Origin of the sequence: Pseudoduganella rhizocola, from assembly GCF_045984285.3 — a bacterium.
GTDB lineage: Bacteria > Pseudomonadota > Gammaproteobacteria > Burkholderiales > Burkholderiaceae_D > Rugamonas.
In genome coordinates this window covers 617,113-673,694 of the sequence record NZ_JBJQIK030000003.1, presented here as the reverse complement: position 1 = coordinate 673,694, position 56,582 = coordinate 617,113, and the positions used below count along the sequence as shown (strand labels likewise).

The following is a 56,582-nucleotide window of genomic DNA, read 5'->3' as shown; positions in this document are numbered from 1 at the left end:
CTCAGCTGCGTGGGCCTGCTCACGAGCATCGCCGCCAGCGCCGCCTTTGTGCGCGCGATGCGCGTGGCAGGCGAAGTCAATCCACGGGAAACGAAATGAATGCATCTGTTATCGAAGCGCTGGACGCGCTGTTCCAGCCGGCGAACCGCAGCGATACGCCCGGCGTGGTGGTGGGCGTTGCGCAGCATGGCAAAACGCTTTACCGCAAGGCCTTCGGCCTGGCCAGCATTGAACATGGCGTGCGCAATACGCTGGCAACGCGCATGCGCATCGGCTCCACCACCAAGCACTTCGCCTGCCTGGCGGCCTTGCTGCTGGCGGAGGAGGGGAAACTGGACATCGATGCCGGCGCGCGCCGCTACCTGCCGGAGCTTCCGGCCGGCCTTCCGGAGCCCACGCTGCGCCAGTTCATGACGCACACCTCGGGCATGCGGGACAGCCTGGACGTGGGTTTCCTGGCGGCCGGGCTGACGATCAAACCCAAGGGCGAAGGCCTGGCGGTCCAGGCGCGGCAGACCGGCATCAATTTCGCGCCCGGCGACAAAATGATGTACAACAACGGCGGCTACCACCTGCTGTCGCTGGCCATCGAGCGCGTGAGCGGCATGGGCTTCGAGCAGTTCCTGAAGGAGCGCATCTTCGAACCGCTCGGCATGCTGGACACCGCGTCCGTGCCGAGCGACTTCGAGATCCATCCCGGCATGGCCACCATGCACGTTGCGCTGCCGGACGGCGGCTACCGCCGCGGCATCTTCCCGAGCGAGGAAGTAAAGGGCGAGGGCGCCATCATCTCCACCGTTGGCGACATGCTGCGCTGGCTGCGCCACCTGCGCGGACCGCATTCCGTAGGCAGCGAGGAAAGCTGGAAGCAGATGCTGACCCCCGCGCGCCTGAATAACGGCATGGACAGCAGCTATGCACTCGGCCTGCTGCTGGAGAAGTACCGCGGCATCGACGTGATCCACCATGGCGGCACCGTGATCGGCGGCACCTGCCAGATGCTGGCCGTGCCGCAGCACGCGCTGGATATCGTGATCCTGTCGAACGGGGCGCCGGTCAGCGTGCCCGAGCTGGCCAATAAGGTCATTGAAGCCGTGCTCGGGGAAGGCGCCTTTCCGCTGCCTGCCGAACGCATTGCGCGCAGCGCAGACTATCAGCCGCTGGTGGGCGCACGGTACGCGTCGTCATCGGCCGGCATGGTGATCGGCTTTGGCGAGACGGATGGCAAGCTGGGTCTGATCATCCACAACTCGCCCGCAATTCCGGTGCGCGAAGAGAACGGTGCGCTCTGCCTCGATTTCGGCCGTACCGTGACTGGTCCGTACCGGGTGGCCGTGGAGGCTGGGGCCGCGCCGCAAGCACTGGAACTGGAAGATGCAGGAACCATGCAGCTCCTTGAACGGCTGCCGGACCCGCCGCCGCTGGCCGAAGCAGGCAAGCCGCTGGTGGGCCGCTACCGCGCGCCCGACCTGCGCGCCGAGGCCCATATCGAATTCGACGGCGAGGTGCTGCAGCTTCGCGTCGCCAGCGAATACGGGCCGAATCTGCTGGCGCTCACGCCGTACTCGCACGAAATATTCGGCTGGGCTTACACCGGCCAGCTCGCACCGCTCGGCGGCACCCTGCATGTGGAGCGCGCCGGGGGCAAGGTGAGCGGTTTGCGCATGAATTCCCTGCGCACGCGGCACCTCCACCTGGAACGTATTGAGGACTGAAGCGCACCATGAAATTCTTTATCGCCCAGCTGGTAACAGAGACCAATACTTTCGCCACCGCGCCCACCGGCTGGGGCGGATTCGAGGAGTACGGCATTTTCCATGGCGACGCCAGCCGCCTCTCGCCGAATGAAACCGGCGGCATCCTGCGCTTCCTGCGCGAGCTGATCGAAGGCGACGGCAACGAGGCCGTGGAAAGCCTTTGCGCCCTGGCGCAGCCGGCCAACCGCACGGTGAAGGAAGTTTATGAATCCATGCGTGACGAAATCCTGAACGACCTGCGGGCCGCGATGCCGGTCGATGCGGTGCAGCTGATGCTGCACGGCGCCATGGTGGCCGAGGACTACGACGATTGCGAGGGCGACCTGATTGCCCGCATCCGCGCCATCGTGGGGCCGGACGTCGCCATCGGCGCCGAGCTGGACCTGCACTGCCACTACACGGAACTGATGCATACATCGGCCGACGCCATCGTCGCTTTCAAGGAATACCCGCATATCGATGCCGAACCGCGCGGCCGTGAGCTGTACAGCATACTCGTCGATACCGTGGCGGGGCGGGTACGTCCCGTGGCCGAAGTATTCGACTGCAAGATGGTCGGCATCTGGCACACCACGCGCGAGCCGATGGCGGGCTTCGTGCGCCGCATGCAGGCAGTTGAACAGCAGCCGGGCGTGCTGTCGGTATCGCTCGGCCATGGATTTCCATGGGGGGATGTGCCGGAAGCGGGCGCCAAATTGTGGGTCGTGACGGACAACGATCGGGCGCTGGCGCGCTCGCTCGCGGATACGCTGGGCGCCGAGTTCTGGGCCATGCGCGAAGCCACCCGGCCCGTCGTGGCCAGTATCGACGAAGCGATCGACAGCGGCCAGCCGCCCGCCGGCAAACCGGTGGTGCTGGCCGATATCGGCGACAACCCCGGCGGCGGCGCACCGTGCGACAGCACATTTATCCTGCAGCGGCTCGTTGAGCGCGGCATCGGGAACGTGGTGCTGGGCGCCCTGTGGGACCTGGGTGCAGTGCATATCTGCCAGAGCGCCGGCGTAGGGACGCAGCTCGACCTGCGCATTGGCGGCAAGTGCGGCCCGGCCTCCGGCGCGCCGGTCGACCTGAGGGTGGTGGTGCGCGCCATCGTGGAAAACCATTCGCAGAGCGCGCTGGGTGTCCGCGAGCGGCTGGGCACCTGCGTGTGGGTGGAAGCGGCGCACGGGCTGCACATCGTGCTGTCCTCGGTGCGTACCCAGACCTATGGCACCGACGTCTTCACCGGCATGGGTATCACGCTGGAGGACAAGGCCTTCATCGTGGTGAAGTCGACGCAGCATTTCCACGCCGAGTTTGCGCCGCTGGCGCAGTCCGTGCAGTACGTGAGCACGCCGGGCACCATGAACTTCGATTTCGCCGCCATTCCATACCGCCTGCGCTCCCTGGATTACTGGCCGCGCGTCAGCAACCCGCACGAACATCCTTGAGGATTCACCATGCCAGCCATTACCCGCGTACCGAGCGAATTGCCGTTCCCGTTTTCCAAAGCCGTCCACGCAGGCGGATTCATCTTCCTGTCGGGCCAGATCCCCATCGACCATGAGGGCAAGCCGGTGCGCGGTCCGATCGCGGACCAGGCCCGCCTCGTGCTGGACAGCATCGCAGCAACACTGAAGGAGTGCGGCGCGGGGCTGGAGGACGTGGTGCGCGTGACCGTCTGGCTGTCGGACCTGGCGCTGTTCGCCGAGTTCAACCAGGTCTACCGGGAATACTTTCCGCCTTCTGCGCTGCCTGCCCGTTCCACGGTGAGCGCGGCGCTGGCCTTCGACAGCGACATCGAGATCGAGGTCACAGCCTATCGTCCCTGAAAGCGGGGATGGCAGCCCTCCGCGCCATTTTGGCAGTGCCGGGCTTGCATTTCAGCACATACTCCTTTGTCTTTCGGCGCTTGTGGCCGATGGTTAGAGGATTTCATGTTTCGTTCAAAACTGATGGCTGCGCTGTGTGCGCTGATGCCGTTCTGCGCCGCCGCAGCATGCACGCCGGGCCAGCCAGTGCACGGCAAGGGCTATGTGTCGATAGGCGATAGCCGCCAATGGCTGACGATCGATGGGGCGGATTGCGCCAACCCCGTGGTGCTGGTACTGCACGGCGGCCCGGGCAATCCGCTCAGCCCCTTCGGCCGCCAGATCTTTGGTGGCTGGGAGCGCGATTTCACCGTGGTGCAATGGGACCAGCGCGCTGCCGGGATGAGCTATGGCGCACGGGAACCCGGCGCCGCAGAGGAACAGCTCAGCATCGAGCGGATGCGGGACGACGGCATTGCCGTGGCCGAACACCTGGTGAAGCTGCTTGACAAGCGAAGGGTTATCCTGCTGGGCGGCTCCTGGAGTTCCATCCTCGGTGTCCACATGGTCAAGCTTCGCCCCGACCTGTTCCAGGCCTATGTTGGCAGTGCCCAGATCGTCAGCTACCTGGAAAACAGCCGGATGGCCTATGACAAGGTGCTGGCGATGGCGAGGCAGGGCGGCGACCAGGAGGCACTGGGCGCGCTCGAAGCGCTCGGCGCCCCGCCCTGGACCAATCCGCGCAATGCGGGAGTGCTGAGGCGCATTGTGCGGAAATACGAAGCCCGCCTGGCCGAGCCCGCGCCACCGGCATGGTGGATTCCGGCCGCGGAGTATGCGACGCCGGCGGCGCAGACAAACTATGAGAACGGCGAAGAGTATTCCTATCTGCAGTTTGTCGGGTTGAAGGGAGATGGCATGTATTCGGCGGTGGACCTGCCGAAGCTCGGCCGCACGTTCGCGGTACCGTTCTATCTGTTCCAGGGCGAAAGCGACCTGCTGACGGTGCCGGAACTGGCGCGCCGCTACTTCGACCGCATTGTTGCACCGGACAAGAAATTCATTCTGCTGCCGGGGGTGGGGCATGAGCCCAACCAGAAGCTGCTGGACGCCCAGTTCAGCCTGCTGAAAGAACGGTTTCACCGGCCGGCCGCGACCGCCGGCCGGCCCTAGCGGGCGCCGGGATGGACGAATTCTTCGCCCCGGGGTACCGCCTGCTGACGCCGCGCGTGCAACTGCGCAGGGTGGAGGCCGCCGACGCAGCAGCCCAGTTCGCCCTGCATTCGGACCCGGCCGCCATGCGCTACTGGAGCAGCGCGGCCTGGACCACCCTTGAGCAGGCCGAGCAGCAGATCGCGCAGGCCGGGCAGGAAGCGGAGCGCGGCTCCGCCCTGTGCCTGGCGCTGGTGCTGCGCGCCAGCGGCGCCGTGATCGGCAATGTCTCCCTGTATGCGATCAGCCGCGCGCACCGCAGATGCGAGCTCGGCTACATGCTGGCGCGCAGCTGCCACGGCCAGGGTCTGATGGCGGAGGCGGTCCGGGCCGTGATCGGTACCGCCTTCGGCAGCGGGCAGCTGGAGCGGATCGGGGCCGAGGTCGATCCCCGCAATACCCCTTCCGAGCGTTTGCTGGTCAACACCGGTTTTACGCGCGAAGGCTATGCACTACGTCGTTGGATTGTGAATGATGAGCAATGTGATTCGATACTATATGGACTACTGCGTGACGAGTGGCCAAGCGGTTCCGCCGGCCGGCCCTGAGCCTTCCCCACCGGCTGCCAGGCATGGCCCCGTGGCCCTGAACGTTGGACATCTGTTTGACCAGATGCACCGTATACTGAAGCTGCGCAACGATGCCGCCCTGGCCAGTATCCTGCAGGTCAGTCCGTCGGTGATCTCGCGCACGCGGCGGCGGCGCATCCGCCTGTCGGCGTCGCTGATGCTGCGGCTGCACGACGTGAGCGGGCTCAGTATCCAGGAGCTGCGCGCCATGCTGGGCTCCACCGACGGCTGGTTCAGCGAATGCCGCCAGCTGCTGCAGGAAGAGGACGGCACGGAGGACATCTTGTCCGGCCTGCTGAAACCATGAGGATTGCCATCCAGGCGCTACTCGAGCCGGCGGCGGCGCCAGCCCGCTGCCTGCCGCCGCGCCAGCGCTAGAAAGGACGTGTTCATGCTGAGGACGATAAGCGGCGTGGTATTGGCCGGCGTGCTGGGTGCGGCAGGCGCGCAGCACGCGCCCGGCCGTTTCGACCCGAGCCAGTTGAAAGGACCGGCCGCCGGCCGGCCGAACGAAGTGATGGTGCTCGGCACCGCCCACCTGGCGCAGTTGCCGGCCAGCTTCCAGCCCGCCCAGCTGGGCGGGCTGCAGGCCCGCCTGCTGGCATGGAAGCCTGCCCTGATCGCCATCGAGAGCCTGTCCGGCCCCCAGTGCGCCTTCCTGCGCCAGTACCCGCAACGCTACCAGGGCACGGTCCAGCGCTTCTGTCCCTGGGATCCGGCGCCGGCCTTTGCCGCCACCGGTCTCGATGTGCCGGCCGCCACCGCCGAAAGCGAGCGCCTGCTGGCCAACTGGCCGGCGCAGCCCACGCCGGCGCAGCGGCGGCGCCTGGCCGCTGTGTTCCTGGCCGGCGGCGAACCGGTCTCGGCTCAGGTGCAGTGGCTGCGCCTGCCGCCTGCCGAACGCCATGCCGGCGACGGCCTCGATGCCGCCCTCGCCACCGTGCTGGAACAGCGCGGCGGCGGGCGCGGCGCGCGCGGCGAGGATATGCAGCTCGCCGCGCCGCTGGCCGCCGCGCTGGGCCTGGAACGCGTGCACGCGATGGACGATCATAGCTCGGATGCGCCCATCGCGGACCCGAAAGCCTATGGCGCGGCCATCATGCAAGCCTGGAACAATTCCGCCGGCCAGCAGCGGCGGCAGGCCGAAGAGGCGCTGAATGCCGGGCTCGGCGATGAGGCCGGCCTGCTGGCCCTGTACCGCGCTGCGAACGATCCGGCCCAGGCGCAACTGGTGTATGCCAGCGATTTCGGGGCGGCGCTGGCGGAAGGCTCCGCGCAGCAGTATGGGCGGGCCTATGTCGGCGCCTGGGAAACGCGCAATCTGCGCATGGCGGCCAATATCCGCGAGGCCATCGCCAGCCGTCCCGGCGGCCGCACCCTGGTCATCGTGGGCGCCAGCCACAAATGGTATCTGGAAGCCTATCTGGACCAGATGCACGATGTGCGCATCGTGCCCTCCGGCGCGCTGCTGCGCTAGCCGCACCGCCGCCTCCGGGCGGCGTTTTCTTTTGGCAGGCCAGCGCCGCGCGCCGCCTTCGCCACGGCGCACGGGGTGGCGGAAATGAAGCGGAATTTGTCAGGATTTGCCCGGGGCCGCTGGCTAAAATCGACGCACCCTACAACCGGCGCCACCGGGCGCCGCCTTTCCCTCACAGTCCTGACGATGACACCGATCCAAATCCGCCCCTCCTTGTCCACCGCGCTGTCCATCAAGCGCATGATTATTGTCGTGATCGCCGGCATGATGCTGGCCGTCCTGCTGGTCGGCAGCGTCGCCCTGTATACCGCGCAGCGCACGGTAGGCCTGATGGAGCATGAGGTGATGCAGGCCCAGGCGCTCCAGCTGCAGCTCTCGGAGCTCACGCTCAAGATGGAGTACAACCGCAGCCAGGTGCTGCAGGCCCTGCAGCACTTGCCGGGCACGGCCTTTGAAAAGCTGCATGACCATCCGCTGCAGGTGCACCTGACCGAGATCGGCAAGAACAGCAGCGCACTGACGCAGGCCTGGCGCACCTTCCGGGCCGGCCTGCCGGACCCGGAAACGGCGCGCCTGGCCGATGCCTGGCATGCCCGCAGCGGCGGGCTCGGACTCTCCTTGACCGCCGCCGCGGCGGCCGCCATCGAGAACGGCGCCTGGGACGATGCCGAGCATGTGCTGATCCGGCAGATCAACCCTACCTTCCGCCAGGGGGCGCCGGCCCGGCAGCAGCTGCACGACTTCCTGCTGGCCGCCGCCGAACGCGGCGCGGCCGCCGCCCACGCCACCATGGACCGGCAGCGCCTGATTCTCGTGATTACCATGCTGGCCTGCGCCGTGCTGGGCGGCCTGATGGGGCGCTACCTGCTGAAGGGGATCCAGCAGCCGATGCAGCAGGCCGTGGCGCTGGCGCGGCGCGTGGCCCAGGGCCAGCTGGCGGTGCCGGTGGAGCGCGAGGCGCGCCACGAGTTCGGCGCCTTGCAGGAGGCGCTGGGCGCCATGCAGGCCAGCCTGGCCGAGGTGGTGGGCCAGGTGCGCGGCGGGGCCGACAGCATCGTGGCCGCCACCCACCAGATTGCGGCCGGCAATGCCGACCTGTCGGGCCGCACCGAACGCCAGGCGGCCGTGCTGGAGCACACCGCGCAGTCGGTGACGGTGCTGGCCGACCAGGTGCGCCAGAATGCCGACCATGCGCGTTCGGCCAACGATATGGTGCGCGCCGCGGCCGGCTTCGCGCAGCGCGGCGGCAGTGCCGTGGACGGCGTGGTGGCGACCATGGACAGCATTGCGCAATCGTCGACCCGCATTGCCGATATTGTCGGCGTGATTGACGGCATTGCCTTCCAGACCAATATCCTGGCGCTGAACGCGGCGGTGGAAGCGGCGCGGGCCGGCGATGGCGGGCGCGGCTTTGCCGTGGTGGCCAGCGAGGTGCGGGCGCTGGCCCAGCGCAGCGCGGTGGCCGCGCGCGAGATCAAGTCGCTGATCGGGGAATCGGTGGACCGCATCGGCAACGGCACCCAGCTGGTGCGCGAAGCGGGCGGTACCATGGCCGATATCCTGCGCAGCATCGAGCAGGCGGCCACCCTGATGGCCCAGATCGCGGGCGCCAGCGCGCAACAGCATAGCGGTATCGAGCAGATGCGCGGCACCCTGGTGGAGCTGGATGCCGCCACCCAGCACAATGCGGCCCTGGTGGAGGAGTCGGCGGCTGCCGCCGCCCAGCTGGCGCAGCAGGCCAGCCAGCTGCGCCAGCTGGTCAGCGTGTTCCAGCTGGCCGACAGCGCGGCGCCGGAGCGGCCGCGCCTGGCGGCCTGAGCAGTCCGGACCTGCGGCCCGGCAACTCAGCTGCCGGGCCGCAGCTCGCCAGCGCCGGCAAAGGAGTGCAGGGCGTGGCCATATTGCTGGCGGTATTGCGAGGTGGTCATGCCGGTGGCCTTCTTGAAGGCGCGCACCAGGGTGCTGTCGTCGGCGAAGCCGAGGCCGCTGCTGATGGCCCTGACCGGCGCGCTGGATGCCAGCAGCGCCTGCGCCACCTGGCGCAACTTGATCAGGCGCAGCCACTCGGCGGCCCCGATCTGGGTCTGCTGCGCGATCTTGCGGCTCAGGGTACGCGGCGCCATGGCGAGGAAGGCGGCCGCCGTATCGACAGTAAGCGCGCTGGCCGCGAGCTGCTGGACGTGGCCGATCAGGCGCCGCAGCTCGGGATCGGCCTGGGCGAACAGCTCCACCGGGCGGAACACCGGATGCCCGGCATTGGCGCGCGGCATCAGCATGCGCTGGTCGATCTCGGCCGCCACTTCCGGCGGCACCCGGCTCAGCAAGAGCTGGCTCAGCACGGCCCAATAGCCGTTGGCGCCGGCCGCGGTCAGGCAGGGGCCGTCCGCCAGCACGGCGTGCCGGCAATCCCAGCGCACCGCCGGAAAACGCCGGCGCAGCGGCGCTTCCAGCCACCAGGTGGCGGTCGCGGCGCGGCCGTCCAGCTGGCCGGCTGCGGCGGCCAGCGCCACGCCCATGCAATAACTCCACACGCCGGCGGGCGGCGCTGCTGCGCGCAGCCAGTCGATCAGGGTGCGCTGGCGGCGCAGCATGACATCGATGTCGACGGCCGTTTCGGCCCAGAAGCCGGGCAGCAGATAGGCTTCGCAGGGCGCCTGGGCGGCGGTCGCCAGCGGTAGCGGGGCGGCAGCCGGGAGACCGCTGGCGGCATCGCGCGCGCCGATCCAGACCGGATCGAACAAGGGCTGTCCCATGCAGCGGTTGACGACGCGGAAATGCTCGGCGGCGGCGAACAGGCCGGCCGGCGCGCAGCCCGGGTACAGCACGAGCCCGACTGTTATCGGCTCCGGCGGCAGCGACCGGGCGCTGCGCGCTTGCAGCTGGGGCGCGGCCATGGGCTCAGGCGGCCGAGCGCGCGGCCTCGGCCGTGTGCCCGGTCTTGCCCAGCGCGGCCTGCACGTGCCGATGCACGTGGCGCGCGACGGTCAGCGGAAATTCGGCCATCGGCCAATGGCCGCAATGGGTGAAGTGGTGCACGGTCTGGGCCCCGAAGCGCTCGGCATAAGCGTGGTCGATGTAAGAGCCGAGATCGCCCCACAGCACCTGGGACGGGATGCGGGCGTTCAGCGCGCGCAGCCGGGTATCCCAGTGTTCAAACACCTGGGGACTGAGGCCGCGGTACAGGCGCAGCACCATGGCGCGCACGGAGGCGGTGAGCCGGGCGTAGGTGGCGCCGACCTGTTCCGGGCGGCGCTTGACCTGGCCGGAATTGCGGTAAATGGCGCGCCGCAGCGCGGCCTGCGTGAGCAGCAGCTGCAGCAGCTCACCCAGCAGCGGCAGGCGGCACAGCTGGCCGTAGCGGTGCCAGCGGTATTCCGCCTGGAACACGGTGTTCATGATGGTGATGCTGGCCACCCGTTCCGGCTGCTGGACCGCCCAGGCCAGGCCGTAGGGACCGCCGATATCATGCACCACCAGGTGCACCGGCTGGTCCACGCCCAGCGCGTCCAGGAAGGCGGCCACGAAACCGCCCATCTGGCGCAGGTCGATGCGCAGGCCGGCCGGCACGCCGGAATCGCCGAAGCCGGGCAGGTCCGGCGCCAGGCAGCGGTAGTTGTCGCGCAGGGCGCCGACCATGCCGTCCCAGATCGCGCCGCAATCCGGTATCCCGTGCAAGAGCAGCAGGATGGGGCCCGCGCCCTCATCGCTGTAGCGGATGCGGGCGCCGTCGATCTTGATAAACATCGCTTCCTCCTCCATGAATGCGGGCGCCCGCTCAGCGCGGGCAGCGCCACGCCGCACAGCAGGCGCCCGGTGGCAGCCACGGCGGGCATCCCATGCCGGCCCGCCTCACAGTGGCGCGGCGCCGGTGGCGCCGTCCGCGGCGGCCAGCGGCTTGCGGAAGCCGATGGCGAAACGGTTCCAGGTATTGGCCAGGCACACCAGCAGCGTCAGGTCGACCAGCTCGGCGGCCGTGAAACTGGGCTGCACCTCGGCCCAGACGGCGTCCGGCACCCGGGCCCCGGCCACCAGGGTCAGGGCCTCGGTCCAGGCCAGCGCCGCGCGTTCGCGGGCGCTGAACCAGGGCGTGTCGCGCCAGACGCACAGGCTGGCCAGCATGCGCTCGCCGGCGCCGGCCTTGCGCGCCTTCAGCGCATGCATGTCGACGCAATAGGCGCAGCCATTGAGCTGGGCCGCGCGCAGCCGCACCAGCTCTGCCAGCACCGGCTCGAAGCCGGCCTGCAGCATGCGTTCTTCAAGCAGGCTGAGCGACTGCATGGCAGCGGGATTGGCCTGGAAAAAATGCAGGCGGGTCTCCATCGGATCATGCTCCTTTGCTGGCGGCGGCTCAGTAGCGGTAGCTGGCGCCCAGGTAGACATAGCGTGCGCCGGGCAGCGCCGCGCTGCGCAGTAGCGCACCGGGCCGCAATTGTTCAAGATTGACGAAGAGTGTGACAGCCGGTACCGGGCTCCAGCTGCCAATTACCCGCCAAAGGCTGCCAATCTCCCGGCCCGGCAGCGCGGCCGTGCGTGCATAGGGCCGCTGGCCGCCGCCGTAGGCGGCATCGTGCGGGTCGCGGCGGCGCGCGATCCCGTAGTCCAGGTTCAGGCTCGACCGCGGGCTGGGGGCCAGCGCCAGGCCGGGCGTGAGCATGGCCAGGTTGCTGAGCCCCAGGAACTGGCCTTCGCCCAGGTAGTTCGAACTGGCATACAGCGGATTGAAGCTGTGCACCGTGCCGCTGCCGTAGCTGCCGCCGCCGGAGGCCAGGTCGAGGCGGGCCGTCAGGCGCGGCTTCCAGCCCTGTTCCGAGAGCGCCAGGCTGTGTACCGCAAACAGGGCCCAGGCCCGCACCGGGCGCTGTTGCGCGTCGCCGCGCTGCACCGCCCCGGTCCACTCGTAGCGCAGCGCGCCCTGGCGGCCCCACAGGCGGGCGCCGGCGGTGTGGCGCGTATCGGCGCCCGCGCGCCCGGCCAGGCGGAAGGCCGGGTTTTCGCTGCGGTACCAGAAGGGATCGAGGTAGGCCGTGTCGCCCAGGCGCAGGCTGCCGGTCAGGGCATCCAGCCGCTCGGCCGGATTGACGGTCTCATCGAAGCGTCCGCTGCCCAGCCGGGTGGCGCGCAGCCGGGCCAGGCTCAGGCGCCAGTCCGGCGTCTGCAGGTAGGCGCGCACGCCGTTCCAGCTGCGGTGCAGATTGGGGCCGTCGCTCAGGCTGACCAGCTGGCGCGGCCCGTCGGCGAATTCCTGGCGTCCCAGCATGGCGCCCGCCAGCAGGCCGGCGCTGCCGCCGCGCAGCTCGGCAAACGCCTGCTGCAGTGCCAGCGTATTCTGGAAGTTGGCGGTGGCCAGCGCCTGGCGTGCGCCGACCTGGCCGCTGGCCAGCTCGCCGTATACCCGCCAGTGCGGCCCGGCGCGCAGTTCGGCGCCCAGCACGCCGCGCCACAGCATCTGCCGGTAATCGTTGCCCGCCTGCAGCTGGGCATTGTCGAAGCGGTCGAAGCGGGCGCGGCCTTCGGCGCTCAGCGTCAGCGCCAGGTCATCGTCCAGCCCTATGGCCTTGAACGCCGGCACCTGGCCGGCGGCGCGCGCCGCGTGCCAGTCCTCGGCCCAGCGGCTGGCCATCAGCCCGCGGCCCAGTTCAGGGCCCCAGCCGGCAGCCGGCAAGGGATAGGGCTGCTGGGCCGCGGCCAGGGCGGGACTACCCAGCAGCAGGGCCGCCAGCAGGGTAGGGCGTTTCATGGCTGTTCCCCGGTGGCGGCGGCGCGGCGCGCGTTGCCGGCCGCCAGCAGCAGGGCGGCTGCGCTCAGCAGCGTGGCGGCCCCATAGGTCAGGTGCATGCCGGCCTCGATGGCGCCGGTGGTTGCGTGGGCGATGTCGCGGCTGCCCACTCCCCAGGCGAACAGCGCGCCCATCAGGGAAGCGCCGGTGATCAGGCCCAGGTTGCGCGACAGGGTCAGCACGCCGGAGATGGCGCCGCGCTGGTCGGGCGCGGCGCCGGCCATGACGGCGGTATTGTTGGCCGACTGGAACAGGCCGTAGCCGGCCGTGATCAGCACCAGGGCGCTGCTGTAGGCCGCCACGCCCCAGCGCGCCGGCAGCAGCGCCAGCAGCAGGGCGCCGGCCAGCATGGCCAGCAGGCCATGGCGCGTCATGCGCGCGGCGCCGAAGCGGTCCACCAGGCGCCCGGCCGGCATGCCGACCAGCGCGGCCGCCAGCGGGCCGGTGGCCATGACCAGGCCGACCCGGTCCGGCGCCAGGCCCAGGGCCGCGGCCAGGTAGAAGGGGCCGACTACCAGCGTGGCCATGGCCACCGTGGCGACCAGGGCGCTCATGGCAAAGCTGCGGCTGAAGCGCGGCGCGCGCAGCACCGCAAGCTGCAGCAGCGGCGCCGGCGCGTGCGCCTCGTTGCGCAGGAAGGCCAGGGTGGCGGCCAGCGCCGCCAGCAGCAGGCCTGCGGTGTGCCAGGCGGGGCGGCCCGGGCCGGTCAGGGCCAGTGCATAGGCGCCCAGCGCGGCCGCCAGCAGCAGCGTGCCGCGGTGATCGAAACGCACCCGGGCGGACGCCGCAGCGCGCGGCGCCGGCGGCAGGCTGCGGTTGGCCAGCACCAGGGTGCCCAGGCCGAGCGGCAGGTTCAGCAGGAAGATGGCGGGCCAGCCGTAGTGCGCGATCAGCAGGCCGCCCAGCGAGGGGCCGAGGGCGGTGCCGGCCGCGGAGGCGGTGGCCAGCAGGCCCATGGCGCTGCCGGTGCGCTGTTTTGGTACCAGCTCGCTGACCAGGGCCAGGGTCAGTGCCATCATCACGGCCGCGCCCAGGCCCTGCAGGGCGCGCGCGGCCACCAGCAGCGGCAGCGTGGTGGCGCCGGCGCACAAGGCCGAGGCCAGCACGAACAGCGCGATGCCGGCCAGCAGCGTGCCGCGCCGGCCCAGCAGGTCGCCCAGGCGGCCCACGCTGACGATGGAGATGGTGATGGCCAGCAGGTAGGCCAGCACGATCCATTGCACCTGGTGGAAGGGCGCATGCAGCGCTTGCGCCATGCTGGGCAGTGCGACATTGGCGATGCTGGTGCCCAGCGAGGGCAGCAGCATGGTCAGCGCCAGGCTGGCCAGCACCAGGCGCGGCACCGGCGGTGCCAGAGATGCCTGGCTCATGCTGCCTCCGCCGCAGCGCGCACGCAGGCATTGCTGGCGCCCCGTGCGCGCTCGGGGAAGCCAGACGTGTGCACGCTCCTGCCGCGCGCGGCGGGTCCAGCCGGGTTGCGGCCTTCGCCGGCAGCCAGGTCGAGGGCGCGGGGCAGGCTGCCGCATCCCATCTGGACAAGGCAGTTCGGTTCGGCGGTCCAGGCCAGGCCGGCGCCGGCATGGCGCCGGTTCCAGCCGGCGCGGCTCAGGGGGTGGCCGCCGCTGGCGGGCAGGGAAGAGGTAGAGGACATATTGATTCTCGTCAATGGGTGATGAGGTCATGTTATGCTCGGCGCAGCTATGGCGGAAGCTGCACGGGTTGCACTGTATTTGTGCATGGCACGCCAGTCATGAGGGGAATTCAATGGACCTGCCCGACCTGAACCTGCTGCTCACCCTGGACGTCCTGCTGGCCGAAGGCAGCGTGGCGCGCGCCGGACGGCGCCTGCACCTGAGTCCCTCGGCCATGAGCCGTGCGCTGGCCCGGCTGCGCGCCTGCACCGGCGATCCCCTGCTGGTGCGGGCCGGGCGCGGCCTGGTGCCCACGCCGCGCGCCCTGGAACTGCGCGAGCGCCTGCCGCAGCTGGTGCAGGAGGTGCAGGCCGCGCTGCGCCCGGCCGCCCCGCCCGACCTGCGCCAGGTGCGGCGCACGCTGGTGCTGCGCAGCAGCGACGGTTTCGTGGAGAATTTCGGCGCCGCCCTGCTGGCGCGGGTGGCCGCCGAGGCGCCGGGCGTGCGCCTGCACTTCGTGCAGAAGCTGAGCAAGGACAGCGCCGCGCTGCGCGACGGCAGTGTCGATCTCGAGACCGGGGTGCTGGGCCAGGAACTGGGGCCGGAGCTGCGGCAGCGGGCGCTGTTTCGCGACCGCTTCATCGGCGTGGTGCGGGCCGGACACCCGCTGTGCGCCGGCAAGCCGACGGCGGCGCGCTACGCGGCCGGCCAGCACGTGCTGGTATCGCGCAAGGGGGGCGACACCGGCCTGATGGATGAGGCGCTGCGCCCGCTGGGCCTGGAGCGCAAGGTGGTGGCCACGGTGGGCGGCTTTTCGGCAGCGCTGGCGCTGGCCCGCGGCTCGGACCTGATCGCCACCGTGCCGGAGCGCCACACGCGCAGCCTGCGGGAAGGCCTGCACAGCTTCGCGCTGCCGTTCGCCAGTGTGGACATCAGCGTGTCGATGCTGTGGCATCCGCGCATGGAAGCCGACCCGGTGCACCGCTGGCTGCGCCAGTCGCTGTACGAGGTGTGCGCGGCCGAGCGCGCGCCGGACAGCTGAGCGCGCGCTGCGCTGGCAGTTTTCATGCCCATCTTGGCAGCGGCCTGGCCATGCCCAGCGGCACACTCCTTCTTTCGGCGTTTGCGCTTGCTGCCGTGCACAACGGCGCAGGCCTGCGGTGTCCATCTTTCTGCCTGAATCCGGGCGGGCGGGAGGCGCCGCTGCCGCTGTTCCGATAACAGAAATGAGGATGGCATGAAGCTGAAACACAAGATGGCCCTGTGCATGGGGCTGGTATTTTTCCTGTTTACGCTGGCCCTGGGCATGGCCGTCACCGGCATGCAGAACGCCACCGTGAAATTCGATACATTCATCCAGCGCGACCAGGCCTTCCTGACCGAGACCAACACGCTGTACGCGCAGGGCTTGCAGATGGGGCAGGCACTGCGCAACGTGATCCTGGCGCCGGCCAACAAGCAGGGCTACAAGAACCTGGACGACGCGCGCGAAGCGTTCCGCAAGGCCTTGCCCAGGGCGCAGCAGCTGGCGCAGGCCGGTGCCGGGGAGGCGGCCGTGCTGGCCAAGATCCAGGCGCACCACGCCGAGCAGGCGGAGCTGCAGGAAAAGATCGTGGCGCTGGTTAAACAGGACCAGACCGCGGCCATCGCGCTGCTGAATGCCGGGGAAACACCGCTGTGGCGCCAGATCCGCGGCGCGCTGATCGGCCTGATCAAGGAAAAGAACGCCTCGGTCGAGCAGAGCAAGGCTGAGCTGGCGGCGACCACGCAGCGCATGCTGGTGCTCAGCCTGGGCTTCGGCGCCGGCGCGCTGGTGATCGGCGCCGCAGTGGCGTTCTGGCTGACGCGCAATCTGTTGCGCCAGCTGGGCGGCGAGCCCGACTATGCAGCCTCCATTGCCGCCGCCATTGCGGCGGGCGACCTGACCGCCGCGGTCGACGTGGACGACGAATCCAATACCGGCAGCCTGATGTTTGCCATGCGCAGCATGCAGGCCTGCCTGGCACAGCTGGTGCAGCAGGTGCGCGACGGCACGGACGCGATCACGACCGCCTCGGTGGAAATTGCCACCGGCAACCTGGACCTGTCGGCCCGTACCGAGGCCCAGGCCGGCTCGCTGGAGGAAACCGCCGCCTCGATGGAAGAGCTGACTTCCACCGTGCAGCAGAACGGCGAAAGCGTGCGGCATGCCAACGAGCTGGCGGTCAAGGCATCGGAGGTGGCGGCCAAGGGCGGCGAGGTGGTGCGCGAAGTGGTTGGCACCATGGGGTCGATCAACGCCTCGGCGAAACGTATCGTGGACATCATCTCCGTCATCGACGGCATTGCCTTCCAGACCAATATCCTGGCGCTGAATGCCGCGGTGGAGGCGGCGCGTGCGGGCGAGCAGGGGCGCGGCTTTGCCGTGGTGGCCTCCGAGGTGCGCAACCTGGCGCAGCGCAGCGCGGCCGCCGCAAAGGAGATCAAGGCCCTGATCGGCGATTCGGTGGACAAGGTAGCCGCGGGCAGCAAGCTGGTGGATATCGCCGGCGCCACCATGGGCGAGGTGGTGGCCAGCGTCACCCGCGTGACCGGCATCATGGCTGAAATCAGCCGGGCGGGCCAGGAGCAGGCGGCCGGCATCGCCCAGGTGAACCAGGCGATCGTGCAGATGGACGGTGTGACGCAGCAGAATGCGGCACTGGTGGAACAGGCCGCGGCCGCGGCCGATTCCATGCAGGCGCAGGCGCAGCAGCTGCTGGCGGTGGTGGGCACCTTCAAGCTGGCGGCCCAGCGCAGCGCCACCCCGGCGGCCGTGCGCGGCCCTGCACGCGAGATGGCGCACAGCCGCCTGATCGGTATCGGCAACTGAGCGCGGTCCCGCGTCCGCGTCGCACGCCAGCCCTTGCGGCTGGCGTTTTTTTATCGGGGGAATAAAAAAAGGCCGGTGCAGGGGGGGCTGCACCGGCCGAAGGAAAAGCAATCGCGGCGGCGGATCGCCAACGCCGCCGCGCCGCAGGCAGGCAAGCCGGAACCTTCAGACCGGTCGCTGCCGAAGCGGACGGACTGCGTGGGGCGCAGTCCGATTGTCATGCACTGCAGGGAGACTACAGCACCCAGCCATTGTAGGGGCCGCCTTCCGGCTGCGGCTGCCAGCCAGCAGCGAAATACTGCCAGCCTGCGGCGTTGTTGCTGGCCGGACGCGCCGCCGCCTGTTTGGCAGCCGCGGGCCGGTCGATGGCAGCCGCGCCGCCGGGGACACGTTAGGCTGGCACCGTCGTATCGCGCTGGGCATACCGGAACCCCGTATGCGCGCGTCCAGTTTGTTGAGAAAGGCTCTGCCATGAATTTTCCGATCAGTTTCCCGCTGGCCGCCGCTGCCGACGGGCCCGCGCCGCCGCTGCCAAAGGTGCTCGATGCCGGCCGTTTCCAGCGCGCCGTGCACGAGGCGGCCTTGCGCTGCCGGGATGGCGCGGATGGCTTCGCAGTGATCCTGCTCAGCCTGGAACGCTGGCCGGCGCTGGCCAGCGTCTACGACCGCGGCAGCAGCGAGCAGCTGTTCGCCGAGATCCTGCAGCGCTTGCGCCAGGCGGTCGGCAAGCGCGGGCAGGTGGCCTGGCTGCATTCGGCCCAGTTCGCCATCCTGGCCGAGACGGCCTGTCCCGGCAGCCAGCGCGCCTTCGGCCAGCAACTGTATGCGCTGATCAGCCGCCCTTACCTGGTGGACGGCGGGGAGCTGGTGCTGCAGGCGGCCGCCGGGCTGGGCAGCTTTCCGCAGGACGGCGCCACGGCCGATGCCGTGTGCGACGCGGCCGCCGCCGCCTTGCGCTACCACCAGCAGCTGGGCCGCTACGGCCTGGCCTGCTTCGATGTTCAGCTCGGCCATACGGTGCGGCGCCAGGCCGAGCTGGAGCGCTCGCTGCGCAAGGCCTTGGGGCGCGGCGAATTCGTGCTGGAGTACCAGCCGCGGCTGCATGCCGGTTCGATGCAGGTGGTGGCGGCCGAAGCCCTCCTGCGCTGGGACCATCCGCAACTGGGCCGCATCGGTCCGCTCGAATTCGTGGCCCAGGCCGAAGCGCAGGGCCTGATCGGCGAGATCGGGCGCTGGGTGCTCGACAGCGCCTGCGAATTCGGCGCCAGCCTGCTGCGTGCCGGGCGGCCGCTGCGGGTGTCGGTCAACCTGTCGGCACGCCAGCTGGAAGATGCCCGCATCGTGGAGGACGTGGCGCAGGCGCTGGCGCGCGCGCAGCTGCCGCCTGAGCTGCTCGAACTGGAGCTGACGGAAAGCGTGCTGGTGGAAGACCACGAGCGCTGCGCGGCACTGCTGCGCCGCCTGAAGGCGCTGGGCGTGCTGCTGTCGGTGGACGATTTCGGCACCGGCTACTCCTCGCTGGCCTATCTGCAGCTGTTCCCGGTCGACGCCATCAAGCTCGACAAAACCTTCGTCAACCGCGAAGGCGGCCCGGTCACGGGCATGAAGCTGGTCAAGGCCCTGATCGACCTGGCCCATGCGCTCGACCTGGAGGTGGTGGCCGAAGGCGTGGAGGGGCCGGAAGTGCTGCTGTTCCTGCAGGCCAATGGCTGCGACGAGATCCAGGGCTACCTGGTGTCGCGCCCCCTGCCGGCGCCGCAGCTACGCCAGTTCTGCGAGCGCCACCGTGGCGCCTGGGCGCCTCCGGCGGCGCCGCGCCGCTGCCGCAAATGCTGAGGCGCCGATGGCTCAGGGCGCCGGGTCCGGCGTGTCCGGGCGCCGCCGGCGCAGTGCGCGGCGGACCGTGGTGGCCGAGGTGAAGCCGGTGCGCTTGGCGACTTCCTTCAGGCTGAGATCGCACATGAGCAGTTGACGTGCCCGTTCCAGCCGTACCTGGGTCACATAATCGACCGGTGTGAAGCCGGTGAAGGCCTTGAAGCGCCGGTGGAAGTTGCGTTCCGACATGGACACGCGCGTCGCCATGGCCGCAATGTCGAGCTGGCTGTCGATGTTCTGGTTGACCCATTCCACCAGCTGCGCCAGTTCGCGGTCGCGCCCGCCGCGGCTCTGGGCCGCGAGCACCGGACTGACCTGAGCTTGTGCGCTGCTGCGCCGGCCGGCCACGAGCAAATGCCGTGCCACGAGGTTGGCCAGGCGCCGCCCGCAGTCCTGCTCCACCATGTCGAGGCACATGTCCAGCACCGGTGCGCCGCCGGGGCAGGACCACAAGCGGCCGTCACGCTGGAACAGCACGGTCTCGTCGATCTGCATGGCCACGCCCATGCCTTCCAGCTGGAACCGGGTGCCGGCGCGCGCCGATACTTTGCAATCGCGCCCCAGGCCCAACTGGGCCAGGGCCAGCAAACCGCCATCGACCGCACACCAGCGCCGTGCCTGCTGCAGTTGTGCCGCCAGCCACCGGCGCAAGCCGGGCACGGCATTTTCCGCAGGTAAGGCACCGCTCAGCACCAGCGTATCGATGGGCACCGCGAGCTGGGCGAACGGCCGCGTGCCGAGACGGACCCCATCGGCCAACAGTACCGTGTCCGCCGGCGCCACCAGCACGATCTCGTACCAGTGCCGGCCGTCGAGCCGGTTAGCCTGGGCGAAGACGGCGGCGATTGCGGCCACGTCGATCGCGCTGCTACCTTCGCTGCAATATAGTGCAATTGTTTGCGGTCCGGCAGCGGGCGGCGTGGCTGCTTCGCGGCCGCGTAATTCGGGAGGAGAGAACATAATTAACGGTACAGGAGAGTAGGGCGGCGCAGCAGGTACTCGGCGACGGCAAGATTGATCAGCCAGCCTGCGGCCATACACAGCAGGCGCGCGGCCGGCGGGGGGGCACCCTCGCCGAGCAGAAAAGGCAGATGGGTCAGCACCTGGGTGCCGGCGCCCAGGCCGAGCGCGTAGGCGCGCAGCATCCAGGCCCGATGTGCAGCATAGTGGCGCCGGCGGCCGGCGTGCATGCCGGCCAGCAGGCACAGGGCGAGACCAGCGGCAGCCAGCGCGCGCAGCCAGGACAAGGGGGGCGGGTCGGTGGCTGCCACCGGGTATACGGCCAGGGCCCAGCAGGCCGACAGGGCGGCCAGCAGACCGGCGCCCCAGGCCAGTTGCCCGAGCCGGGCGTGGCGCCGCGGCGCCCGCAGGCGTGCGGACGGTATCAGCTGCCAAGCGCCGAGCAGGGCGAACAGGCTGGCGCTGAGCAGATGCACGATCATCGGCGCGGGCGTGGCGCTGAAGCGGGCCAGCGCCGGATGCGTGGCATTACTGCCGAAATAGTACAGGCGGCTGGCGGCAGCCAGTATAGGGACCGCCGCCAGCAGCAACAGGCCAGCCAGCAGCCAACATTCTTGCCGCGGCCAGGGCCCGGCAGGGCCGCCGTTCGCGCGACCGGGCGATTGCCGCGATTTGATATTCCCGAACATGGTACCTGCAGACTTTCTACAAAAACAGATCAGTGGACCGAACGTGCCAGTGTCGCGCGGCCTGCCGTTGGCAGCCAGTGCGATTCTGGTCAACTTTCAGTCATTTTTTACCGTCGTGCTGTTGCGCCGGACGCCAGCGCCAGAGCAGCCATGCCACGGCCATGATGGCCAGCGTTCCCGGGACGCTGGCCTCCAGCCCGAAGGCGCCGCCGGTCAGCCAGTCGGGACCGTTCAACTGCTGGCGGCAGAGGTGCTCCGTCGCATGGCCGCTGACACCGAACCCCAACAGGGGACCCTGCAGCCAATTGGCGCCCAGGTGCAAGCCGATCGGCAGGGCCAGGCCGCCGCTGCGCAGGGCCGCCAGGCCGAACGCCAGGCCGGCGATGAAGATATTGGCCATGGCCAGCACGTGCGTGACGCCGTGCATGCCAGGGTTATTCATATGCACCAGCAGGAAATGGCCGGCGCTGAGCAGCACGGCAGTTGCCGGGCCCAGCCCGTCTTGCAGGCGGCGGAACACAAAGCCGCGGAACACCACTTCCTCCAGCACCGTAGCGCTCATCAGGGCAAGCAGGCCCGCCACCAATGTGCTGAGCGGACCGTCGCATGTCATGCGCGTGGCGCCTAGCAGCAGAAGAAACAGGGTAGGCATGCCCCACAGCGCCGCGGCCAGCAGCGTGCCCAGTCCGAAGTAGTGCAGCCAGACCAGCCCAGGCTGGCCGCTAAGCTCCCGCCACGGGCGCCGGCGGCCGGTCTGCAGCAATGCCGTCACGGCGAGGGCCGCGCCCAGCTGCCACAGCTCGGGCACCTGGCCTTGCGGCGCCAGCTGTATCAGCCCGGCCACGGCCACACCCAGCGCCAGATAGAACAGCAGGATCCACCAGCCATTCCGCAAGGCGCCGCTGGCGCCGTAAAACAGGGTGCGAATCATGTTATGGATATTAAGTTGATATTCAGTGCACGATACCGCGCGGCCGTCGCCAGCGGAACTGGCGCGGCACGCAATGTTCAGCTGCAGCGCACGCTTGCCCTCGCATCGCGCCACACCCGGTGGTCGCTGCTACTGCCAAAATTGCGCTACGGCTGCCAACGCGGCAGCGGCAGCGCGCTCCGGCCATTGTTGTGGCCAGGCAGGTTTGCCATGCTATGCCCCGTGCCCGGGTTCTGCCAGCCGGGCCAGGGCGGCCATTCCGGTGCCGCTTACCGCTGCTGGCATGACAAGCTTGGAGATCAGACAGATGAAGTTGCAGAATATGAGCGTGGCCTCGCGCCTTGGGGCCGGATTTGGCTTGGTGGCATTGTTGCTGGGCGTGGTGGTCGCGTTGGCCTTGTCCATCATTCAGGATGGCATGAACCAGCTGACGCAGATAAGTGACAAGGAGGTCCAGCTGGCTGCGGCAATGGACATGACCGTGACCGAGCGGGCACTGGCGCTGCGCAATCTGATCCTGCTGCAGGAAGAAAAGGAAATCCAGATCGAGATCAAGCGTATTGCCGAGCAAGGCCGGCGTTATGCGGAAGCTCACGAACAACTGAGCCGCCTGTTCGATCGGACGCCGGGAACGGACAGCCAGGAACGCGCATTGCTCGCTCAGGTCGCGCAGCAGGCCGAGCTCGCGGGGCCCTTTATCCGCCGTGCAGCGGAGCTCGCGCTCGACAAGAAACCGCAGGACGCTTACCGACTGTTGCGCTATGACTACCGGCCGGTACAGCGCAAGTGGTGGGATCTGCTGCGCGAGCTGCGCGCCCTGGAAGAGAAGCAGAACAAGGAAGCCGTGTTGGCCGCAGCGGCAGGATATCAGCGGGCACGCTGGCTGGTCAGCGGCTTTGGCATCCTGGCGCTCGCCGCCAGCGCGGCGGCGGCGCTGCTGATCACGCGCAGCGTGGTACGCCAGCTGGGCTGCGAACCGCAGGAGGCCGCGGCCATTGCGGCCCGGATTGCGGCCGGCAATCTTGCGGATACCATCACCCCGCGCGCTGGCGATCAGTCCAGCTTGCTGTTTGCGATGAAGTCAATGCGCGACAGCCTGACCCAGATGGTACACCGCGTGCGCAGCAGTACGGATACTCTCAGCGTCAGCGCCGGCCAACTGGCCGGCGGCAATGCCGACCTGTCGGCACGTACCGAGCAGCAGGCCAGCGCCCTGGAGCAGACCGCGGCCTCGATGGAGCAATTGACCTCGGCGGTCCAGCACAATGCCGACAATGCGCGCCAAGCCAACGGCCTGGTCAGCTCGGCTACCGAAATCGCTACCCAGGGTGGCACGGTGGTGGCCCAGGTAGTCGATACGATGGCCGCTATCAACGCTTCGGCGCGCAAGATTGTCGATATCATTGGCGTCATTGACGGCATCGCCTTCCAGACCAATATCCTGGCGCTGAACGCGGCCGTTGAAGCGGCCCGTGCCGGCGAACAGGGTCGCGGTTTTGCGGTGGTGGCCAGCGAGGTGCGCAACCTGGCGCAGCGTTCGGCCGCCGCCGCCAAGGAAATCAAGGGCCTGATCGGCGACTCGGTCGATAAGGTTCAACTGGGCAACAAACTGGTTGATGAAGCCGGCGCCACCATGCAGAACGTAGTGGCCAGCGTGCGCCAGGTGGCCGACATCATGGGCGAGATCGTGGCGGCTAGCCAAGAGCAGTCGCAGGGCATCGCCCAGGTCAACTCGGCTATCGTGCAGATGGACAGTGTGACCCAGCAAAATGCCGCCCTGGTGGAGGAAGCGACGGCGGCCACCGAATCGATGCACGAGCTGGCCACACAGCTGAGCGATGCCGTCGGCGCATTCCTGCTGGAACAGGCCGCGCCTGCCCGCCTTGGCAGTCCAGCCATGTTGCTGCCGCGACGGATCGCAGCGCGAGCCTGAGTCCGCAGGCTCACGGCGCCGGCCAGGCCGGTGCCGCCACGGCAAGGCGCTGCTGACGGGCAGCGCCTTGCCGTTTCTTCTTGTAGGTCAGGTCGCACGCTGGGCGGCATCGGGCCGCAACCAGCCCGTTCGCATGGCTCAGATTCTGCCGGCGCCGGCCACCATCCCACCGATCGTTCAGACTCGACCGGCATGCCCCCCAGGACGGCAGGCCGGACTTTTCCATGCCTGAGGTGCGGCAGGCCGCGGCGCGGCCCTGTTCCAGGTGGCCGCCGCCGCTTCCTCCACCAGGGCGGCATTCTGCTGGGTCACGCTGTCCATCCGCACGATGGCCGAGTTGACCTGGGCGATCCCCTGCGACTGCTCCTGGCTGGCCGCCATGATCTCGGCCATGATATCGGCCACCTGCCGTACGCTGGCCACCACATTGTGCATGGTGGCGCCGGCTTCATCGACCAGCTTGTTGCCCAGCTGGACCTTGTCGACCGAGTCGCCGATCAGGCCCTTGATTTCCTTGGCGGCGCCGGCCGAACGCTGCGCCAGGTTGCGCACCTCGGTCGCCACCACCGCGAAACCACGGCCCTGTTCGCCGGCGCGGGCCGCTTCCACCGCCGCGTTCAGCGCCAGGATATTGGTCTGGAAGGCGATGCCGTCAATGACGCCGATGATGTCGACGATCTTGCGCGCCGAGGCGTCGATGGCGGCCATGGTGTCGACCACCTGCGCCACCACCGCGCCCCCCAGGGTGGCGATTTCTGTGGCCGAGCTGACCAGGCCGTTGGCCTGGCGCGCATTGTCGGCATTGTGCTGGACGGCCGAGGTCAGCTGCTCCATCGAGGCCGCCGTTTCCTACAGCGCGCTGGCCTGCTGCTCGGTGCGCGCCGACAGGTCGACATTGCCGCCGGCCAGCTGGCCGGCGCTGACGCTGAGGGTGTCGGTGCTGCTGCGCACGCGCTGCACGATGTCGGTCAGGCTGTCGCGCATGGACTTCATCGCAAACAGCAGGCTGGACTGGTCGCCGGGGCGCGGCGTGATGGCCGCGGCCAGGTTGCCGGCCGCAATCTGGGCGGCGATGGCCACCGCTTCTTGCGGCTCGCAGCCCAGCTGGCGCACCACGCTGCGCGTGATCAGCAGCGCCGCCGCCGCGCTGGCAAGCAGCGCCAGCACACCGAAGCCCACCACCAGCCAGCGCGCACGGGCATAAGTCTCGGCGGCGGCAGCCACCGCGGCGGTGTTCTGCTGCTCTTCCAGCGCACGCAGCTCGCGCAGCAGATCCCACCACTGGCGCTGCACCGGCCGGAAGTCGTAGCGCAGCAGGCGGTAGGCCTCATCGGTTTTCTTGTCCAGTGCCAGCGCGGCGGCCTGCCGCACAAACGGCGTTGCCAGCTCGGCCTGCTGGCGGATGCGGGCCAGCAGCGCGTGCTCCTGGTCCGTGGTGCCGGCCATGCCGGCGAACAGGCGGCCCAGCTTTTGCTGCGCTTCCGCATAGCGTTTTTCCTGGGTGGCGATGCGTGCGACTTCGACCTGGATCTCCTTCGCTTCCTGCAGCAGGATCAGGTTGCGCAGCGCCAGCGCGCTCAGTGACGGTTTGTTCCATGGTGGCGGCGAGCTGGGCCTCGACGTCGTTGACCTAGGTGATCTGGTCCATGCCGTCCTGGATCTGGCGCATGCTCGACAGCGACAACACGATCACCACTCCCAGCAGCAGGCCCACCAGGCCGAACGCCGCGCCGAGGCGGGTAGCCACGCGCATATTCTGTAATTTCATTGTTTTGTCCTCCTGGTTCTTCATGCCGCCTGCAAGGCCGGCAGGGCGCCGGTTTCGGCGGGATCGATGGTGCAGCCGGCCAGCAGGGCGCCGGCGTCGAGCAGTACCAGCATGGCCTCGCCCGTGAGGCCGATGCCGACAATGCTCTGCGGTCCCGGCCGGTTTGCCACCTCGGGCGCCGGCCGGATGTCTTCCGGCGCCAGCGTGATCACGTCCGACACACCATCGACCACCGCGCCCACGGTCTTGCCGCCGGCCTGCAGCACCACCACCACCGTGCTAGCGTCATAGCGCACTTCGGCCAGGCCGAGCTGGATGCGCAGGTCGATCACCGGCATCATCAGGCAGCGCAGGTTCATCACGCCCTTGACCTCGGGCGGCGCGTTGGCGAGCCGGGTCACCGGCCCATAGCCGCGCAGTTCCTGCACCGCATCGATGGCGATGCCGTAGGCATCGTCGCCGATGGTGAACGAAAGGAACTCGGCCACGCCACGCGCGGCGGCCGTGCTGCATGCTGTGTTATTCATGGCTTGTCCTGAAATGGATGGAGGCAGGGCGCTCAGTAGGCCACCCAGCCATCGCTGGCATCGGCGCTGGCCACGGTGGCCGGGCGTGCCAGCCGGGCCGGGGCCCTGGCGCCAGGCCGGGACGCCGCGGCAGGGGTTGGCGCAGGCGGCGTGGCCACCGGCTGCCGCGCATCGGTGCGGAACACGCTGACCGTGCTGGCCAGCCTGCCGGCCTGCTCCTGCAGGGCGTCCGCCGCTGCCGCGGCCTCTTCCACCAGCGCCACGTTCTGCTGGGTGATCGAGTCCATATGGCCGATGGCCTGGTTGATCTGGCCCAGGCCCGCGGTCTGCTCCTCGCTGGCGGTCGAAATCTCGGCCATGATGTCGGTAACACGCTGCACGCTGCTGACGATTTCCTGCATGGTGGCGCCGGCCTGGTCCACCAGGCGCGCGCCGCTGTCGACCTTGCCGGCCGAGTCGCCGATCAGTTCCTTGATTTCGCGCGCCGCCTGGGCCGAGCGCTGCGCCAGGTTGCGCACCTCCGAGGCCACCACGGCAAAGCCGCGGCCCTGTTCGCCGGCGCGGGCCGCTTCCACCGCGGCATTCAGCGCCAGGATATTGGTCTGGAAGGCGATGCCGTCGATGACGCCCGTAATGTCGGCGATCTTCTTCGACGATTCACTGATCGAGCCCATGGTCTGCACCACATCGGCCACCACGGCGCCGCCGCGCGACGCCACTTCCGAGGCCGAGACCGCAAGGCGTCGGGCCTGGCGCGCATTCTCGGCGTTCTGGCCTACCGTGCTGGTGAGCTGCTCCATGGACGACGCGGTCTGTTCCAGCGAGCTGGCCTGGCCGCTGGTGCGTTCCGACAGGTCCAGGTTACCTGCCGCGATCTGGCGCGAGGCGCTGGCGATCATGTCGGTACCCGTGTGGACCTCGCTGACGATGGCGGCCAGGCTGCTGCGCATCTTGCCCAGCGCCGCCAGCAGTTGCCCGATTTCGTTGTTGCCGCGGCTGTCGATCGAGCCGGTCAGGTCGCCGTCCGCCACGCGCTCGGCGACCGTGACCGCTTCACGCAGCGGCCGCACCACGGCCGTGACCAGCACCAGGGCCACGGCGGTGCCGAGCGCCGTGCCCATCACCAGCACGGCGCCGCTGGCGAAGGCAATGCGGGCCTGCATCGTGCCGAGCCGCTCTTCGGCTTCCCGGGCGTGGCTGTCGGCCAGCTTGCTGAGTTCATGCATGGCGGCGTCGCCTGCGCGATAGCGCGGGTTGATATGCTTGATTAACACGTCTTCCGCATCGTCCCAGCGTCCGGAACGCAGGTCGGCAAGGGCGGCCCGCACTGGTTCCAGGCCGAGCCCTTCGCTGGCCGTAAACCATTCCTGGGCCAACCGCCTTTCCTCGGCATCCGTGATACTGGCCAGGTATTCTTCCCAGCGATTGGCGAGCCGGGCCGAGACGGTATCGATGGTATCGAAGTGCACGGTCAGGGGGTGGTCATGCAGGCGCGACCAGGCGAAACCGGGATTGTGCTGCAGGGCTTGCAGGACCTGGCTACGGTTGGTCTCCATGTCGAGCCGGATCGCATTGCGGCTGATGGCGCTGGCGTGGTTGTTGACCGTGACCGTACGCACCAGGTGCGAGCCGTAGAAGCCGAGGGCGCCCACGGTCAGGATCAGCAGCACCATGATGACCGGGGCTGCCATCGACACGGTTTTTATCTTCACATTTCGAAACATCGTTCTCTCCAATTGATCGCCTCAAGATCTGCCGCGGCGCGCCCGGTGTTGCGGCGCGGAGCAGGCAGAGATGAAAAAGTGTGAGGCAATCCGCACGTCCGGACCATGGCGTTTCCGGTCAAAATTCGTGCAATTCTGCCGCGCGGCCGGGGCGTCGCGTACGGCACCGGCGACGCGGCGTGCGGACGCGGCGGCGCCGGCACCGCCGGCGCGGGGAAAGTGGAAGAGGGGAGAGGTGCGCCGTGGGCGGCGCGCCGGGGGCGTCAGGCCGCGTCCTGCGGCCGCTTGTAACGGTTGCGGTATTCGAGCGGCGTCAGGCCGGTGAGGCCCTTGAACATGCGGCGCATGGTGGATTCGCTGCTGAAGCCGAGCGCGTCACTGATGGCGCTGGCCGGAACGGAGGTCAGGATCAGGCGCTCGCTGACCTGGTGCAGCTTGATGCGCCGCAGATAGCTGGCAATGGGCAGGCCGGACGCAGCGCTGACCTTGCGTGACAGGGTGCGCTCGGTGGTGCCGATGACATCGGCCAGCTTGCGCACCGTGATGTCCGCCGCCGGCAGGGCCTGGGCGGTGATGAACAGCTGGCGCATCAGTTCATCGCCCTGCTGCACGATGTCCATCGCATGGAAGACCTGGTGGGCGCGGTCCGGCCGCGGCAGCACCATCATCTTGATCATGTCGCTGTAAACATGCTTGCCGATGTATTTATCCATCAGCTCCTTGGCCAGCAGCTGGAAGGCGAAGGCAGCTGCGGCGGTGGCATTGCGCCGGTTGGCGATCACGCTGAGCTCGATATTCCAGATCACATTCGGATGGCGCTTGCGCAGCATGTCCGCCAGCCACCACGAGGTAGTGGCGGGCTGGCCCTTGAGGCGGCCGGTGGCCGCCACCAGGCACACGCCCACGCAGTAGCTGAGCAGCATGACCTCGTTGCCGAGCTGGCTGAGTCCGTTGACCACGTCCTGGCGCCCGTCCACCACCTGTTCCAGTTCCTGCAGCGAGTCGGTCCAGCACGGCGGCACCAGTACGGCATCGAGCTCGGCGCGGCCGAGCGCGGCGCTGGCGTGCAGCGGATGGCCGTGGGCACAGCTGACCGGCCCGGCTTCGAGTGCAACGAACTCGGTGCGGAAAACGGCGCGGCCGGCCCGGGCGTTTGCCGAGGTCAGCAGGTCGGCGAAGGCAAACAGGCCAGCCGGCATGCAGCCGGGATAAAGCAGCAGGCCGATGCGCAGGGTATCCGTCGGGGCAGCACGCATGATGTCTCCTGGTTCAGGTGAGCCGCGCAGCCGGCCCGGGCTGAACCCAGTGTAGCAGGACGATCTGGCGCTGGAAGGTGCAGAAAAGCATTTATGGGACAGGGGCAAAACCATTGAGTATGGCAGGCGCGGCCTGGTTATGGCACCAGAGTGGCCGTGACGGGCGCCGCACTTGGCGGTATAGTGCCTGAGCTTGGCAGTTACGGTGCGTTGCGGCCGGCAGGAGGCGGCGTGGCAGCGCTGGGTAACCATGAGGTAGTGGCAAATGCGCAACGAACAGCGCAATCTGGTCTGGCCACTTTGCGTTTCATGGTGTTTTTTCTTGTTCAATTGGTCTGGCCAGTTTAGTATCTGGTTGTACCAGTGAAAATAAGTGATCGAGCCAATTCGATCAAAAAACAGGAGGAGACACATGAGTTCTGCACGTAAACCCGAATTACGCCGTGTGGCGCTGGCATCCGCTGTTGCTGCCGCCGTGCTGCAAATGTCTGGGCAGGTACACGCCCGGCAGACCGAAACCAAGGCCGAACCAGTGCAGGCCGTGGTGGTGACTGGCTCGCTGATCCGCCGCGTGGCGGATGAAGGCGCGATCCCACTGATGACCGTGAAGGCAACGGAACTTGAAGCGCGCGGCCACACCGAACTGAAAGACTTCGTGCTGGAGCAGCCGCAGTCGCTGTCCCTCGGCACCAACTCCGGCGCTGCCGGTCCCGTCACCAACCTGCGTGGCCTGGGCCCGATGCGTACCCTGTCGCTGCTGAACGGCCGCCGGCTCGCCAACGAGCCGCTGCAGGACCAGTACATCTCCGTCAACGTGATTCCGCGCATGGCGCTGGACCGGGTTGAAACCCTGAACGGCGGCGCGGCATCCATCTACGGCGCGGACGCCATCGGCGGCGTGCAGAATTACTGGACCAAGCGCGGTTACAAGGGCGCCTCGGTCAAGGCCGAATACGCCACGCCGGAGATGAGCGGCGACGGCCGCACCAAATCGATTGGCGCCATCGTGGGCTGGGGCGACCTGCGCGAACAAGGCTGGAATGCCTATATCGCGGTGGACCACCAGGAAAAGGGCGCGCTGTTCCAGCAGGACCGTCCGGACCAGCACGACCCGGCCACCCTGCGCACCCTGGGCCTGGGCATTACGCCGGACGCGCGCAATCCTTCGCCGATCGCGAACTTCGGTTTTGCCCGCAACGCGAACTCGAACTACAATCCGGCCTTCGCCAGCGGCTGCGCGTCGCCATACGCTTCGCCAACGCTGGGTAACAACAGCCTGGCCACACCGCCCGTGTATGCGCCGGGCTGCTTCCGTAATCCACTGTACTGGAACGCTGTTACCGATGGCAGCAAGATCACCACGGTGAGCGGCCGCGCCAGCATGAACCTGTCCGGCGGCCACAAGATCGACCTGGAAATCCTGCACGCCAATTTCACCGTCGAGAAGTACCGCGGCATGCAGGTGCCTGGCGCTACCCAGCCGTTCACAACCTACTCGCTGTCGCCGAGCAGCAAATACTATCCGGGCAATGGCATCACGCCGGCCGTGCAGGTGGTGGGCAGCAACACGGGCGCCAACAGCCCCGCCATGTTCATCGATTCGACCAAGACGCCAGGTACGGTCAGCCCGCTGAACATGAACAACCGCACCATTTACTTCCAGTGGGGTCCTGCCGAACTGGGCCCGGCTTACCGCAACGACGAACAGACCAATAACCGCATCGTGCTGTCGGCCGAGGGCGAGGTGATGGGCTGGGACTACCGCGTGGGCCTGAACTACGGCCAGTCCAAGCGCGATACCCGCGTGGGCGAAGGCTACATCCTGTATTCGAAGGCGCAGGAAGGCTTCGACAAGGGCATCCTGAATCCGTTCGGCCTGCAGGACGCAGCGGGCGCCGAATACCTGCGCAGCATCCAGGCGGAAGACTATACCTACCGCCTGAACAAGGCCTTCAACAAGAGCGTGGACGCTACCGTGTCGCGCCCGATCTGGCAGCTGGGCGGCGGCGACCTGACGCTGGCACTGTCCGGCGAACTGCGCGAAGACTCGGCCCGCACCTTCAATGCACCGCTGGATTATGTGCTGAAGAAGGCCGACGGCAGCTATAACATCGATAAGTCGGGCAACGTGGTGCAGTCCGACCTGGTGGGTGAAACCCCGCAGGGCGTGGCGAAGAAGCTGAAGCGCCAGATTTCCTCGCTGGTGATGGAGCTGGATGCGCCATTCACCGACAGCTTCGTGATGAACGGTTCGGTACGCGCCGACCATTTCGACGACCTGAAAACCACGACCGTCAACCCGGCGCTGGCAGCGCGCTGGACGCCGACCAAACAGTTGCTGCTGCGCGGCTCGGTGTCCACCGGCTTCCGTGCGCCGTCCATCATGGACATCCAGAACCCGACGCCGGAAGTGCGTACGCAGGTGATGGATGACCCGGTCCTGTGCCGCAGCTCGCAGCCAACCGTCCCGGCCACCGGCACCCCGTCGCCGGGCTACACCGCGGACCAGGTGTGTAACGTGGAAACCACCTACTGGACCAAGTCGCCGAACAACTCCTTCCTGAAGCCCGAGAAGTCGCGCGGTTTCTCCTTCGGTTTCGGCCTGGAGCCGCTGAAAGACCTGTCGATCACCGTCGACTACTGGGGCCTGAAGCTGCGTGACGTGCTGGGTGCGATCACCATCGCCGAAATCCAGCAGAATCCGGAAAAGTACGCGCAGTTCTTCGTCCGCAAGGCCGATGGCACCATCGACCACATCGTGGCCAGCCAGGCGAACCGCGGCCAGACCCGCATCCGCGGCGCGGACGTATCGGCGACCTACCGCTTCCCGAAAACCAGCGTCGGCACCTTTGACGCGAAGCTGGACGGCACCTGGTACCACAAGTACGAGTTCCAGGCCGAGAAGGACGGCGCATGGCTGTCGAACGTGGGCATCATCACCAACGACGGCCGCTACGGCGGTGCAGGCCCGAACTCCGGCCTGGCAGGCATGCCGCAGCTGAACCCGCGCTGGAAGCACACGGCGGCGCTGACCTGGACCAGCGGCGACTGGAAAACCACGCTCTCGCAGCGCTACAACACCCACTTCAAGGACCTGACGCCACGCGCCGGTTCCAGCGTGACCGAAGTGGAAGCGTATAGCCAGTACAACCTCAACGTGCGCTACGCGGGCTTCAAGAACACCGTCGTAACGCTGGGTGTGAACAACATCACCGAGGAATGGCCGCCAATCACCGCCAACACCATCTACAGCGGCGGCTACGTTACCAGCCTGGCCGATATGATGGGACGCGTGTACCGCCTCTCCGTCGAATACAAGTTCTGACCGGCTTGTAAGCCAGCTGCGGGCCCGGAAACGGGCCCGCAGCACATCTGCTGTAATGAGGACGCGATGAAGAAAGCATTGTTCATGCTGCTCGCCGCCCTGTGCATGCTGGCGCAGGCGCAAACGGTCGAACGCTGGGGCAGTATCGATATCGATCTCAAAGGGCCCGCCGGCGGCAATCCTTTTCTTGAGACAGAACTCTCCGCAAGCTTCCGCCAGGGCCAGCGCATGCTGAAGGTGCCGGGCTTCTACGATGGCGACGGCCAGTACAAGCTGCGCTTCATGCCTGACAGCGTGGGCGTGTGGGAGTATGAAACGCACAGCAACCGTCCGGAACTGGACGGGAAGAAGGGCAGCATCACCGCCGTTGCACCGGGTGCAGGCAACCACGGGCCGGTGCGGGTCAAGAATACCTGGCACTTCGCCTACGAGGATGGCACGCCGTACTGGCAGGTGGGCACCACCAGCTACGCATGGACGCACCAGACCGAGGAGCTGGAGCAGCAAACCCTGCGCACGCTCGCCGCGGCGCCATTCAACAAGATGCGCATGGGTATATTCCCCAAACGCTACGAATACAACAGGAACGAACCGCGCTTCTACGCCTTTGAAGGCCAGCCGCCCAAACAGTGGGACTTCAGCCGTTTCAATCCTGCCTTCTTCCGCCACCTCGAACAGCGCGTGGCCCAGCTGCGCGACCTCGGTATCGAGGCGGACCTGATCCTGTTCCATCCCTACGATAAAGGCGCCTGGGGTTTCGACAGCATGCCGCCGGAAGCCAACGAACGCTACCTGCGCTACGTGGTGGCGCGGCTCTCCGCCTACCGCAATGTGTGGTGGTCCATGGCCAACGAGTTCGATTTCGTGAAGAGCAAATCGATGGAGGAGTGGGACAGCTACTTCCGCATCGTGCAGGAGCAGGATCCTTACCAGCACCTGCGTTCCATCCACAATGCCTTTGTGTTCTATAACCACACCAAGCCATGGGTAACGCATGTGAGCGTGCAAAGCGGCGCGCTCACCGAGGACTTCGAGCGTGCCGTGCTGCTGCGCGACGTGTATAACAAGCCTGTGGTGTACGACGAGGTGAAGTACGAGGGCAATTTCAGGCAGCGCTGGGGGCAGCTCACGCCGGAAGAAATGGTGCTGCGCTTCTGGCAGGGCGCCATCGCGGGTACTTATGTGGGGCACAGCGAGACCTACCAGCACCCGCAGGAGATAGCGTGGTGGTCGAAGGGCGGTGTGCTGCACGGCCAGAGTCCGCAAAGGCTGGCCTTCTTCCGCAAGATCCTGAGCGAGAGCCCGGCCGAAGGGCTGGAGCCCATCGACAAATGGCAGGACCACCCGTTCGCGGGCAAGCACGCCCAGTATTACCTGGGTTACTTTGGCACGAAGAAGCCGGAAGCCTGGCCCTTCGTGCTGTTCAAGACCGGCCTGCAGGATGGCATGAAGTTCCGTGCGGAGGTGATCGATACCTGGAACATGACGGTTACGCCGGTCGATGGAGTGTTCGAAATCCGCAAGCGCGACGACTACACCTTTGCCGACAAGCAGGGACGCAGCATCAAACTTCCTGGCCGCCCGTATATGGCCTTACGCATTATCCGCATTCCATGAATATGAGATTGAGATTCATCGCTGCCGCGCTGGCAGCAGCATCATCCTTTGCCGCGAACGCGGCATGCCCCGGCGGCGCCGGCTGGTGCCGCGATTTCGAGCAAGGCGCAGGCGCGTGGGACCGGGCCGTGCCCGAGCTGCGGCAGCAGGCGGAAACGCCGAACCGCCTGCTCCACCTGCGTTCAGGCGGGCCCGCGCAATTGGTGCCGGCGGCGGAAACGCAGCAGGCCAGCGGCGGCGCGCACTTCATCGAAGCGCGGCTGCGGCCCATGCAGCAGGGCGGCAAGGGCTTTGTGATCGCAAGCTATGCGGACGAAGGCAACTGGCTGGGCTTCGGCCTGGAGCTGGCACCGGGCAGCAAGCGCCTGGTGCTGGCCGTTGCCCGTATGGCGGACGGCAAGCTGCGCTACCTGAAACGCGTAGGCCGCGAGCTGGACCCGGCAGGCAGCTTCTATACCCTGCGGCTGGACCGCGACGGCGGTTTGCTCACGCTGCACGTGAACGGCCTGCGCACCATCGGCATGGAAGAACCGGGATTGCCGCCGCCGCGCGTCGGCGTGCTATCGCTGGAGGGGGATTTTGAAGTGGACGACCTGCGTGCCGGCAGCATGCAGGTGGCGCCGGTCAGCATCGGCCTGGCGCGGCGCGGACTGCAGCTTGGCCTGCAGTCCGGCGGTGCAGTACAGCGCTATCCGGTGCGGACGTTCAGCCGGGATGGCATTGCCTTGGGCAGCTTCACTGCGCGCTCGTCCGATCCCGCCGTCGTGCGCGTGCAGGCCGATGGCGACACCCTGGCAGTGAACCCCGGCAAGGCGGGGCAAGCCGCCATCACGCTCACCAGCATACAAGATCCGAACGTCGCCCTCACGCTCAGCGTGAATATGGCCCCCGCCGTGGTGGAATCGCGCCAGCGCTATGCGCTGCAGGGCCGTGCAGCTCCAGCGCCGGGGGCGAAGGATGCGCATGTCGACAGCGTGCTGCAACTGCATTTCGACGCCGCGCCGCAGCTCGGCGCCAGCGGCACGGTGCGCGTGTGGCGCGCTGCGGACAACGCGCTGGTGGATGAGGTCCATCTGGGTCATGAGGTCAACGCCATCGGCGCTGCGCCCGACGGCGTGCAGCGTGTGGTGCGGTGGCAGCCGATCCAGCTGAATGGCAGCAAGGCCACGATCCGCCTGCACGACAGCCGCCTGGCCTATGGCACGGAATATTACGTCACCGTGGATGGCAAGCTGTTTGGCGGCGCCAGCCTGGGCGGAAAGCGCTTCGACGGCATCGGCAAGGCCGCCGGATGGCGCTTCCGCACCCGCGCCGCGGCGCCGGCCGGCAACACCTTGAGCGTGGACGATGACGGCCCGGCCGATTTTCGCACGGTGCAGGGCGCGCTGAACCACGTGATGCGCAATGTGCCGCGCGCGCAGCCGGTAACAATCCGCATCGCTAATGGACGCTATGAGGAGCTGCTTTACCTGCGCGGCAAGGACAATGTGACGCTGAAAGGCGAAAGCCGGCAAGGCGCCATCATCGCGGAGGAGAACAACGACGGCCTGAATCCGGGCAGCGGCGTGGGCCAGCCGCCGCTGGCTCCCGGCGCAACCGGCGGCCGCTCCCTGTTCCTGGTGGAAGACGCGGACCTGCTGCGGCTGGATACGCTCACCGTCTTCAACACCACCTGGAATGTTAAGACCATCGGCGGTCAGGCCGAGGCGCTCAACTTTGCCGGCGAAGGCCGGCTGGTTGCCACGCATTCAGACTTCATCAGCGAGCAGGATACGATCCAGGTCAAGGGCTATTCATGGTTCTATCAAAGCCTGGTCGCAGGTACCGTGGACTTCATCTGGGGCTACAACCGCGCCGCGCTGTTCGAGGAATGTGAGATCCGCTCGCTTGGCAACAGCAAGGGCTCGGAACTGGGCGGCTACGTGATGCAGGCGCGCACCGTGGGCGAGCACGATCCGGGCTTCGTGTTCCTGAACAGCCGCTTCACGCACGGCCCTGGTCCGGCAGGCAACGCCGTACTGCCGGGCTCCATTTACCTGGCGCGGCCCGGCGTGCCGACCGCGTGGGACAAGGTCAGCTACATCAACAGCCGTATGGATACGCATATCGCACCCGTAGGCTGGAACGGCGTGCCGCGCGCAGGCACCGGCTGGTTCGAATTCAACAGCATGGACCCGGAAGGCAGGCCGCTGGACATTTCGGCGCGCAAGGGTGGCCGCGTCATCAGCGCCACCGAGGCAGAACCGTTTGCAAGCCGGAGCCGTGTGTTTGCGCAGTTTGGCGGCGGCAAAGGCTGGAACCCCGATAAGGACAAATCGACACCATGAAAATATCCCTTCAACGCCGTACCTTGCTGAAAGGCGCAGCGCTCGCAGCAGGCGGCTTACCGCTGCTGGCTTCCGGCCAGCCCGACCCATGGGCGCGTGCACAGCAGATCATTGACCGTTTCGCAAAGCCCCTGGCTTTCCCGGACAAGGACTTTCCCATCACGGCCTTTGGCGCGAAGCCATGCGCGCTGGCCAGGGTCAAAGGCCTGGTCGAACTCAAGGTCAGGGGGGAACTCGATACGCCCGTAGCGGGCTCGCATGACAGCTATCCCGCTATCCGCGCAGCCATCGCCGCCGCACACAAGGCCGGCGGCGGAAGTGTGCTTATCCCGGCAGGGAACTGGTATTGCAAAGGCCCGATCACGCTGCTGTCGAACGTGCATGTGCACCTGGAGAAGGGCGCGCACGTCTACTTCAGCGCAAACCCGACAGACTACGCACGCGACGGCGACTTCGACTGCGGCGCAAAGGGCAAGCTGGTGCTGTCGCGCTGGCAGGGTAACGACTGCCTGAATTTCTCGCCGATGGTGTATGCGCGTGGCCAGAAAAACATCGCGATTACCGGCGCAGACTGGACCAGCGTGCTGAATGGACAGGCCGGCGTGCCCTTCGAGGATGGCAGCGGCTCCGGCTGGTGGGGCATGAATCCGGCTGGCGCGCAGCCGGGCGAGATGCACCAGGGCCTGAACAATCCGAACAACGCGGAGGCAGTGCCGGGCCTCACGCCGCAGATGATCGGCGGCCGCCAGAACTGGCGCGCGGACGACAAATACCTGCCCATCCTGTCCGAGGCAGGCGTGCCGCCGGAGCGCCGCGTGTTCGGCCTGGGTCACACGCTGCGCCCCTGCATGGTGGAGTTTGTCGATTGCGAGGACGTCCTGATGCAGGGCTACCAGGTCGTCAACACGCCGTTCTGGATCCACCATCCCGTGAACTCGCGCAATGTGCATTTCTCGAAGGTGCGCATGGAGAGCATGGGCCCGAACTCGGATGGTTTCGATCCTGAGTCCTGCGACACGGTGCTGGTGGATGGCTGCCTGTTCAACACGGGCGACGATTGCATCGCCATCAAGTCCGGCAAGAACCGCGATTCGCAATACGGGCCGACGCGCAATGTGGTGATCCAGAACTGCATCATGAACTGCGGCCATGGCGGCGTGACGCTGGGCAGCGAGATGGCAGGCGGCATCGAGCACGTGTATGCGCAGAAGATCGAGTTCCGCAACGCCTTCTGGGAACGGGACCCGCTGGGCACCGCCATCCGCATGAAGACGAATATGAACCGCGGCGGCTTCCTGCGCTACTTCTACGTGCGCGACGTGACGCTGCCGAATGGCGTGCAGACACGGCGCCAGCAACACAAAGCGCTGCCGGGATCGCCGCTCGCCGGCAAGCTGGTTTCCACGAACGGCGGCGCGGTCGTCAGCATCGATTGCGATTACACCCCGAACGACGATGCAATCCGCACCCGGCCGCCGTCGGTATCGGATGTGCACATCTCGAATGTCCGCGTCAGCAATGTCAACACGCCCGAGGGAGCGTACTCCTGCTACCAGGCCATGGTGCTTCTGGGGCCGGTTGCGGCCAGTTTCAACGGCCCGGCCGGAACGCCGGTCCTGCCGCTGATGAATATCAGCATCAGCGATTCCGACTTCGGCACGCCGCGCGCTGCCGACCCCTGGTTCGCATATAACGTCCACAATCTCAAGCTGCGCAATGTGCGCATCGGCGGCAAGGAGTACAACACATGATGAAGAAGCTGATGCTGCTGCTCGCCGCGCTGTGCGGGCTGGCGCAGGCGGCGCCGGTTGAACGCTGGGGCAGCACCGATATCGAACTGAAAGGCCCCAGCAGCGGCAATCCATTCATGGAAGTGGAGCTGTCCGCCACCTTCCGCAACGGCCCGCGCAGCCTGCAGCTATCGGGCTTCTATGATGGCGAAGGGAGCTACAAGATCCGCTTCATGCCGGACACGGTGGGCGAGTGGGAATATGAAACGCGCAGCAACCGCCCGGAGCTGAACGGCAGGAAGGGGACTGTCACCGCCGTTGCTCCCGGCGCGGGCAACCACGGTCCTGTGCGCGTGAGGAACGTGCGCCATTTCGCCTATGAGGACGGCACGCCCTACTGGCAGGTAGGCACCACCAGCTATGCGTGGACGCACCAGACCGAGGCGCTGCAGCAGCAGACCCTGCGCACGCTGGCCGTATCGCCGTTCAACAAGCTGCGCATGGCCGTGTTTCCGAACCACGACGACAAGAACGTGCTGCCGCGCTATCCCTTCGCAGGCAAACCGCCGAAGGGCTGGGATTTCTCCCGCTTCGATCCGGCGTTCTTCCGAAACCTGGAACAACGTGTGGCGCAGCTGCGCGACCTCGGCATCGAGGCGGACCTGATCCTGTTCCACCCCTATGACAAGAACTACTGGGGTTTCGACCAGATGCCGGACGAAGTGAACCAGCGCTACCTGCGCTACGTGGTCGCGCGCCTGGCGGCCTACCGTAACGTTTGGTGGTCGATGGCGAACGAGTTCGACTTCCTGAAGGCGAAATCGATGGAAGAATGGGACAGCTACTTCCAGACCGTGCAGGCGAACGATCCTTACCAGCACCTGCGTTCCATCCACAATGCCTTCGTGCTCTATAACCATACCAAGCCATGGGTCACGCACGTCAGCGTGCAAAGCGGCGCCATCACCGAAGATTTTGAACGCGCCGTGCTGTTCCGCGACGTCTACAACAAGCCGGTGGTCTACGATGAGGTGAAATACGAAGGCAACTTTACGCGCCGCTGGGGCCAGCTCACGCCGGAAGAAATGGTGCTGCGCTTCTGGCAGGGGGCCATTGCGGGAACTTACGTGGGCCACAGCGAAACCTACCAGGATCCCAACGGGCTGGTATGGCTGGCCAAGGGCGGCGCCCTGCGCGGCCAGAGCCCGCAGCGCCTGGCCTTCTTCCGCAAGATACTGAGCGAGAGCCCGCCCGAAGGACTGGAGCCTATCGACAAGTGGCAGGACTATCCCTTCGCAGGCAAACATGCACAGTACTACCTGGGCTACTTCGGCAAGCAGGCGCCCGCCAGCTGGCCGGTATCGCTGTTCAAGACGGATCTCAAGGACGAAATGCGCTTCAAGGCTGAGGTGATCGACACCTGGAACATGACCATCACGCCGGTGGATGGCGTGTTCGAAATCAAAAAGGCCGGCGATTACTACTTTACGGACAAGGACGGCCGCAGTATTCCGCTGCCGGGCCGTCCCTACATGGCCGTGCGGCTGGTGCGTGTGCCATGAGCCGGGCCGCCATCTGCCTCCTGTTCGCTGCGGCGCCTGCAGTCCCGTATGCGGCGATCCTCGGCTACATGACGCCGCCGCAGGCCCTCAGCGAAGCGCGCATCGCCAGCGAAGCGGGCGCGGAACGCGCCGCCTGGCTGGCCTACCTCGGCCGCTCGCGCACGCTGCTGGAGGCCGACAAGGCGGCGCTGGCGGCGGAACGCGCAGGCGGCGCCTATCCGGATGCGCCGCCGCACAAGGGCGGGGCGGGCGGCATGCCGCTCAACCGGGTGGCCGAGTGGTATGGCACGCCGGAGGCGCGTCATGTCGCCGACAATATCCTCAGTTTCCAGACGCCTGCCGGCGGCTGGGGCAAGAACGTGGACAGAAGCGGACCGCTGCGCCAGCGCGGCCAGCATTACGTGTCCTTCGACGGCGGCCGCGAATCCTGGAACTTCGTCGGTACCATCGACAACAACGCCACCACCACCGAACTGCGCTTTCTGGCGCGCGTGCAGGCCCGGTTTCCCGGCGCAGAAGGACAGGCCTACCGCGCTGCATTCTCCCGGGGCCTGCGCTACCTGTTGAACGCGCAGTACCCGAACGGCGGCTTCCCCCAGATCTTCCCGCTGCAAGGCGGCTATCACGACGCCATTACCTACAACGACGACGCCTTCTCCAATGTGGTGCAGCTGCTGCGCGAGGCGGCAGCGCGGCAGGGCGACTATGCTTTCGTGCCGGACGCGCTGGCCGGCGAGTCGCGCAACGCTGCGGAGAGGGCTATCGGCGTGGTGCTCGCCACACAAGTCGTGGCGGACGGCGTGCGCACCGGCTGGTGCCAGCAGCATGATGCGCTCACGCTGGCCGCCGTGGGGGCACGCAATTTCGAACCGATTGCACTGGCCAGCAACGAGAGCGCACGCCTGCTGCAGCTGTTGATGCAGCTGCCCGATCCATCGGCGGAAGTAGTGGCCGCAGTGCATGCGGGCGCCGCATGGCTGAAGCGCACCGCACTGCCGGGTGGGAACTGGGCGCGCTTCTACGATATCAGGTCCATGAAGCCCGTCTTCGGGGACCGCGACCGCAGCATTCATGACACGGTTGATGAAATCAGCGAGGAGCGGCGCAAGGGCTATGGCTGGTTTGTGAACGGGCCGGAAAAGGCGCTGAAGACCTACGCAGCATGGGCTTCCAAACGTTCCTGATCAGCCACGCGAGAAAGTGCGTGTGACGCGGTCGAGGTGATCGCGCATGGCCTGCCTTGCGGCGGCCGGATCGCGGGCGGCGATTGCGCTGTAGATGCGGCGATGGTCGTGCGTCGTCTCCGTGCGCAATGCCTCGGTTTCGTAATGTTCTTTCAGCTTGTGCCAGATCGGCCCGAGCTGGTTCCATAAATAGCTCACGGCACCGGCCAGCGCGCTGTTGCCGCTTGCATTGGCGATGGCGAGGTGGAAGTTGCGGTCGAGCCGTTCGGCGTGGACGAAATTGTCGTGCTGCTTCTCAAGCTCCTCCAGCGCGCGCAGGAGAGCGGCTATGGCGCTATCGCTGGCCATGCGCGCGGCAATCGCCGCCACTTCCGACTCGATCAGGCGGCGGGCGGAAAGCACTTCAAACGGACCTGGCGCGGAATCGTCAGGCAGGGCCGCCGCCTGCGGGCTCGCGGTGACATAGACGCCCGAACCGCTGCGAACCTCGATCACGCCGGATAATTCAAGCGCAATCAGCGCCTCGCGCAGCGACGCGCGGCTGACCTGCAGCCGTGCCGACAGCTCGCGTTCCGGCAGCAGGCGCTCGCCGGCGGCGATACCGTCGTCAGCGATGATCTGCTGGATTCTGTCTGCCACCTGGCGGTACGTGCGCATGTCCTGAAATCGATGAGTATTTCAGGCGATTCTAGATAGGTCGGCAGGAACATACAATGCGGGACGCGCAAACACTCAAAACCATGAGCGCAGCTAGTCAGCCAAATCGGCCGCGCGTAGCGCATAGCCAAGTCCCCGCACATTGACGATCCGCTGGCGTGAGCCGATGGCCAGCAGTTTGCGGCGGATCCGGTGCAGCGCCACGTCCAGGGCATTGGGCGTGACCGCCTCGTTCAAGCCCCACGCCGCGGCCTCCAGCGCACTGCGGCGCACCACCTCGACGTGCCGGTGCACCAGCATCAGCATGATCTGCATCTCCGCCGGGGCCAGGGTGACGCATTCTTCCGCACAGCAGAGCAGGCCCGCGTCGGGGCGCAGCGTCAGGTCGTCGTGGCTGGGGTCGAGCGGGCGGACATCGACAGGGCGGCGCAGCAGGGCCCGCACGCGCGCGACCATCTCGTCCATGGCGAAGGGCTTGGGCAGGTAGTCGTCGGCGCCTGCCTCCAGGCCTTCCACGCGGTCATGCAGCGCGTCGCGTGCGGTCAGCACCAGGCAGGGCACGTGCAGCCCGGCGCCGCGCACGCGCTGCAGCAGCGACAGCCCATCGCCGTCCGGCAGGCCGCGGTCGAGGACGACGGCCTGGTACGGCAGTTGCCGCATGGCGGTCCAGGCGGTGTCGATGCGGTCCATGACGTCGACCGCAATGCCGGCCGCCGCCAGCGCCTTGCACATCAGCTGGGCGAGGCGGTCGTGGTCTTCGACGAGCAGGATGCGGCTCATCAGAAGCGGTACAGATATCCCAGGCCGACACGATTCACGCTCGAACGGTCAACCAGCGGGCTGTCCTTGATCTTTTTGGACAGCTTGCTCACGCCGAGATCGAGAAACATGGAGTGGTGCGCATCGATGAAGTAAGCGCCGCGCAGGCCCAGTTCGGCGTTGACGCCGGAATTGCCCGTGTACGCCGCGCGGCCGGCGCGGACCTCGTCGGCGGCGACGCCATAGTAATAGTCGACGTATTTTTTATCGACCCAGGCGGCGCTGACACGCGGCGTCAGCATGAAGTGCTCGCCGATGCGCCAGTTCTTTTCCAGGCTGAGGTTGGCGCGCCGGCCCTTGCTCTTGCCGCCGACGTCGGCCAGCACTTCGGCGCTGACGTCGACCAGGCCGGTACGCCATGTCACCTTGCCGCCGGCCCAGAAGCTGTCTTTGCGCTCGCGCATGCCATTCAGGATGGGCGCGTCGCCGGGCTCATAGCCGCTAAAGTCGTATTTGCCGACCACGCGCAGGTCGAGGCGCTGGCCGCCGCCGAGATCGGCGCTGTATGCCTTGAATTCGGCGACCGGACCGAACACGCGCACATACTGGTTCTCATAGGAGATAAGGGGCAGCACTTTGTTTTCCCGGCTGCTGCCGGGGTAAGGCTGTTGCGCGCTGAACGCGGCGACGCCCAGTCCCCACGAGGACCCCTCGTCGGCCGCGGCGGCGCCCGCCACGGCGGTGGCGCTCAGCCCCAGCGCGAGGGCCGCAGCGGCCCTCGCGTGCTTGCGTGTCGAAGGGGAGGCCAGGGTAAGGATGCGTGGAGGCAGCATGTGATTTCTCCAAATGTTGAATGTGAAGCCACATCGTCGCCCAGGTCGTCTTACTGAATACTTACCCTGAAAAATCTTTCTCAAATTGAATTTCTCATTTACAGTGATGGCAAATACAGCCCGCGCAGGCCTGGGATACCTACATCGTTGTAATGAACCGCATTCTCCTCCTCGAAGACCACGACCGCCTGGCTCGGCTGATGTGCAAGGCGCTGCGCGGCGCCGGCATCGCGGTCGATGTCGTCGAACGCATCGACTTGGCGTGGGATGCTGTCGGACGCGTGCCCTACAAGGCGCTGGTGCTCGACCGGGGCTTGCCGGACGGCGATGGGCTGGGCCTGCTGCGGCGCCTGCGGGCCGCCGGGCAGGGCTTGCCTTGCCTGGTGCTGACCGCGCGCGACGCGCTGCATGACCGCGTGGAAGGGCTCGATGCCGGCGCCGACGACTATCTGCCCAAGCCGTTCGCCATCGACGAGCTGGTGGCGCGCGTGCGGGCCTTGCTGCGCCGGCCTGTGGAATACCACACCCTGGCGCCCGGCCACGCCGACCTGAGCCTGCGTCCTGAGACCGGCATGCTCTGCTGCGGCTCGGAAAGCGTTACGCTGGCGCCGGCCGAGATGCAAATCATGCTGCTGCTGGTGCGCAAACCGGCGGAGGTGGTGCGCCGTGGCGCGCTGGAGGCGGCCGCTTGGGGCTTGAGCGAGGCCGTCACCCCCAACGCGCTCGACGTCGTCCTGTACCGGATCCGCCGCAAGCTGCTGGCCATCGGTTCACGACAGCAAATCATCAATGTGAGAGGACTGGGCTATGCGCTACGCGAAGCCGATGTGGCTGAATAGCCTGGGCGTGAAAGTCTTGCTGGCCTTCGTGGCCGGCGTGGTGCTGAGCATCGCTTTGCTGCTGGGGACCATTTACCTCATCACGACACAAAGCGATTACCTGCCGAGCTCGGACGTGGCGGAACGCACCGAGGAGCTGGGCGAGGCCTTGCTCTTCGATAGCGCCGGACGCCCGGTTGGATTCCTCGACAGCGAAGACAGCCATCGCTGGATGTACGACAGCCTGAGGCACGAGACCGGCTACCGGGTGCTGGATGCCGATGGCCGCGTCGCGCTGGCGTCCGCCACCGGGCCCGGCACGGAATGGCCGTCGACACCCGAAACCCGCCGTTTGCAGTCCGGCCCCTTCACCTTCGAGCTCAACGGCGTGCCGATGTATGCCGGAACGGCCGCCGTCGATCATCAGGGCCAGCGCTGGTATGTGCAGTTTGCCGCCAGCAAGCGCATCATCGAGCTGTTCCAGACGGTGTTTGCGCTGCCCTTCATGGGCGGCGGCATCGTGCTGTTCAGCCTGGTCCTGCTCTTCGTGTTCGGCGCCTGCGCGCTCATCACGCTGCGCTACACGCTCAAGCCGCTGCGCGAGCTGTCGGAGTCGGCTGCGGCGATCTCGCCGCGGGCGCTGCACGCGCGGCTGCAGGTCAAGGACGTGCCGGCCGAGATCGCGCCGCTGGTCGACAGTTTCAACCGCGTGCTGGAGCGTCTGGAACAGGGGTATCGCGTCCAGCAAGGCTTCCTGGCGACTGCCGCGCATGAGCTGAAAACGCCGCTCGCCCTGATCCGCGCGCAAACCGAGCAGACGGAAAAAGGCCAGGAGCGCGATGCGCTGCTCAGCGACATCCAGCACATGACGCGCCAGGTGCAGCAGTTGCTGCTGCTGGCTGAAACCAGTGAGGAGCAGAATTACATTTTCGCCGTGGTCGATCCGCGCGACGTCGGCGCCGAGGCGGTCGGCTACCTGCGGCGGATGGCCGAGGCGGCGAATGTGCGCCTGACCCTGCGCCACGATGGTCCGGCAGCGCCATGGCGGGCCGACCGGGCAACACTGTTTACCTTGCTGAAAAACCTGCTGGAAAACGCCATCCAGCATGCCCCTGCAGGCAGCGAGGTGTGCGTAACCACCAGCGCCGACGCGCTGACGGTGCGCGACAATGGACCCGGGGTGGCGCCGGAACAAGTGGCGCGCATGTTCGAGCGCTTCTGGCGGGGGGCGCATCGCCGCGACCATGGCGCAGGACTGGGCCTCGCCATCTGCCAGGAGATCGCGCGGGCGCACGGCTGGACCCTGGCGGCGCAGCGGATGGAGCCAGGCCTGCTGTTCAGACTGACAACCCGGCCAGCGCCGGATACCTGAACCCGCCGGTTCTGGCCCGGGCCGCTGCCTCTACGCGGCCGCGCGGCACGGCGACTCCGCGATGCCGGCCACGGTTTGCGAGGCGCGGCCGATGCCGTGGTATTCAATGCCGTACTCGTCCATTGCCTCCGGCTCGAACAGATTGCGGCCATCGAAGACCAGCGGCTGGCGCAGGGCCGTCTTGATCTTGCCGAAATCGGGGCTGCGGAACGCCTTCCACTCGGTGACGATAACCAGCGCGTCGGCGCCGGCCACGGCGTCGAGCGGACTGGCGGCGAAGCGCACCCGCTCCATTTGCTCGCGGTCCAGGTCCAGGGGCAGGGCACGGCGCGCTTCAGGCATTGCGACCGGATCATACACCGCAACCGTCGCGCCGGCGTCGAGCAGGCGGCGCAGCAGGGTGCGCGCGGGCGCCTCGCGCATGTCGTCGGTGCCGGGCTTGAACGCCAGGCCCCAGACGGCAAAATGCCGGCCGCGCAGGTCGCCGCCGAAGCGCTCGACAATCTTTTGCCCCAGCAGTAATTTCTGGCGCTGATTCACGGCCTCGACCGCGCTCATGATCAACAGTTCCTGGCCGAACTCGCGCGCCGTGCGTTCCAGCGCCCGCACGTCCTTGGGGAAGCACGAGCCGCCGTAACCAGCGCCGGCGTACAGGAAACTGTGGCCGATGCGCGGGTCCGAACCAATGCCATGGCGCACCGCCTCGATGTCCACGCCGACCTGGTCGGCCAGGTTGGCCAGTTCGTTCATGAACGAGATGCGGGTGGCCAGCATGGCGTTGGCCGCGTATTTGGTAAACTCGGCCGAGCGCACGTCCATCCAGTGGGTGCGCTCGCGGTTGCGGTTGAACGGCCGGTAGAGCTTGCGCAGCAGTTCGCGTGCGCGCTCGCCCTCGCTGCTGTCGTCGCAACCGATGACGATGCGGTCGGGGCGCATGAAATCGTCAACTGCCGCGCCCTCCTTGAGGAACTCGGGATTGGACACCACCGAGAAGCTCGCGCCGCCGCCACCATCCGGGCGCGCGGCCAGTTGCGCGCGGATCGTGGCGGCAACGCGCTCCCCGGTACCGACCGGCACCGTGGACTTGTCGATGACGACCTTGAAGCCCTGCATGTGGCGGCCGATCTCGCGCGCGGCCGCCAGCACATGGCGCAGGTCTGCGGCGCCGTCCTCGTCGGGCGGGGTGCCGACGGCGATGAACTGCAGGTCGCCGTGCGCCACGGCGGCGGCGATGTCGCTCGAAAAACGCAGGCGGCCGGCCTCGCGGTTGCGGGCGACGAGCTCCTCCAGGCCCGGCTCATGGATCGGCATGCCGCCGCCATTGAGCAGCGCGATCTTGTTCTGGTCGATATCGAGGCAGACGACGTCATTGCCCAGCTCGGCCAGGCAGGCGCCCGTCACCAGGCCAACGTAGCCGGTGCCGATGATGGTGATTTTCATGATGGTACCCTATTCAATCGGTTGGAAATTTGGTTCGCTAAGGCCCAGCGCGGAACGCCCACCAGCGGCTGCCGGCGAAGTTCCACAACAGGCCCAGTCCAGTGGCCAGCACCTGCGCGCTCCAGTAGTGCCAGTGCAGTTCGCGCACCAGCAGCCACACCAGCGCGGTATTCAGGCACCAGCCCAGGCCCAGTACGGTGAAGTAGCGGCTGGCCGCGCGCCGGTGCAGCTGCTCGCTGCCGAAGGTCAGGAAATAATTCAATGCATAGTTGACCAGCGTGCCGAGCACATAGCCGGCGCCGGAGGCGGTGGCTGCATCCTGGCCGCAGCGTTCAACGCCAAGCCACAGCACCAGGTACTGCACCGCCGTCCCTGTGGCGCCGACCATGGCGAAGCGAAGGAACTGCGCCGGCAGCGACGCCGCCGGGGCAGCAGGCGCGGCCCGGCTCATGGCACGCCACCCTGCATCAGCACCCGCCCCGAGCGCCCGGGCACCTCGCCCCAGCCCCACGGCAGCGCGGGCAGCGGCGCGTGTCTGATCTTCTCGTAGTAGTCGGCCATGGAAGCCAGGCGGTAGCCTTGCGCGAGCCAGCCGTCGAGCAGGCGCTCGAATACCGGCGCCAGTTTCTGGCCCTCGAGCTCCGCGTGCAGCGTGTAGACATGATCGCGCGGGCCGGCGGCCGTGAGCGACAGCAGATGGCCGGCCACGTTGCCGGCCGTGATCAGGCGGCCGTCAATCTCGCGCCCCAGCAATTCGTCCAGCGTCGGCAACGTGGTCGGCAGCTGGACGCAGCGCAGCAGACGGCCGCCGGCCAGCAGCCGGTGCGGGCCGCTGCCGGGATCGCACAGCGCGCCGCGCGCATCGAGCGCGGCGCGGCCGTCGGATGCGTACAGGTAGCCGGCCGTGTCATGCGCGGCGAAGGCGGCGGCGTTCATCTGCCAGCCTGCCGCGCCATGGGTATGCGGCGGCACGCCGAACACGGCGGCGTAGCGCCGCGCCGCCTGGTCCATCTGGGCCTGGGTCCAGGCGTCGCCGCGCGCGGCGGCGTTGTCCTGCCACAGCGCGTGGTCCCAGGTGTGGATGCCGCATTCGAAGCCGGCGTCGCGCACGGCGCGCAGCTCGCCGGCGCAGCGCGCCCCGATGTCGGGGCCGGGCAGCAGGGTGCCGTACATCAGTGTCTTCCATCCGTAATGGCCGATCACCGAAGTGCGCGCCACCTTGCTGAAGAAGCCCGGCCGCAGGGCGCGCCGCAGCGCCCATCCGGTATGGTCCGGGCCAAGCGAGAACAGGAAGGTGGCGTTGGCCTGGCGCGCGCGCAGCATGCGCACCAGGTGGCGCACGCCAAACCGGGTGCCGCGGTAGGTGTCGACGTCGATCTTGAGCGTCAGCAGCGGGGCGGTCGCGTCCATCAGTCGATCAGCGCGCGGGCTTGCAGCACCTGGCCGCGGTAGGCATCGAAGATATGGCGCAGCGCGGTGGCCATGTCCGTTACCGGCCGCCAGCCCAGGTCCTCGCAGGTGTTGGCGATTTTCGGCACACGCTTCTGCACGTCCTGGTAGCCGGCGCCGTAGTAAGCCTGGGCGCTGGTCTCGACGATGCGTACCCGGCGCGCCGCCTCCGCGTACTCGGGATAGTCGGCGCCCAGGGCCAGCATCATCGTGGCCAGTTCGCGGATCGAATAATTGTTGGCCGGATTGCCGATGTTATAGATTTTTCCGCTGGCGACGCCGCCGGCGTTGGCGATGATGCGCACCAGCGCGTCGATGCCGTCGTCGACGTAGGTGAAGGCGCGCTGTTGCGCGCCGCCGTCGACCAGCGAGATCGCTTCGCCGCGCACGATATGGCCGAAGAACTGCGTCACCACGCGCGACGAGCCCTCCTTGGTGCTGTGGATGGAGTCGAGCCCGGCGCCGATCCAGTTGAATGGGCGGAACAGCGTGAAGTTCAGGCCCTCCATGCCGTAGCCCCAGATCACGCGGTCCATCAATTGCTTGGCGTTGGAATAGATCCAGCGCGGTTTGTTGATCGGGCCGCAAACCAGCTCGGAGCGCTCCGCGTCGAATTCCTCGTCGCGGCACATGCCGTACACCTCGGAGGTCGACGGGAATACCAGGTGCTTGCCGTAGCGGGCGGCGGCGCGCACGATGGGCAGGTTCGCCTCGAAATCGAGCTCGAACACGCGCAGCGGCTGCGTGACATAGGTCGAGGGCGTGGCGATCGCCACCAGCGGCACGATCACGTCGCACTTCTTCACGTGATACTCGATCCACTCCTTGTTGATAGTGATGTCGCCCTCGTAGAAGTGCATGCGAGGCCTGTAGGCCGGGTTCTCCAGCAGGGACGTAATGCGGTCGCTGTGCATGTCCATGCCGAACACTTCCCACTCGGTAGTTTCGAGGATGCGCTTGGACAGGTGGTGGCCGATGAAGCCGTTGACGCCGAGGATAAGGACTTTTTTCATGGGTGGTTCCGGGTGAGCATGGTTTGTAACTGTTGAGGCGATACTTCGGTCAGGCCGTCCAGCAATGAGGTGATGGCGAGCATGCGTCCGTCGCCGCACACGCCGACGATCCGGCCGTCGAGCACCGCAAGGCCGGGCGCCATGCCGGACGCCAGGCGGCCCGGCATCAGGCGCGCCCGCGCCAGCGTCAGTAGCACGCCGCCCAGCCGCGTGTGGGCGCCAGGGTAGGGCGGCGCCACCGCGCGGTGCAGGTTATAGACGGTCTGCGCGTCGGCGTGCCAGTCGATGCGGCCATCGGCCGGCGTGCGCGCGCCGAAGTAGCTCCCTTGCTGCAGGTCGTTGCAGCGGCGCGGCGCGGTGCCTGCCAGCAGCGCCGGCAGCACGCCCCACAAGGTCTGTTCGGCTGCCACAGTGACCTTGCCGAAGACCTCGAAGGCGGTGTCGTCGGGCAGGATGGGCACGGCTGTCTGAGCCACGATGGCGCCCGCATCGGGCTTGACGGTCATCTCGTGCAGCGTGGCGCCGGTGCGGTCGGCGCCATGCAGCACCGCCCAGTTGATGGGCGCGCGGCCGCGGAATTCCGGCAGCAGGGAGCCGTGCATGTTGTAGGCCGGCGCCACGGCCAGCACGGCCGCCGGCAGCAGGTGGCGGTAATAAAAGCTGAAGAGGAAATCCGGCCGCGCCGCGCGCACGGCCGCCAGCAGGGCCGGATCGGTGGGATCGGCATAAACTGCAGTAGCGATGCCACGCTCGCGGCACAAGGCCCGCACCGAGCCATACCAGATGTTCTCGGCCGGATCGTCGTCGTGGGTGAGGACCAGCGCGACATCGACGCCGCCGGCCAGCAGCACCTGCAGGCAGCGCACGCCGACCTCGTGATAGGCGAACACCACGGCGCGCGCCTTCATCGCCCGGCCCCGCGCTGCAGCCGCGCCACCGGAGTCCGTTCCTCGAGGATGGTTTGCACTACATAGCGTGGCCGCGCACGCACCTGCTGATAGATGCGGCCGATGTACTCGCCCAGCAAGCCGATGCCGAACAGGATCACGCCCATCATGAAGAACAGGAGCGCAAACAGTGTGAACGTGCCTTCGGCCTCGGCGCCAAGCAGCAGCCGGCGCGCCAGGAGCACGAGCACCAATATGCCGGAGGCGCCCGACAGGGCCATCCCCAGCATCGAGAATAGTTGCAGCGGAACCAGCGAGAAGCCAGTCACCAGGTCGAAGTTGAGCCTTACCAGGCTGTAGAAGGAATACTTCGATGCGCCGGCCGCGCGCTCCTCGTGCCCGACCACGACCTCGGCCGGGTTGCGCGCGAAGATGTAGGCCAGCGCCGGCACGAAGGTGTTGACCTCCTCGCATTGATTGACCAGGTCGACGACGTTGCGGCTGTAGGCGCGCAGCATATTTCCCTGGTCGGTGATGCGGACGCTGGTGATGCGTTCGCGCATCCGGTTCATTGCCTTCGACGCCAGCGTGCGCCAGGCCGAATCCTGGCGCACGCGCCGGATCGAGCCCACATAGTCATGGCCCGCGCGGACCAGGCCGACCAGCTTTCCGATCTCCTCGGGCGGGTTTTGCAGGTCGGCGTCGAGGGTCACAATGATCTCGCCGCGCGCGCACTGGAAGCCGGCCAGGATCGCCATATGCTGGCCATAATTGCCATTGAATAGCACCACGCGGGTGACGTCGGGCCGCCGGCGGAACTGCTCGCCCAGCAGCGAGGCCGAGGCATCCCGGCTGCCGTCGTTGACGAACACGATCTCGTAGCTGGTGTGCAGCGCGTCGAGCGCAGCGTAGAGGCGCGCGAACAGGCCGGGCAATCCCTGCTCCTCGTTATAGACCGGAATGATAATGGACAATTCGGGCGTCATCGGAACACCGCCCGGGGTAATACAGTCAACACAGCCGCCCTCATGGCAGTCCTTTCGTCAATTGGTTGGAGATCACGACCCGCCGCCGGTCGCGCGCCACGAGCCGCATCGGCACGCCGCGCTGGCGCAGCAGCTCGTACATGGCCGGACTGGCGATGGCCAGGCCAGGCAAGCCGGCGGCGCCGCCGCGCTGCCATTGGGCGACGAACTCGTCCAGGCCGGACAAGGCATGGTGCGGCTCCTGTTGCAGCCCGAAGCCGAATTCGTCCACGTATTCGACCAGGATGGCCGGGCGGCCCAGGTAGAAGGTCAGCGACTGCTCGTAGCGCCCGACCGCGTACAGCCTGGTGGACGGCGTCAGTTCGGCCCGGATCGCGGGCAGCAGCGCGGTGCCGGCGCGCTCCTTGCCGTATCCCTCGAAGCCGGCGACGACCAGGTGGGTGGCGAGGAAACCGGCCACCGCCATCGTCAATACAGCCGGATCGCGCCGGACGCGCGCCGCGTAGAACCAGGCCAGGCCGCCGCCGCCCAGCAGGATGCAGCCGGCGGCAATCAGCCACGGCTGGTAGCTGCGCAGGAGCTCCGGCGCAACGCCGCCCCGGCCCGTTGCCAGCGCCACCGGCGCCGCGGCCACCAGCAGCGCGCCGATCACCGCCAGCAGCGCGGCGGCGGCCATGTGCGGGCGGCGCCCGGCGTCGTCCAGGCAGAGCGCCGTGAGCATCGCCAAGGCCGGGAACACCGGCACGATGTAGCCGGGCAGCTTCGAGCTCGACATGCTGAAAAACACCAGGATGAAAGCGAACCAGATCAGCAACAGCAGGCGCGGCTGGAAGCGGCCCGGCCTGCGCCGTGCGCCGGCCGCCAGCGCGTGCGGCAGCCAGCCCAGCCAGGGCAACAGCCCAGGCAGCAGCAGCACGATGAAAAAGTACCAGGGCGCCTCGCGCTGGTGGCCGGGGCTCAGGAAACGGTCGAAGTGCTCGTGGACGAAGAAGAACCAGGGCTGTTCTGGGTTGCGCTGGGCGACCAGGATGAACCAGGGCGCGGCGATGGCGCAGAACAGCAGCAATCCCTTGCCCATGTGAAGACGGGTCCAGACGCGCCAGTCGCGCGCGGCGGCGCCATAGAGCACCAGCACCGCGCCCGGCAGCACCACCCCGACCAGGCCCTTGGCCAGCATCGCCAGTGCCATCGCGGCCCACGCAAGCAGCATCCACGCGCGGCGCTGGCCGGCTGTGGCGGCATCGCGCTGGGCGATCAGCATGGCGGCCAGGCAGGTGGCCATCATGCCCGACAGGCTCATGTCGAGCGAATTGATCTGGCCCGCCGCCAGCCAGAACAGGCTGGACGCCAGCACCAGGCCGGCATACAGGCCGACGCGGGGGGAGAACACCAGCCGCCCCGCCCAGGCGGTCATGAGCACGCCGATGATGCCGCACAAGCCGGTCCACAAGCGCGCCTGCCATTCACCCGGGCCGAACAGGGTGAAGGTCAGCGCGTTCATCCATGCTTGCAGGGGCGGCTTCTCGAAATACTTGATGCCGTTCAGGCGCGTGGTGATCCAGTCGCCGCTGGCGAACATCTCGCGGCCGATCTCGGCGTAGCGGCCCTCGTCGGGCGGCACCAGGGTGCGCACGCCAAGCGTGGCCAGCGTGAGCAGGATGAAGCCGCCGAGCAGCATCCACAGCAGCGCCGGGGACAGGGACGGCGTGGCGCCGGTGCTCAGCGGCTGGTGAAGAGTGTCATGCATGGCATCTCGTTTCATTGCGGCACCTGCGGATGGATCAGGATTGATTCAACGGCCGCCACCACGCGCTCGACGTCGTCGAAGCTCATCGCGTGGAACATCGGCAAGGTGACGGTCAGGCGGCCGATGCGCTCGGCCACCGGGAACATGCCCTCCGTGTAGCCGCGTGCGCGGTACAGGCTGAATAAATGAATCGGCGCGTAATGGAAGCCGGTGCCGATGCCCCGGCGCGCCATCGCTTCCATGAAATCGGCGCGCGTACCGCTGCCCCGGTCCGGCAGGATGATCTGGAACAGGTGCCAGTTGCTGTGCTCGAAGTCGGCCAGCGGCAGCCGGGCGCCGCTGGCAGCCTCGAAGCCGTCGCCGAAGCAGGCGAAGTAATGGCGCGCCAAGGCGCGCCGGTGCGCGGTGACGGCTTCGATGCTCGCGAGCTGGCCCAGGCCGATTGCCGCCATGATGTCGCTCATATTGTGCTTGCCGCCGGGGAGATCGACATCGATGCCGTCGATGCCCTTGCGGGTGACGCCCTGCAGGCGGTGCCTGGCGGCAAGTGCCGCCTCGTCTTCGTTGTTCAGCACCAGGCAGCCGCCTTCGCCGGTGGTCAGGTTCTTATTCGCCTGGAAGCTGAACGACACCAGGTCGCCGAAGGCGCCGATGGGCCGGCCCCGCCAGCGCGAGCCGAAGGCCTGTGCGGCGTCCTCGATCACGCGTAGCCGGTGGCGCGCGGCGATCTGGTACAGCCGCTCCATGTCCACCGGCAGGCCCGACAAGTGGACCGGCATCAGCGCGCGCGTACGCGGCGTGATCGCCGCCTCCAGCCGGTCCAGGTCGATGTTGCGTGTGACCGGGTCGATATCGGCGAACACCGGCGTCGCTCCCACGGCCAGGATCACATTCGCTGTGGCCGGCCAGGAAATCGGCGTGGTGATGACCTCGTGGCCAAGCCCGATGCCTGCCACGCGCAGCGCGACTTCCATGGTGCTGGTGCCGGAATTAAAAGTGAGCACGGGACGCCCGCCGAAACAGGCGGACAGCTGCTGCTCGAATTCGCGTACTTTTGGGCCGCTGGTGATCCAGCCGGAGCGCAGCACATCGCCGACGCCGGCGATGGTGGCCTCGTCGATGGTGGGACGGGAAAATGGCAGGAATGGCAGTTCGGGTGTCATAGACGTTGGCCAGCGCGGTTGGCGGGAAGGCTGGATCGGGTCATGCGTGTCCAGAAATCGGGACCCCGCGTCCACAGGCAGGCCGGGCGCCGGCAGCGGGGCGCTCGTTCCGGTGTGGATGGCGGATCGCGCAGGCGAGTTGAAGTTGCGAGGTAAGCGCATGGTTGTTTCTCCGGGTCTTGGGACTGCGGACTGATAGTCGGGCAAGTTGACTTACTGAATACTTACCGTGGCAATAATTGACGCGGCAGGGGGCGCTTCTGGCGAGGGCGGGGAAGATACAATGCGCGGAAGTCAATCGCTCAGGCAGATGAGCAGGAGGAGTTTTGCATGCAGCATTTCGAACAGCGGCGCGACCGTTTCGAGCTATTCGACCGGATGGAGAGTCCTGCCGTGAACCTGGCGTTCCCGCTGGATTTGCCCGATTTCCGGCCGTGGTGCAAGTCGCAGGGATTGCCGCCGTTCCACGTGCTGCTATGTGCCGTGCTGCGCGCGGTGCGCAAGCTGGAACACTTCCGCTACCGGCTGTTTGAAGGTGAGGTGATACTGGTCGACCGCATCGTGCCGTCGTACACGGTGATGAATGTGAACCACGACCTCAATTTCGCGCAGTTCGAATGGTCGGACGATTTGCGCGAGTTCGTCGCACGCAGCCTGGCGGCGCGGGACGAGGCGGTGAGCATGACAGCCCTGAACGAAAAATACCGCACCATGTCGCCGCGCGAAGCCAAGGAGCGGGTCTACATCACCTGCATACCGTGGCTCGCCTTCACGTCCATCCAGCATCCTGCAGCGGTGCTGGCGGCGCCCGATATTCCCTCCATCGCCTGGGGCAAGATCCGCGACGCCGGGCCAGGCCAGATCCAGCTCCCGTTCTCGGTGCAAGCCCACCACGGCTTCGTGGACGGCTACCACATCCACCTGCTCGCGCAGCAGATCGCCGCCGAAATTACTGACACCATGGGGTCAGGCACCATGGTGTCAGGTTCTTAGCTGTCGCGGCGCAGGAGGCGGAGCCAGGGGGCGAGGTGGACACAGGCCATCATCAGGTACATGGTGGACATGCCGTTGAAGCGGCTGCTGGAGCAGATGAGGTCTGCGCCGCCGCCGAGATGGCTGAGCAGGGCCATGGCGGCGAAGGCCGGGGCGGCGGCGAGGCCGATCCAGCCCTCCAGGCCTTTATTTCCGGCCGTACTGATCATGGTGACGCCACCATACGCCGTCTTCGTTGCGGCCTTTCGGCGCGCGGTCCAGCCATGCGTACATGCCCCAGATGCCATCCACGCCGCGCGAGTAGCCGGAGTAGGTGTGGTATACGTGGCCATCCTGCAGTGCGAAGGCGCTCACGCCGGGCCGGTCACGCATATAGGCCAGCGAATCAACGCCGCTCATGGCTGACAGGTGATCGACAGGGCCGCCGCCGTCTTCCCATGAGCGCAGCCCGGGTTCGGTGCGGTAGTTGTAGTCGATACCCGCGCGCTGCTGGTCCTCGGTGAAATAGACATTGAAGTCGCTATTGAAGTCGCCCGGCGCCGACGAAGCCCAGTCGAAGCTCCAGCCCATGCGCTCCTTGAATGCCTGCAGCTTGCCGATCGACGCGCGCGAGACAGCGGTGAAGGCAACGTCATGGTTCTCCAGGTGCACCACGATGCCGTTGAAGCTGTCGGCAATCGATGAGCAGGACGGGCAGCCGGCCGTGTAGTCTTCGCCATACATGAAGTGATAGATCATCAGCTGCGAGCGGCCCTTGAACAGGTCTTTCAGCGTGACGCTGCCTTGCGGCGTATCGAAACGGTATTCCTTGTCGATGCGTACCCATGGCAGCTGCTGGCGCCGTTCCGCCAGCGCATCGCCGCGCCGCGTGTGTTCCTTTTCATCCGCCAGCAGCTTGAGGCGGGCGTCCAGCCATTCGCCGCGGGTTCCGGTCTTGTGCTTCGTCATCTTGCTTCTCCTTTCGGTGGTTGTTGTCGTACCATGGACATCCTGACGCAAGCCGGCCGGGGTATGGGAGTGACAAATTTGACGGGATTTGCATGGACTCGATGATCGCCGCCGCAGCGCGCCTGCTCGCCATGGGCGACTTGCTCGGCGCCCTGAAGCGCGTTGCGCTGCGCGAGGACCCGCCTGCACTGGCGCTGCGCGGCATCGTGATGGCGCAGCTCGGCGACTTCGAACGCGCCAAGGTGCTGCTGAAGATGGCGGCGCGCGCGTTCGGCCCAAGGGAAGCGGTGGCGCGCGCCCGCTGCGTGGTGGCCGAAGCGGAGATTGCATTGGTCTCTCGCGACCTGGCCTGGCCGCCGAAAGCGCTGGCCGCAGCCCGCGCAACGCTCGAAGCGCATGGCGACCGCCTGAATGCGGCGCATGCCCGCCACCTCGAAGTCCGCCGCCTGCTGCTGATCGGGCGGCTGGACGATGCCGGGCGCCTGCTGGCAGGCGCCGACCCCGCCTCCTTGCCGCCGCCGCTGCGTGCGGCGCACGAACTGGCGCAGGCCGGCATCGCCATCCGCCGCCTGCACACGGGCGTGGCGCGCGCCGCGCTGCAGCGCGCCAGGGATGCAGCGGCACTGACAGGAATCCCCGGACTGATGGCGGAAGTGGAAAGCGTGGCCGAGGCGCTGGCCAGGCCGGCCGGCCGCCTCATCGCACGCGGGGCGGAACGCATGCTGCTGCTGGAAGACGTGGAAGCGCTGCTGGCATCCGGCACGCTGGTGGTGGATGCCTGCCGCTACCTGGTGCGCAAGGACGCCGCCTCGGTGCCGCTCGCCACGCGCCCGGTCCTGTTCACGCTGGCCCGCATGCTGGCCGAAGCCTGGCCCGGCGATGCAAGGCGCGCCGCGCTGATTGGCGCAGCCTTCCGTGGCAGGGAGGCTGACGAGTCCTACCGCGCCCGCCTGCGTGTTGAAATCGGGCGCCTGCGCAGCGAGCTCCATGCCTTCGCCGATATCAAGGCAACAAAGGACGGTTTCGCGCTGGCCCCGCACGGCGGG

Annotated in this window: 48 protein-coding genes and 1 pseudogene (2 of these 49 only partly in view); 23 read left to right on the top strand and 26 right to left on the bottom strand. The window is 67.4% G+C overall.

Features of this window, described 5'->3' with window-relative positions:
• The 9 genes from ACJRPG_RS10300 to ACJRPG_RS10260 form a co-directional block, all read left to right on the top strand.
• On the top strand, positions 1–99 hold the 3' portion of the coding sequence (locus tag ACJRPG_RS10300) for an MFS transporter (RefSeq protein ID WP_407999975.1). It extends 1,227 nt beyond the left edge of the window; only the last 99 of its 1,326 coding nucleotides appear in the window; its start codon lies off the left edge, out of view; the stop codon is at positions 97–99.
• A complete protein-coding gene (locus tag ACJRPG_RS10295; protein WP_407999974.1) occupies positions 96–1,715 on the top strand; it encodes a serine hydrolase domain-containing protein in 1,620 nt (539 codons plus the stop codon). The genes ACJRPG_RS10300 and ACJRPG_RS10295 overlap by 4 nt, the downstream gene beginning before the upstream one ends.
• A gap of 8 nt (positions 1,716–1,723) precedes the next feature.
• Positions 1,724–3,187: a M81 family metallopeptidase gene (locus ACJRPG_RS10290; RefSeq protein WP_407999973.1), complete on the top strand. Its 1,464-nt coding sequence runs from the start codon at positions 1,724–1,726 to the stop codon at positions 3,185–3,187.
• A gap of 9 nt (positions 3,188–3,196) precedes the next feature.
• Positions 3,197–3,568 (top strand): RidA family protein, encoded by a 372-nt coding sequence (locus tag ACJRPG_RS10285; RefSeq protein ID WP_407999972.1) that lies wholly within the window; start codon positions 3,197–3,199, stop codon positions 3,566–3,568.
• A gap of 105 nt (positions 3,569–3,673) precedes the next feature.
• Complete coding sequence (locus ACJRPG_RS10280) at positions 3,674–4,720, top strand: alpha/beta fold hydrolase (RefSeq protein ID WP_407999971.1); 1,047 nt, start codon at positions 3,674–3,676, stop codon at positions 4,718–4,720.
• 11 nt (positions 4,721–4,731) lie between these two features.
• Positions 4,732–5,307 carry a GNAT family N-acetyltransferase gene (locus ACJRPG_RS10275; RefSeq protein ID WP_407999970.1) on the top strand — a complete coding sequence of 192 codons (576 nt, stop codon included), beginning with the start codon at positions 4,732–4,734 and terminating at the stop codon, positions 5,305–5,307.
• A 31-nt stretch (positions 5,308–5,338) separates the two neighbouring features.
• On the top strand, positions 5,339–5,635 hold the full coding sequence (locus ACJRPG_RS10270) for a hypothetical protein (protein ID WP_407999969.1): 297 nt from the start codon (positions 5,339–5,341) through the stop codon (positions 5,633–5,635).
• Between the two features lie 84 nt (positions 5,636–5,719).
• Positions 5,720–6,805, top strand: a complete 1,086-nt coding sequence (locus ACJRPG_RS10265) for a DUF5694 domain-containing protein (protein ID WP_407999968.1) — start codon at positions 5,720–5,722, stop codon at positions 6,803–6,805.
• Positions 6,806–6,991: 186 nt separating this feature from the next.
• Positions 6,992–8,623: a methyl-accepting chemotaxis protein gene (locus tag ACJRPG_RS10260; protein ID WP_407999967.1), complete on the top strand. Its 1,632-nt coding sequence runs from the start codon at positions 6,992–6,994 to the stop codon at positions 8,621–8,623.
• A gap of 26 nt (positions 8,624–8,649) precedes the next feature.
• Here the strand turns inward: ACJRPG_RS10260 and ACJRPG_RS10255 are convergent, their stop codons facing one another.
• The 6 genes from ACJRPG_RS10255 to ACJRPG_RS10230 all read right to left on the bottom strand — a co-directional run bounded on the left by ACJRPG_RS10255 (position 8,650) and on the right by ACJRPG_RS10230 (position 14,232).
• A complete protein-coding gene (locus ACJRPG_RS10255) occupies positions 8,650–9,699 on the bottom strand; it encodes a GlxA family transcriptional regulator (protein WP_407999966.1) in 1,050 nt (349 codons plus the stop codon).
• Positions 9,700–9,703: 4 nt separating this feature from the next.
• Positions 9,704–10,549: an alpha/beta fold hydrolase gene (locus tag ACJRPG_RS10250; RefSeq protein WP_407999965.1), complete on the bottom strand. Its 846-nt coding sequence runs from the start codon at positions 10,547–10,549 to the stop codon at positions 9,704–9,706.
• 105 nt (positions 10,550–10,654) lie between these two features.
• Positions 10,655–11,125, bottom strand: a complete 471-nt coding sequence (locus ACJRPG_RS10245) for a carboxymuconolactone decarboxylase family protein (protein WP_407999964.1) — start codon at positions 11,123–11,125, stop codon at positions 10,655–10,657.
• A gap of 28 nt (positions 11,126–11,153) precedes the next feature.
• Entirely contained in the window at positions 11,154–12,542 is a 1,389-nt protein-coding gene (locus ACJRPG_RS10240) for an alginate export family protein (protein WP_407999963.1), read from the bottom strand.
• A complete protein-coding gene (locus ACJRPG_RS10235; protein ID WP_407999962.1) occupies positions 12,539–13,951 on the bottom strand; it encodes an MFS transporter in 1,413 nt (470 codons plus the stop codon). Before ACJRPG_RS10235 ends, ACJRPG_RS10240 begins: the two co-directional genes overlap by 4 nt.
• Entirely contained in the window at positions 13,948–14,232 is a 285-nt protein-coding gene (locus ACJRPG_RS10230) for a hypothetical protein (RefSeq protein WP_407999961.1), read from the bottom strand. The genes ACJRPG_RS10235 and ACJRPG_RS10230 overlap by 4 nt, the downstream gene beginning before the upstream one ends.
• A gap of 113 nt (positions 14,233–14,345) precedes the next feature.
• Between ACJRPG_RS10230 and ACJRPG_RS10225 the strand changes: the two genes are divergently transcribed.
• The 3 genes from ACJRPG_RS10225 (at position 14,346) to ACJRPG_RS10215 (ending at position 18,899) form a co-directional block, all read left to right on the top strand.
• The gene (locus ACJRPG_RS10225) at positions 14,346–15,254 is read left to right on the top strand and encodes a LysR family transcriptional regulator (protein WP_407999960.1); all 909 of its coding nucleotides are present in this window, start codon (positions 14,346–14,348) and stop codon (positions 15,252–15,254) included.
• Between the two features lie 195 nt (positions 15,255–15,449).
• Positions 15,450–17,063 carry a methyl-accepting chemotaxis protein gene (locus tag ACJRPG_RS10220; RefSeq protein ID WP_407999959.1) on the top strand — a complete coding sequence of 538 codons (1,614 nt, stop codon included), beginning with the start codon at positions 15,450–15,452 and terminating at the stop codon, positions 17,061–17,063.
• 471 nt (positions 17,064–17,534) lie between these two features.
• A complete protein-coding gene (locus ACJRPG_RS10215) occupies positions 17,535–18,899 on the top strand; it encodes a putative bifunctional diguanylate cyclase/phosphodiesterase (RefSeq protein ID WP_407999958.1) in 1,365 nt (454 codons plus the stop codon).
• 12 nt (positions 18,900–18,911) lie between these two features.
• On the opposite strand, the gene ACJRPG_RS10210 is transcribed toward ACJRPG_RS10215, so the two are convergent.
• The 3 genes from ACJRPG_RS10210 to ACJRPG_RS10200 all read right to left on the bottom strand — a co-directional run bounded on the left by ACJRPG_RS10210 (position 18,912) and on the right by ACJRPG_RS10200 (position 21,518).
• Entirely contained in the window at positions 18,912–19,898 is a 987-nt protein-coding gene (locus tag ACJRPG_RS10210; RefSeq protein ID WP_407999957.1) for a GlxA family transcriptional regulator, read from the bottom strand.
• 2 nt (positions 19,899–19,900) lie between these two features.
• A complete protein-coding gene (locus ACJRPG_RS10205; RefSeq protein WP_407999956.1) occupies positions 19,901–20,587 on the bottom strand; it encodes a DUF2306 domain-containing protein in 687 nt (228 codons plus the stop codon).
• Between the two features lie 100 nt (positions 20,588–20,687).
• Positions 20,688–21,518, bottom strand: coding sequence for a CPBP family intramembrane glutamic endopeptidase (locus ACJRPG_RS10200; protein ID WP_407999955.1), 831 nt, complete (start codon positions 21,516–21,518; stop codon positions 20,688–20,690).
• 307 nt (positions 21,519–21,825) lie between these two features.
• Here ACJRPG_RS10200 and ACJRPG_RS10195 point away from each other — a divergent pair, with 307 nt between their 5' ends.
• Positions 21,826–23,451 (top strand): methyl-accepting chemotaxis protein, encoded by a 1,626-nt coding sequence (locus ACJRPG_RS10195; RefSeq protein ID WP_407999954.1) that lies wholly within the window; start codon positions 21,826–21,828, stop codon positions 23,449–23,451.
• 267 nt (positions 23,452–23,718) lie between these two features.
• Here ACJRPG_RS10195 and ACJRPG_RS10190 read toward each other — a convergent pair.
• The 4 genes and pseudogenes from ACJRPG_RS10190 to ACJRPG_RS10175 form a co-directional block, all read right to left on the bottom strand.
• Positions 23,719–25,204 (bottom strand): annotated as a pseudogene (locus ACJRPG_RS10190) (methyl-accepting chemotaxis protein); the annotation flags it as partial.
• Positions 25,205–25,239: 35 nt separating this feature from the next.
• Positions 25,240–25,746, bottom strand: a complete 507-nt coding sequence (locus ACJRPG_RS10185) for a chemotaxis protein CheW (protein WP_407999953.1) — start codon at positions 25,744–25,746, stop codon at positions 25,240–25,242.
• A gap of 32 nt (positions 25,747–25,778) precedes the next feature.
• Complete coding sequence (locus tag ACJRPG_RS10180; protein WP_407999952.1) at positions 25,779–27,458, bottom strand: methyl-accepting chemotaxis protein; 1,680 nt, start codon at positions 27,456–27,458, stop codon at positions 25,779–25,781.
• A 275-nt stretch (positions 27,459–27,733) separates the two neighbouring features.
• Positions 27,734–28,726, bottom strand: a complete 993-nt coding sequence (locus tag ACJRPG_RS10175) for a GlxA family transcriptional regulator (RefSeq protein ID WP_407999951.1) — start codon at positions 28,724–28,726, stop codon at positions 27,734–27,736.
• A gap of 412 nt (positions 28,727–29,138) precedes the next feature.
• Between ACJRPG_RS10175 and ACJRPG_RS10170 the strand changes: the two genes are divergently transcribed.
• The 6 genes from ACJRPG_RS10170 (at position 29,139) to pelA (ending at position 40,471) form a co-directional block, all read left to right on the top strand.
• Positions 29,139–32,051, top strand: a complete 2,913-nt coding sequence (locus ACJRPG_RS10170) for a TonB-dependent receptor domain-containing protein (RefSeq protein WP_407999950.1) — start codon at positions 29,139–29,141, stop codon at positions 32,049–32,051.
• Between the two features lie 66 nt (positions 32,052–32,117).
• Complete coding sequence (locus ACJRPG_RS10165) at positions 32,118–33,668, top strand: DUF5060 domain-containing protein (protein ID WP_407999949.1); 1,551 nt, start codon at positions 32,118–32,120, stop codon at positions 33,666–33,668.
• 8 nt (positions 33,669–33,676) lie between these two features.
• A complete protein-coding gene (locus ACJRPG_RS10160; protein ID WP_407999948.1) occupies positions 33,677–35,995 on the top strand; it encodes a pectinesterase family protein in 2,319 nt (772 codons plus the stop codon).
• Positions 35,992–37,746, top strand: coding sequence for a glycoside hydrolase family 28 protein (locus ACJRPG_RS10155; protein ID WP_407999947.1), 1,755 nt, complete (start codon positions 35,992–35,994; stop codon positions 37,744–37,746). The genes ACJRPG_RS10160 and ACJRPG_RS10155 overlap by 4 nt, the downstream gene beginning before the upstream one ends.
• Positions 37,743–39,287, top strand: a complete 1,545-nt coding sequence (locus ACJRPG_RS10150; protein ID WP_407999946.1) for a DUF5060 domain-containing protein — start codon at positions 37,743–37,745, stop codon at positions 39,285–39,287. Before ACJRPG_RS10155 ends, ACJRPG_RS10150 begins: the two co-directional genes overlap by 4 nt.
• Positions 39,284–40,471: a pectate lyase gene (gene pelA / locus ACJRPG_RS10145; protein WP_407999945.1), complete on the top strand. Its 1,188-nt coding sequence runs from the start codon at positions 39,284–39,286 to the stop codon at positions 40,469–40,471. Before ACJRPG_RS10150 ends, pelA begins: the two co-directional genes overlap by 4 nt.
• On the opposite strand, the gene ACJRPG_RS10140 is transcribed toward pelA, so the two are convergent.
• The 3 genes from ACJRPG_RS10140 to ACJRPG_RS10130 form a co-directional block, all read right to left on the bottom strand.
• On the bottom strand, positions 40,472–41,128 hold the full coding sequence (locus ACJRPG_RS10140) for a FadR/GntR family transcriptional regulator (protein ID WP_407999944.1): 657 nt from the start codon (positions 41,126–41,128) through the stop codon (positions 40,472–40,474).
• A 93-nt stretch (positions 41,129–41,221) separates the two neighbouring features.
• On the bottom strand, positions 41,222–41,908 hold the full coding sequence (locus ACJRPG_RS10135; protein ID WP_407999943.1) for a response regulator transcription factor: 687 nt from the start codon (positions 41,906–41,908) through the stop codon (positions 41,222–41,224).
• Positions 41,908–42,720: a MipA/OmpV family protein gene (locus tag ACJRPG_RS10130; RefSeq protein ID WP_407999942.1), complete on the bottom strand. Its 813-nt coding sequence runs from the start codon at positions 42,718–42,720 to the stop codon at positions 41,908–41,910. Before ACJRPG_RS10130 ends, ACJRPG_RS10135 begins: the two co-directional genes overlap by 1 nt.
• A 152-nt stretch (positions 42,721–42,872) precedes the next feature.
• Here ACJRPG_RS10130 and ACJRPG_RS10125 point away from each other — a divergent pair, with 152 nt between their 5' ends.
• Entirely contained in the window at positions 42,873–43,559 is a 687-nt protein-coding gene (locus ACJRPG_RS10125; RefSeq protein ID WP_407999941.1) for a response regulator transcription factor, read from the top strand.
• Positions 43,528–44,910, top strand: a complete 1,383-nt coding sequence (locus ACJRPG_RS10120) for a sensor histidine kinase (protein ID WP_407999940.1) — start codon at positions 43,528–43,530, stop codon at positions 44,908–44,910. The genes ACJRPG_RS10125 and ACJRPG_RS10120 overlap by 32 nt, the downstream gene beginning before the upstream one ends.
• 30 nt (positions 44,911–44,940) lie before the next feature.
• Here ACJRPG_RS10120 and ACJRPG_RS10115 read toward each other — a convergent pair whose 3' ends face one another.
• Genes ACJRPG_RS10115 through ACJRPG_RS10080 form a run of 8 tightly spaced genes read right to left on the bottom strand, consistent with a single transcriptional unit; the run spans position 44,941 to position 53,595 of the window.
• Positions 44,941–46,350, bottom strand: a complete 1,410-nt coding sequence (locus ACJRPG_RS10115) for a UDP-glucose dehydrogenase family protein (RefSeq protein ID WP_407999939.1) — start codon at positions 46,348–46,350, stop codon at positions 44,941–44,943.
• Positions 46,351–46,387: 37 nt separating this feature from the next.
• The gene (locus ACJRPG_RS10110) at positions 46,388–46,801 is read right to left on the bottom strand and encodes a GtrA family protein (protein ID WP_407999938.1); all 414 of its coding nucleotides are present in this window, start codon (positions 46,799–46,801) and stop codon (positions 46,388–46,390) included.
• The gene (locus ACJRPG_RS10105; protein ID WP_407999937.1) at positions 46,798–47,760 is read right to left on the bottom strand and encodes a polysaccharide deacetylase family protein; all 963 of its coding nucleotides are present in this window, start codon (positions 47,758–47,760) and stop codon (positions 46,798–46,800) included. Before ACJRPG_RS10105 ends, ACJRPG_RS10110 begins: the two co-directional genes overlap by 4 nt.
• On the bottom strand, positions 47,760–48,812 hold the full coding sequence (locus tag ACJRPG_RS10100) for a bifunctional UDP-4-keto-pentose/UDP-xylose synthase (protein ID WP_407999936.1): 1,053 nt from the start codon (positions 48,810–48,812) through the stop codon (positions 47,760–47,762). The genes ACJRPG_RS10105 and ACJRPG_RS10100 overlap by 1 nt, the downstream gene beginning before the upstream one ends.
• Positions 48,809–49,720, bottom strand: coding sequence for a formyltransferase (locus ACJRPG_RS10095; RefSeq protein ID WP_407999935.1), 912 nt, complete (start codon positions 49,718–49,720; stop codon positions 48,809–48,811). Before ACJRPG_RS10095 ends, ACJRPG_RS10100 begins: the two co-directional genes overlap by 4 nt.
• Complete coding sequence (locus tag ACJRPG_RS10090) at positions 49,717–50,685, bottom strand: glycosyltransferase (RefSeq protein ID WP_407999934.1); 969 nt, start codon at positions 50,683–50,685, stop codon at positions 49,717–49,719. The genes ACJRPG_RS10095 and ACJRPG_RS10090 overlap by 4 nt, the downstream gene beginning before the upstream one ends.
• A 40-nt stretch (positions 50,686–50,725) precedes the next feature.
• Positions 50,726–52,432 carry a glycosyltransferase family 39 protein gene (locus ACJRPG_RS10085; protein WP_407999933.1) on the bottom strand — a complete coding sequence of 569 codons (1,707 nt, stop codon included), beginning with the start codon at positions 52,430–52,432 and terminating at the stop codon, positions 50,726–50,728.
• Between the two features lie 11 nt (positions 52,433–52,443).
• Positions 52,444–53,595 carry a DegT/DnrJ/EryC1/StrS family aminotransferase gene (locus tag ACJRPG_RS10080; RefSeq protein WP_407999932.1) on the bottom strand — a complete coding sequence of 384 codons (1,152 nt, stop codon included), beginning with the start codon at positions 53,593–53,595 and terminating at the stop codon, positions 52,444–52,446.
• 330 nt (positions 53,596–53,925) lie between these two features.
• On the opposite strand from ACJRPG_RS10080, the gene ACJRPG_RS10075 reads away from it, so the two are divergent.
• Positions 53,926–54,588, top strand: coding sequence for a CatA-like O-acetyltransferase (locus ACJRPG_RS10075; protein ID WP_407999931.1), 663 nt, complete (start codon positions 53,926–53,928; stop codon positions 54,586–54,588).
• On the opposite strand, the gene ACJRPG_RS10070 is transcribed toward ACJRPG_RS10075, so the two are convergent.
• Both ACJRPG_RS10070 and ACJRPG_RS10065 read right to left on the bottom strand, forming a co-directional pair.
• Complete coding sequence (locus ACJRPG_RS10070; protein WP_407999930.1) at positions 54,585–54,797, bottom strand: hypothetical protein; 213 nt, start codon at positions 54,795–54,797, stop codon at positions 54,585–54,587. The two genes, ACJRPG_RS10075 and ACJRPG_RS10070, sit on opposite strands and share 4 nt — an antisense overlap.
• On the bottom strand, positions 54,775–55,536 hold the full coding sequence (locus ACJRPG_RS10065; protein ID WP_407999929.1) for a DUF899 domain-containing protein: 762 nt from the start codon (positions 55,534–55,536) through the stop codon (positions 54,775–54,777). Before ACJRPG_RS10065 ends, ACJRPG_RS10070 begins: the two co-directional genes overlap by 23 nt.
• 92 nt (positions 55,537–55,628) lie before the next feature.
• Between ACJRPG_RS10065 and ACJRPG_RS10060 the strand changes: the two genes are divergently transcribed.
• On the top strand, positions 55,629–56,582 hold the 5' portion of the coding sequence (locus tag ACJRPG_RS10060; protein WP_407999928.1) for an ATP-binding protein. Its footprint extends 267 nt past the window's final position; only the first 954 of its 1,221 coding nucleotides appear in the window; its start codon is at positions 55,629–55,631; its stop codon lies beyond the right edge, outside the window.

What these genes read in the sequence shown, in the direction of transcription:
- ACJRPG_RS10295 (WP_407999974.1), top strand. Translation starts at nt 96, where the DNA reads ATGAATGCATCTGTTATCGAAGCGCTGGACGCGCTGTTCCAGCCGGCG.
- ACJRPG_RS10290 (WP_407999973.1), top strand. Translation starts at nt 1,724, where the DNA reads ATGAAATTCTTTATCGCCCAGCTGGTAACAGAGACCAATACTTTCGCC.
- ACJRPG_RS10285 (WP_407999972.1), top strand. Translation starts at nt 3,197, where the DNA reads ATGCCAGCCATTACCCGCGTACCGAGCGAATTGCCGTTCCCGTTTTCC.
- ACJRPG_RS10280 (WP_407999971.1), top strand. Translation starts at nt 3,674, where the DNA reads ATGTTTCGTTCAAAACTGATGGCTGCGCTGTGTGCGCTGATGCCGTTC.
- ACJRPG_RS10275 (WP_407999970.1), top strand. Translation starts at nt 4,732, where the DNA reads ATGGACGAATTCTTCGCCCCGGGGTACCGCCTGCTGACGCCGCGCGTG.
- ACJRPG_RS10265 (WP_407999968.1), top strand. Translation starts at nt 5,720, where the DNA reads ATGCTGAGGACGATAAGCGGCGTGGTATTGGCCGGCGTGCTGGGTGCG.
- ACJRPG_RS10260 (WP_407999967.1), top strand. Translation starts at nt 6,992, where the DNA reads ATGACACCGATCCAAATCCGCCCCTCCTTGTCCACCGCGCTGTCCATC.
- ACJRPG_RS10255 (WP_407999966.1), bottom strand. Translation starts at nt 9,699, where the DNA reads ATGGCCGCGCCCCAGCTGCAAGCGCGCAGCGCCCGGTCGCTGCCGCCG.
- ACJRPG_RS10250 (WP_407999965.1), bottom strand. Translation starts at nt 10,549, where the DNA reads ATGTTTATCAAGATCGACGGCGCCCGCATCCGCTACAGCGATGAGGGC.
- ACJRPG_RS10245 (WP_407999964.1), bottom strand. Translation starts at nt 11,125, where the DNA reads ATGGAGACCCGCCTGCATTTTTTCCAGGCCAATCCCGCTGCCATGCAG.
- ACJRPG_RS10240 (WP_407999963.1), bottom strand. Translation starts at nt 12,542, where the DNA reads ATGAAACGCCCTACCCTGCTGGCGGCCCTGCTGCTGGGTAGTCCCGCC.
- ACJRPG_RS10235 (WP_407999962.1), bottom strand. Translation starts at nt 13,951, where the DNA reads ATGAGCCAGGCATCTCTGGCACCGCCGGTGCCGCGCCTGGTGCTGGCC.
- ACJRPG_RS10230 (WP_407999961.1), bottom strand. Translation starts at nt 14,232, where the DNA reads ATGTCCTCTACCTCTTCCCTGCCCGCCAGCGGCGGCCACCCCCTGAGC.
- ACJRPG_RS10225 (WP_407999960.1), top strand. Translation starts at nt 14,346, where the DNA reads ATGGACCTGCCCGACCTGAACCTGCTGCTCACCCTGGACGTCCTGCTG.
- ACJRPG_RS10220 (WP_407999959.1), top strand. Translation starts at nt 15,450, where the DNA reads ATGAAGCTGAAACACAAGATGGCCCTGTGCATGGGGCTGGTATTTTTC.
- ACJRPG_RS10215 (WP_407999958.1), top strand. Translation starts at nt 17,535, where the DNA reads ATGAATTTTCCGATCAGTTTCCCGCTGGCCGCCGCTGCCGACGGGCCC.
- ACJRPG_RS10210 (WP_407999957.1), bottom strand. Translation starts at nt 19,898, where the DNA reads ATGTTCTCTCCTCCCGAATTACGCGGCCGCGAAGCAGCCACGCCGCCC.
- ACJRPG_RS10205 (WP_407999956.1), bottom strand. Translation starts at nt 20,587, where the DNA reads ATGTTCGGGAATATCAAATCGCGGCAATCGCCCGGTCGCGCGAACGGC.
- ACJRPG_RS10200 (WP_407999955.1), bottom strand. Translation starts at nt 21,518, where the DNA reads ATGATTCGCACCCTGTTTTACGGCGCCAGCGGCGCCTTGCGGAATGGC.
- ACJRPG_RS10195 (WP_407999954.1), top strand. Translation starts at nt 21,826, where the DNA reads ATGAAGTTGCAGAATATGAGCGTGGCCTCGCGCCTTGGGGCCGGATTT.
- ACJRPG_RS10185 (WP_407999953.1), bottom strand. Translation starts at nt 25,746, where the DNA reads ATGAATAACACAGCATGCAGCACGGCCGCCGCGCGTGGCGTGGCCGAG.
- ACJRPG_RS10175 (WP_407999951.1), bottom strand. Translation starts at nt 28,726, where the DNA reads ATGCGTGCTGCCCCGACGGATACCCTGCGCATCGGCCTGCTGCTTTAT.
- ACJRPG_RS10170 (WP_407999950.1), top strand. Translation starts at nt 29,139, where the DNA reads ATGAGTTCTGCACGTAAACCCGAATTACGCCGTGTGGCGCTGGCATCC.
- ACJRPG_RS10165 (WP_407999949.1), top strand. Translation starts at nt 32,118, where the DNA reads ATGAAGAAAGCATTGTTCATGCTGCTCGCCGCCCTGTGCATGCTGGCG.
- ACJRPG_RS10155 (WP_407999947.1), top strand. Translation starts at nt 35,992, where the DNA reads ATGAAAATATCCCTTCAACGCCGTACCTTGCTGAAAGGCGCAGCGCTC.
- ACJRPG_RS10150 (WP_407999946.1), top strand. Translation starts at nt 37,743, where the DNA reads ATGATGAAGAAGCTGATGCTGCTGCTCGCCGCGCTGTGCGGGCTGGCG.
- pelA (WP_407999945.1), top strand. Translation starts at nt 39,284, where the DNA reads ATGAGCCGGGCCGCCATCTGCCTCCTGTTCGCTGCGGCGCCTGCAGTC.
- ACJRPG_RS10140 (WP_407999944.1), bottom strand. Translation starts at nt 41,128, where the DNA reads ATGCGCACGTACCGCCAGGTGGCAGACAGAATCCAGCAGATCATCGCT.
- ACJRPG_RS10135 (WP_407999943.1), bottom strand. Translation starts at nt 41,908, where the DNA reads ATGAGCCGCATCCTGCTCGTCGAAGACCACGACCGCCTCGCCCAGCTG.
- ACJRPG_RS10130 (WP_407999942.1), bottom strand. Translation starts at nt 42,720, where the DNA reads ATGCTGCCTCCACGCATCCTTACCCTGGCCTCCCCTTCGACACGCAAG.
- ACJRPG_RS10125 (WP_407999941.1), top strand. Translation starts at nt 42,873, where the DNA reads ATGAACCGCATTCTCCTCCTCGAAGACCACGACCGCCTGGCTCGGCTG.
- ACJRPG_RS10120 (WP_407999940.1), top strand. Translation starts at nt 43,528, where the DNA reads ATGCGCTACGCGAAGCCGATGTGGCTGAATAGCCTGGGCGTGAAAGTC.
- ACJRPG_RS10115 (WP_407999939.1), bottom strand. Translation starts at nt 46,350, where the DNA reads ATGAAAATCACCATCATCGGCACCGGCTACGTTGGCCTGGTGACGGGC.
- ACJRPG_RS10110 (WP_407999938.1), bottom strand. Translation starts at nt 46,801, where the DNA reads ATGAGCCGGGCCGCGCCTGCTGCCCCGGCGGCGTCGCTGCCGGCGCAG.
- ACJRPG_RS10105 (WP_407999937.1), bottom strand. Translation starts at nt 47,760, where the DNA reads ATGGACGCGACCGCCCCGCTGCTGACGCTCAAGATCGACGTCGACACC.
- ACJRPG_RS10100 (WP_407999936.1), bottom strand. Translation starts at nt 48,812, where the DNA reads ATGAAAAAAGTCCTTATCCTCGGCGTCAACGGCTTCATCGGCCACCAC.
- ACJRPG_RS10095 (WP_407999935.1), bottom strand. Translation starts at nt 49,720, where the DNA reads ATGAAGGCGCGCGCCGTGGTGTTCGCCTATCACGAGGTCGGCGTGCGC.
- ACJRPG_RS10090 (WP_407999934.1), bottom strand. Translation starts at nt 50,685, where the DNA reads ATGACGCCCGAATTGTCCATTATCATTCCGGTCTATAACGAGGAGCAG.
- ACJRPG_RS10085 (WP_407999933.1), bottom strand. Translation starts at nt 52,432, where the DNA reads ATGCATGACACTCTTCACCAGCCGCTGAGCACCGGCGCCACGCCGTCC.
- ACJRPG_RS10080 (WP_407999932.1), bottom strand. Translation starts at nt 53,595, where the DNA reads ATGACACCCGAACTGCCATTCCTGCCATTTTCCCGTCCCACCATCGAC.
- ACJRPG_RS10075 (WP_407999931.1), top strand. Translation starts at nt 53,926, where the DNA reads ATGCAGCATTTCGAACAGCGGCGCGACCGTTTCGAGCTATTCGACCGG.
- ACJRPG_RS10070 (WP_407999930.1), bottom strand. Translation starts at nt 54,797, where the DNA reads ATGATCAGTACGGCCGGAAATAAAGGCCTGGAGGGCTGGATCGGCCTC.
- ACJRPG_RS10065 (WP_407999929.1), bottom strand. Translation starts at nt 55,536, where the DNA reads ATGACGAAGCACAAGACCGGAACCCGCGGCGAATGGCTGGACGCCCGC.